The organism is Salibacter halophilus, assembly GCF_008806325.1.
GTDB lineage: Bacteria > Bacteroidota > Bacteroidia > Flavobacteriales_G > Salibacteraceae > Salibacter > Salibacter halophilus.
In genome coordinates, this window is record NZ_WACR01000006.1 from 115344 (window position 1) to 173014 (window position 57671).

The window sequence follows — 57671 nt, forward strand, 5'->3', positions numbered from 1 at the left end:
TTTATCGTATTCTGGACGGAAAGAAGTTGTTACAATTTGCGGATTAAAGTGAAGGATCATCTGATAAAAATCTCGCCAAATAAGCTCATTGAGCCAAGATCCACTCAATGCTTTTCCCTTTTTCGCCATTTTGCGAATGCTAACTGTTCCAAACCGGAGATGGACACTCAATCTCGATGTTCCTCGAACTGATGGAATATCTCTTTTATCACTGTAGTTTTTGAGCAATTCATCGTCAACTCTGCTCGATGGAATGTGGTCATCTTTCCGCTCGAAACCCATGTCTTTCAACGAGGGCATATCCAATGGATCTGACCGATAAAGTTTATCTAAATTTTTACTGGACCAGTAAGTATCGAATTCGTTACCTTTTAACGTATTGAACCACATCCTTTTATAAGGACTGAAAACCGAGTACCAACCACCATCTTTCTTGACAACCTCATCTTTTTCAAAAATCACATGATCTTTGAATGTCTTGAATTCAACATTTTTATCCTTACAAATTTGACCAATGTTTTCATCCCTATCTTTGGCATAGGGCTCGTAATCGCGGTTTGTGTAAACAGCTTCAACGTTATATTCAGAGAGGATTTCAGGGAAAATATCTTCAGGCGTACCGTATTTCACGATGATGGAACCGCCATTATTTTCGTAAGTTTCTTTGATTTCACTGAGCGCATCGTGGATAAAAGTGACGCGCCTGTCTGCTCTATCCTCCAGTTCATCGAGGATATTGCGATCAAAAATAAAGAGAGGAAGCACATTTTCTTTTTCGGTCAGAGCCCGGTACAAGCCATGATTATCGTCAGTCCGCAAATCTCTTCGATGCCAAAAGAGCGTGATTTTATCTTTACTCATAATCAAAAGAGGTCTTTAGGAAGGTGAGTCGTTTTTTCGTTGGGTTTAGCGTAGTTGAGTCTGCCCAATTTTTGCACACTGTAATAAGCATCTAAATCGCTGTTAGCAATGACATTTGCCTTTGTGAGATCGATAAAACCATCTTTTTTGATGAATTCATTCGAAATTCTTACCTCGTTTACAGCTCCTACAATTAAAATGGTATTGTTCGCTTTTATCACATGTTCTTCCTCAAACTCCAATCCAATTTGAATTAGAGATTCTTTGACGTAAGGAGCTTTGTTGTTTCCGTATTCAGCAGTTAAACCAACTTTATCAAACTCATTTTCATCGCCTTCATATTTAGCCGCTGTTTGATGCGCTTTTTCGTAAAATGATTCGCTTACATGATTAATCGAGAAGTGCTTTGTTTTTCTGATATTCTCGAGAGTATCGCGCCTCACAGTGTGTGGCCTGAACAAAACACCCATATATGGCGGATTTGAACCAACGTGAACGAGCTGACCAAAAATCGCCAGATTTTCAACTCCAGTTTCGCTTATGGATCCGACCAATGGAGCACTTTTAAAACCGATTAATCCATTGAAAAAATGAGCTCTGTACCGAGATGGAAATTCTTCAAAATCCTTCTTTGTAAAAGTTGATTGTTCAGTCATATTAAATTTTTACGCTTCCCATACCGCCATCAAGCCCAATTACCTGACCAGTAATCCAGGAAGACTTATCAGATAATAAAAATGCAGCCATATCGGCCAATTCATCAGGTGTTCCCACTCGCTTGAGCGGATGGCGTTCATTTGAAGATTCGCGCTTTTTATCGTTGTTGAGTAGTTTTTCAGCCATCGGAGTGTCAGTCAATGAAGGAGCAATGACATTAGCCCTGATCTTTGGAGCGTATTCTGCCGCAATAGTTTTCGCCAATCCTTCAACACCGCTCTTAGCAATAGCTACGCTCGCGTGAAACGGCATTCCCAGTTTTGAAGCTACTGTTGAGAAAAATACCAAACTTCCCTTTCCGGCTTTCAACTGATCGAGAACCTGCTGCGTCAATTTTATAGCTCCCAGCACATTGATTTCAAAATCATTTTGAAAATCATCAACTTTCAATCTGTGAAAAGGTTTTAGATTTATACTTCCCGGGCAATAGGCCATTCCGTGCAATTTATCAGGTAAACCACTTATTTCAAAATCTTTCGTGACATCAATTTCGAGGTGATACACATTTTCAATTCCGTCTAAATTGTCACTTGTCCTGGAAGCAACATATACTGTATGTCCTTCACCTGCTAGTTTTTTGGTCAGAGCCAATCCAATTCCCGAACTTCCTCCTACTACTAAGTAATTCATAATTCTATTGCTTTTCTACGACAACAAGTTACTAGAGAATTAGTTTTTCTTTTCGAAAAAAGTGGATTGAAAAAATAGTGCACTCTCACAATTTAATATTCTGTTATTTAACAGGTTAACATAATATTTGAGAAAGGTAAACATCATTATTTAAAATTCGTGATTATATTGTAATATTGGGGTTTGAAAACCTAATGATTGGAGCAAGATAATTGAAGTTGAGCTCAGTTGGCCAATCCTTCGCTTTTTATGCACAGCAAAACCTTTTCTTTAAGTTCGTTAGATACTGTTAAACAGGCTAATATAGATGATCTTGTCGAGTCAAATAAAATTGCTGTGATTCATGAATGGCTGAGCACAAAAGCCGGATCAGAACAAGTTACGAGAAGAATAATTGAGCTTCTCAAATACAAAGTTGAGGTTTTTGCTACTGTTGACTTCATGAGTAAGAAGGACAGGGAGTCAATTTTTGGGAACTTAATTCCAAAAACATCATTCATTCAAAAACTCCCAATTGCTCGTAGACATTTTCGCTATTACCTTCCAATTTTTCCATTTGCTGTGAGAAGTCATGACTTAAAAGATTATGATGTACTTATTTCGAGTTCACATGCTTTTGCACATGGAATTAAAAAGAGAAAAGGGCAAATACACATTTCTTATTGCCACACTCCAATGCGCTATATATGGGATATGAGAGACTTGTATCTCAAGGCTAACAACCTCGATAAAGGAATTTTGTCAGTAGGAAGTAACCTTTTATCAAACATATTCAGAGCCTGGGATTCCAGAGTGTCAAAAAACGTTGACTATTACATTTCAAACTCAAAATTCACAGCCAGCAGGATAAAGCGTTTTTATGGTAGAAAAGCTAAAGTGATTTATCCTCCTGTAAATGTTGATAGGTTCGAATTAGGTGAAAAACGAGAGGATTATTATTTCACAGCTTCAAGGCTTGTATGCTACAAAAAAGTGGATTTAATAGTTGAAGCTTTCAGTAAAATGCCAGAGAAGAAGCTGGTTATTGTAGGAGATGGCAGTGACAAGGAAAAAATTGAAAAGATGGCTACTCCCAATGTCAAAGTTTTATCTCACTTAAAATTCGATGATTTTCATCGTTATTTGAGAAGAGCCAGGGGATTCATCTTTGCAGGTAAAGAAGACTTTGGTATCACAATGGTTGAAGCTCAGGCTTGTGGAACACCACTTATTGCTTACGGAAAGGGAGGAGCTTCTGAAATCGTAAAGCCGAATAAAACAGGAGTTCTTTTCAAAGAACAAACCGTTGATTCACTAACAAAAGCTGTTATTGATTTTGAAGAAAACCATGAACACAAACTTTCTCATGTAGAAATTAAAGAGAACGCAAACAGGTTTAGTATTTCAAGATTCAATGAGGAGATGAGCTCCTTTATAAACCAATGTGTAAATGAGAAATCTGGTTCATAAACTCAGGCTTTTTGAAGTTAGTCTCCTGTTTTTTTGTTGTTTCCCACTTGTTATAGACCTCAAAATAAAAGCATTGATTGCTATCCTTTTTGGCCTACTTCAGGTATTTCTAATTTTTTTTCAACCCTACAAAAGCAAGTCAAAAGGCGTATTACTGCCATTTATTATGGTTTTACCGTTTCTCTATTTGCTCGTAACATTATTGTATTCAAGCAATGTAGATCAGGGAATCAAGTCTTATGAACGGTATTCCATAATTCTGATTATTCCCTGGGTTTTTTACGCTAACAGGTCATATTTTAATGGAGCTACACTTAAAAAAGTTTTCGCCTTTTTTGCTGTAGTAATATCAATACTAGTCGTTTATGCTGTTTCTACTATGATATTTGCAGGGACATTCCACGAAATGTTAAACTCAAAAGCAGGATATTATATAGTCAGAACCAAATTTGAATCGGTAACAGGGTTACACCCAACTTACTTTTCTATTTATGCCGGCATAGCGATAGTTGGACTCGTTCATTTCGTCATCAACACCACTAAAAGGAAATATCACTTTCCCGTTTTTGTGTTATTGTCCATTCTCACTGTAGGGTTACTGGTAGCATCTTCCAAGATGTTGATTTTTTCAACTGTATTGAGTGTCATCTTTGTTGTTAGAAAGTATCTCAAGCAGCGTAAGTATTTAATTATATCAGGATTTTCAATTTTGATCATTGCTGTTTTATTGATTTCGCTAAAACCTACCAGGCAAAGGTTGACTGAGTTTTATTCTGCAATCACGACTAAATCTGTTGATCACAACAACCCTGACGGAATGCGAAAGATAATTTACAGTTCTTCAGTAGACGCTGTAATAAACAACTTTTGGGTTGGATCGGGGCTTGGAGATGAGCAAAATGAACTCAACAAAATATATTCAATAAAGGGATATGACTTTGCTGTAGAAAAAGAATACAACACCCATAACCAATACCTTCACTTTACTTTAGTTGGAGGTATTATCGGTCTGTTTTTGTTTGTGCTTTTGCTTTTAACCCATTTGGTAATAGCTAAAATTTCAAATAATGATCTTTATAAAGCTGTGTTGATAATATTCACTTTGAGCTTTTGTACAGAAAACATACTGAATAGGCAGGACGGAATTTTTGTCTTTGCTTTTTTTACTGCTTTACTTCCATATGCATCCTGGAAGAGTATTGAAGGACAGGTTTTTGTTAACGGGAAATTCTTAAAACAAAAACTCACAGGCGTTCAAAGGTTTGCCGGTGAGATTATCAACCAGTTTGATAAGAATAAAATCCAACACAAAATCATAAGACCCAATCAAAAAAACGCTATTTGGTTAATTCTATGGGAACAGGTTCTCTTGCCTTTTTACCTCCTTGTTTGCGGAAGACCGGTGTTGGTCAATTTATGCAATATCGCTCCGGTAGTGTATCCGGCTAATATTGTCATAATCCACGACCTGGCATTTTTGGAAAACAAAAACTGGTATTCAAAACCATTTCAACTTTGGTACAACTATGCAATTCCGCGAGTTGCTTTAAAAGCTTTGAGAATAGGGTCGGTCAGTAATTTTACAAAGAATGAATTACTGGGTCATTTCGACATCCCCAGTTACAAGGTGAAGGTTCTGTACAACGGAATTCCAACGTTTAAGAGCAGTTTAGATATTGATGAGCCTATTGTAAAAGGAAATTACGCCCTGTCTGTTGGATCAATAAACAAAAGAAAGAACCAGGAAACATTGATAAGGGCTTTTCTAGAAAACAAAGACTTGCCTGTCAAACTGGTTTTAGCTGGAAGTATTGACGAAAAGCTTTTTGGAGATTCGGATCTGACCGAAAAAATAAATACAGCAGAAAACATTGAGTTTATCGAAAGTCCGGGAGATAGTGAGTTGATCAATCTCTATAAAAATGCAGATTTGACTTTTTATATCCCTTTTTACGAGGGATTTGGACTTCCTGTACTGGAATCTTTCTATTTTAAAAAACCAACGGTTGTGTCAAATATCGAAGTGTTCAACGAGTTATACAGCGATTTTGCAGTTTTTGCAGATCCAAATGATGTAACCGATATAGCTGATAAATGCAGAGAGACTTTTAATAATCGACACAGCATTATTGAAACAATGAACGATCAAGAGGGAAGTATTACAAATAGGTTTTCATATAAAAAGACTGCTTTAGAACTGTATAAATTAATAAAACCTCTTACCTTTTGAACAACTACAGTATAGAGTGAAAGCATACACCCATGAAGTTAATGGTTAAGTATTCATGAAAATTAAAAACAACATAGAGATTGTATCACTGCACATACCCAAGACTGCAGGAACCTCTTTTAGAACAATTTTAAAAGACAAAATTGGTGATAGCAGAGTGGTACGGTTAGATATCCACAATAAAAATGATATTCGCCTCAATGAAAAGGCTTTCACTAAAGACAAACTCAGGAATAAGATCAAAGTTGTTCACGGCCATTTCAAATTTGCTGATATCAAAGAACTATTTGATCTCGATCCATCTGTAAAATATGTAACCTGGTTGAGGGATCCTGTAGATAGAGTTTTGTCTCATTATTATTATCTTATGAAAATGGCTGCTATCAAAATGGGCGAACAGGCAAAAGATGAGATATTAAGTAAGGTTGGAAAATCACTTGAAGAATATGTTGTTCACGATCAGAACCGAAATGAAATCAGTCATTTTCTAGAAGGCTCGTCCTTTGACGACTTTGATTTCATTGGCATTCAAAAAGACTTTGAGAATGAATTGAACAGGTTTAGAAAAGTGATGGGTTGGTCTAATATTGAAAACCAGCGGCACAATGTCACGGGATCCAAAAAGCCTGCGATTGATAAGAAAACGGTAGAGCTTATTAAATCCTACAACGAAAAGGATGTTGAAATCTATGAAGAAGCTCTCAAGAGACATCAAAAAATCGTCAATTCCTGATTCATGGTTTGGTTAGGAGCTTATCCACAGTCGGGAAGGGAGTTGGTTGAAGACATCTTTACAGATTGCTTTGGCTTTAGCGTTAGACACTTCACTAAAAACACCGGTGAACGCCTAAAGTATGAAGACAACACATTGTACACTACCAATAATCTACCTGATGAAGTCCCGGCTCATGGGACTAAAAAAATATTTATAGTTAGAGATGGGAGATCTGCCAACACCGGACTTGTTTTAAACGCCTTATCCAACCTGGGCTCTAAAAAAACTTTCGATGACATCTTTTACGAATCTCTTGTGGCGTCAAACAGAAGCTACTTTGGCGGATGGAAAGAACACACAAAACAATGGTCAAAAGAGTCGGGAATTATACTCAGATATGAAGATTTAATAAAAGACTTTAAAAAAGAAATAGACCGGCTTGCTGAGTATTTAGAAGTTGAAATTAAAAAGTATCCAGAAACGCTAAACGATTATAGACATCCCAAAGAAACAGATTGGCAAAATCACCTTACGGAGTACAACCACGATCTTTTTTGGGCTTATAATCGAGAGTTTATGGAGAAGTTCGGTTATGAATACAACGGTGAGCTAAGGGATCAAATAACGGGCATCGATTACGATATATTACAAAAACTAGGAGTCAGCCAAAACACCAGTCATCATCAAAAAGCTATTCTTATAGAGTCGAACAAGCTATTGATGCATCAAAATGACGGAGTTAAAAGATATCTCATCGAGTTGTTAAAAGCGTTGTACCAAACTCAAAAAACAGAGAATTCACCCTGGAAAATCGACTTATTGATTACAGGAAAAGTCGTTTCGTTACGTGAATACGGTAAAACGGCTTTTGACTCTGAAAAGCGAAAGAACAATTTCAATAAGCTCTCGAAAATACTTTTCAAGCTGAATAACGGGTTAAGAGCTGTGGTTAGCGATAAAAAATACGACAGCATAAAAGGATTGTACAAAAAAGGAGTGGTCAAAATAGGGCTTAAACCATTCAAGAATATTGCGCGAGTTATTTATGTTATTGATAGAGCATTAAAAGGGAAAAAGACAGCAAAAGACAATTACACCTCTAATATTGTCAACCTCGATTTGAGCCATTACGATTTAATTCATGTGCCCCTACCACAACACTACGAACCATTTAAGAATACCTCATCAAACTTTTTGCTCACAGTTCATGATTTAACACATAAGAAACTAAAGAACTATCACACCAGGAGAAACATCCAACTTGCAGAAAAAGGATTTAATCACTTCATTGAAAAAGAAACGAAGTTTTTATCCATTTCTAACTCTACAAAAAAGGATCTGACTGACCAGTATGATATAGATCCACAAAGAGTACATACTGTATATGAAGCAGCTAATAACGATGCATTTAAACCTGAATTAAACTCAAACAAACTCGAGTTCATATCAGGGAAGTACAACATTCCCGATAAACCGTTTTTATTCACCTTGTCAACTCTAGAGCCACGTAAAAACTTAATCAACACGATTAAGGCATTTGAGTTGCTATTGAAAAACCATCCACAGCTTGATATAAATCTTGTTATTGGAGGCAGAAAGGGGTGGAAAGTGAAAGAGTTGAGTAATCTTAAAAACCTCAGCAATATCTATTTTACAGGCTTTATCGATGAAGGAGATTTGAGTTCAATTTACAGCCGGGCACTCGGTTTTTGCTACATCTCATTCTACGAAGGGTTCGGACTACCGCCATTAGAAGCCATGTCTTGTGGAGTTCCCGTTATTTTTGGAAATAACAGCTCAATGAAAGAGTTGTACACAGGGTATGGATTAGCTGCCGATCCGTCCAATGTTGAGGAGATTAGCGAAAAGATGTACGAACTGGTAGAAAATAACCAAAAAACCAATGAGCTGAAACTTAAGTCGCTAAAAAGGTCATTTGATTTTTCCTGGAGCAAAACAGCAATAGAAACGCTCAGTGTTTACGATAAACTAACAGTTGAATAAATGGTTTTTGCGAGTTCACTATTTCTGTTAGTATTCTTGCCGCTATTCCTTGTAGCCTATCATCTGGCTCCGGTAAGCAAGCGAAACCTTGTCGCATTGATTGCCAGCTTGATTTTTTATATGTGGGGAGCACCCATGTTTTTTTGGATTTTGATCACACTGCTTATTATCAATTTTTACGTGGTCAGATCCATTGACAGCAACACTAGCCATCATAAGTTCAGCAGAAAAACACTCCTCACTATTTCACTCATCATCAACCTGGGAACACTTGCTTATTTTAAATATGCTAACTTCTTCGTTGATAATGTAAACTATCTTTTGCAAAACATCGGTTTTAGCTCTGTAGGCTGGACTGAAGTTGCACTTCCAATCGGTATATCATTCTTTACATTTCAATCGATCACCTACTCACTTGATGTTTACTGGCGAAAAAATGAAGCACTAAAAAGCATATTTGATTATCTACTTTATATCTTGCTTTTCCCACAATTGATAGCCGGACCAATAATTCGGTTCAATACCATAGCAGGAGAAATTAAAGATAGATCCAGGAACTATACACTTGAAAACAAACTCAAAGGAGTGTATATCTTTATTATTGGATTATCGAAAAAGGTTTTTATTGCCAATGAGGTTGGAGGCTTTGTGGACCTGGTTTTTGAGAACAGTGGTGAGCTGTCTTTATTCTATAGCTGGCTCGGAATAGTAGCTTATGCAATTCAAATTTACTTTGATTTTTCAGGCTATTCAGATATGGCAATAGGATTGGGTAAAATCATGGGCTTTAACTTTCCTGAAAACTTCAAAAGCCCATATACATCAAAATCTATTTCTGAGTTTTGGAGAAGGTGGCACATCACACTGGGAGCTTTTATGCGTGATTATCTTTACATTCCGTTAGGTGGGAACAGAACCACTAAAACACGAAATTTAATTAATCTCGTGGTTGTGTTTTTACTTTCAGGATTATGGCATGGAGCCTCCTGGAATTTTGTCATTTGGGGAGCCTGGCACGGTGCTTTTTTGATGCTCGAGCGATTATTTTTGGGAAAACTTATCAAGAGGTCACCAGGCGTAGTTAACTTGATTTATTGCAACATATTAGTGCTCATCGGGTGGGTGTTTTTCAGAGCCGGGGATCTGACACAAGCTACAGCATATCTCAAAAATATGGCCGGTGTTAAAAACGGTATGGCTTCTATAGAACTACCGGATAACGGGTTTTTCTTTTTTCTTCTTGCAGGAATTATCTTCTCTTTAATCACATTGACGAGTGCTGGTAAAAAAGCAGAGAACTTTTTGTTTTTCTCAGATCACACAAAAAAAGAGCACATTGTACTGAGTTCAGCGAGTGTCGTTTTATTCGTTGTTTGTGTGAGTTATATATCCGCTTCAGGCTTTAATCCATTTATTTATTTTCGGTTCTGATTATGAAAAGGGTTGACCACAAAAAAGGATTATTAATTGCGCTTTTGATCGTGCTTGCTTTTCCCCTTATAACCGGGTTATTTTCAATTCAAATAGGGACAAAGCTACACCGCTCTAAAGAGGCACAGCCACCTGATGAGATTACAATGAGCTCTTGGTTCAACGGTAGTTGGCAAGACCAGGTTGTGAGTTATGTTAATGATCACATTGGTTGTTTTCCACTTTTTGTCAAAATTCACAACCAACTTGAGTATTTCTTTTTTGGCAACATCCACACTCGCGATATCATTAAAGGGAAAGAGAACTATTTATTTGAAAACACCTATGTAAATGCACTTTACGGAAAAGACGAAATAGATGACTCAATAGTCGTCAATAATACGAGAAAGCTGAGGCAGCTTCAGGATACTTTAAATTCGCTTGGAAAACCACTGATCTTTTGCATGGCGGCTAATAAGGCCGTTTATTTCAGCGAGTTGCTACCAAAAGTTACTTCTGCTAATACGAACTACTCAAAATACCTGAGGGAGTTTGAGCGTCAAAATGTCAATCACATCGACTGCAATGGCTGGTTTTTAGACATGAAAGATTCACTTGACCACGCTTTATTTCCTCAGTTTGGAATACACTGGAGTCATTTTGCGGGTATTTTGGTGGCCGATACAGTCTCGAATAAATATGAAGAGTTAGCAGGCTGGAACCTGCCTGAGCTTGAAATATCTGAGAAGTCATACAGCACAAAACCAAAGTTTGATGATAATGATATTGCCACATCAATGAATCTGTTCACAACACCAGATCCCCGGCCTTTAATCTATCCCAGGTATTCATGGTTGAGCGATAACTCTGATAAAAAGGACAAAAAGCTTCTTATGATAGGAGATAGCTTTATGTGGGAACTATTCAAGCGTTCAGGAATTGGATCTAACTGTTTTAAAGAACAGGAATTTTGGTATTACAACCAAACGATACATAAAACACACCAGGTGGATAGTTTACCGATGTTGACAAGGCATATTAATACTATTGAAAAGATAGAAGAATTTGATGCGGTATTAATTGTTTCTAACGGTCCAAACCTGCCTCAGTTTACCTGGGACTTTGTAAAGAACACACTCAATTTGCTCAACAATTCCTCTTATGCTCCGGAAGAACGAAACAATGCATATTTGAAAAGCCAGTGTTATGGAAACGGAAAGTGGAGAGCAGTAATTGAAAATCAAGCCAATAAAAGAAATATCCCCATTGATTCAATGGTTTCTGTTTATTTGCACGACAAGCACTACAAACGACTCTAAAAATGCGTTTTAACTCTTTAGAATTCGTCATATTTTTTGCTGTTGTTTTCTTTGTTCTGTGGCGGTTTAACAAACGCCTAAGGACAAACAACATAATTTTGCTTGTTGCCAGCTATGCTTTCTATGGCTGGTGGGATTATCGTTTTCTTTTTTTAATCCTTGCCAGTTCGGTAGTAGATTATGTTGTAGGCTACAAAATTCCAGAAAGCAAAAACAAGAAAGCCTGGTTGTCAGTGAGTCTCATCGTTAACCTGGGGCTGCTGATGTTTTTCAAATATTACAACTTCTTTGTCGAGTCAGCTAATGATTTAATGGAATCGCTGGGTTATGAAGGATCTAACAACGCGTTAAATATTATTTTACCTGTTGGGATTAGTTTTTACACCTTCCAAACACTTAGCTATTCTCTCGATGTTTACAAAGGCAAGATCAAACCTCAAAAAGACCTCTTGGCATTTTTGAATTATGTTAGCTTTTTCCCCCAACTAATAGCAGGTCCAATCGAAAGAGCCTCAACATTTTTACCTCAATTCTTAAAGAAAAGAGAGTTCAATTATGATAATGCAATTATAGGTTCAAGACTATTGCTGTATGGGTTTTTCAAGAAAATGGTAATAGCCGATAATATTGGCCTTGTAGTGGATGGTGTATATGCCAACATTCAGAACCACTCATCAGCTGAATTATTGGTGGCAGCTTTGCTGTTTTTTGTACAACTGTATTGTGATTTCTCAGCATATACTGACATTGCTCGAGGTGCAGCAAAGCTTTTGGGTTTTGAGCTGATGAAAAACTTTAAAACACCACTTTTTTCAAAAAGCATCCCTGAGTTTTGGACAAGGTGGCACATATCCTTAACAACCTGGTTTAGAGATTACTTTTTTATATGGTTAGCCGGTCTTAACAAAAAAAGCACCCTATGGAGAATTTTAGCAACTATCATATTGTTTTTCGTCATAGGCCTTTGGCATGGAGCTAACTACACTTTTGCAATATTCGGTTTACTTAATGGCATCTTTTATATACCGCGAATTTTAGCTCGTAAAAACAGGGTTCTTCGTAACGGCCTCAAAACATTGAACACCAATCCTGTTTTGAGCAAGTTTGCAATAGTGTTTACTTACTTATTATTATCAATTACTGGAATACTGTTCAGATCCCCAGATATTCAAACCGCAGGAATGTACTATTCCTCAATGCTATCATTTGATACCATGTCACTGTCAGAGCCCGTTATAAATATGATTTACGTTTCTGTCGGGATATTGGCTTACGAATGGATCATGAAAGAAAAGAGCCATCCATTTGAAATTAGTAACTTCAACCCAATACTGAGAAGGTCAATTTATGTTGTACTCATAGTCTTGATATTAGTGGTTGGATACTTTGGTAAAGAACCGTTTTATTATTTTCAATTCTAAACATGAGAAAATACCTGGTTAAAATATTGCCCTATTTACTGCTTTCATTGATTTATGTGGGAGTTGGAGAGTTCTTCCTGATACGTTTTCAGGAAGTTACTCCGCTTGACACCGTTGTTGAAAAGCAAGGAGAAGAAGGTGAGGAGGAGTATTTTGGGCGAAGACTCATTTCCAACTCACTCAATCATTACAAACTCAAAATGTTTGAGAAAAAACAACCAAAAGTATTAGTAGCAGGCCAATCAATTACTCTTCAGTTTAGAGACTTCATGTTTTCGCCTTACGAGAATGATTTTTACAACAGCGGTTTAATGCTCAGGAACCTCTCTGATCTCGAGTACCTAACCAGTAAGTTTGAAAGTGGAAAGTACAGGTCACCTGATATTATGCTATTAGGGATGGATTATTCTTTTGTCCTTAAAGTAAACCCACTAGATTTAATGGAAGGCCTTAAAAACCCACCAGAAGATCAGGCTTATGACTCTAAGGCTCACTTTAAAGCTATGCAGAGTATTTTTAAATACGGCAAAACACGTAAAATCCCTGATGTGGACGTGGGCTACGGGAGAGCCGGAATGATAGGAAGAGGCTACCGAACTGGTGGAAGCTACCGCTACAAGCCAGAAGTGGAAAAATTTGTTGAAACCGGCCACCATCACGATGAAGGACATTTGGTCGAAAGACTGGCAAACAGACAGAGGCCATTTATCGAGCCAATTGAATACGATTCAGCAAAAGCTAAAAGGGTCTTTTCGGTTCTGAAACGAATTGACGAGCTCGATATCAAGCTTATTCTGTACTTCCCTCCTTATTCTGACCACTTCTTTAAAGCTGCACAAAAAGATGATCATTTCATGAGTTTTTGGAAAGACTACATGGCTTTCCAGGATCGTGTATCGTCACTTGGCTATAATGTTATTCCATTCACTACACCAAAAGAGATTGGTCTTAACGATAAGTTTATGATAGACTCAGAGCATACGGGAGAAGTGATGTGTGCTTTGCAGCTGTATGAGTTTTTTCAGTCAAATAAGGAATCATTCCCTGAGATCAACACCAAAAGAATCAAACAGGAAATACAAACAGACTACACTACTCCTATTTCATTTTTGAGAGACTCGATTAGTCGACCATTAAGAGGACAGGTCAATAGAGACTTGATGGCTCCGGCTCTGACCAAAATAGAAGAATATGCCCACGATTAATACGGATAAAGCATGGAATAAATACGGAAAAGATAATCCGTATTTTGGCGTTTTAACACATGATGAATACCTCAACGAAAACCTCAATGAGGAAAGCATTGAGAAGTTTTTCAAGACGGGATCTCAATACGTTGAAGAAACGCTTAACGATATACATCAAAAACTCAAGCCCGGGTTCAAACCCAAAACAGTCCTGGATTTTGGTTGTGGTACCGGCCGACTCGCAATTCCGTTTGCTAAAATAGCTGATGAGGTTGTGGGACTGGATGTCTCTAAAGATATGTTGAGCGAAGCTGAGAAAAATACCGCTCGATATGATGTAAAAAATTTATCGCTCCATTTATCTGATGATTCACTTTCAGCTATCAAGGGGAAAAAGTTCGACCTTATCAACTCCTACATTGTTTTGCAGCATATCAATGTCAACAGAGGGATGGCCTTTATCGATCAACTCACCAACCAGCTGAATGAAGGAGGAGCAGGCGTGTTGCATGTAACACACGGAACCCTCAAAAACAAAGTCAAACAAACGAGCGATTTTTTGCGCTATCGTGTTCCTTTTTTAAATGGATTCATCAATATCATGAAGGGGAACAGCTTTTCAAAGCCTCTAATGCAAATGAACATTTACGATATCAATAAAATCATTCAGCTTTTACAGGATAAAGGAGTGAAAAACCTATTCATGAAACTCGAGCAACACGGAGACTATACCAGCACAAAAATTTATTTTGTGATTTAGTGCAACAAATAGGTCTATTTTTGAAATAGATCGATGTAATCTTTAAAAATATATACTTTTCCTCTTTGTGAACTGGTCATCTCCTGAATCACATTCGCTTTTTCCAGGTCTTTAATTAGTTGATAGGCAGAAACCTTAGATTTATCTATTATGTTTTTTACACTTTCAGCATCTATAATTGGATTGCTGTACAATGCCTCTACTACCTTTTTTCCATCTCCTGAGCGCCCTTTCAATGTGCTTAACCTTTCATCTATAGATTTTTGGAGCTGTAAAATTCCATCAAATGAAGAAACTCCTTTTCTTGCTGTTTCTATGACACCTGTCAAAAAGAATTTAAACCACTGATTGATGTCATTTTTTGTTCTCACCCTCATTAAGTTGTCATAGTAAAGCTCCCTGTGATTCTCGAAAAAATCAGAAAGATAGAGGATGGGCTGTTTCAGGATTTCCTGACTTACCAGGTATAGCGTTATCAATAACCTTCCAATTCTTCCGTTTCCATCTAAAAAAGGGTGAATTGTTTCAAATTGATAGTGAATTAGTGCTATTTTCAATAAATCAGGCATGGGGTTTTGAAGATCGTTAGCAAATTTTTCCAAATCATTCATCAGGCCTGGAATCTCTTCATGTGGTGGCGGGATGAATAATGCATCATTGAGTGTGGCGCCACCTATCCAGTTTTGACTTCGCCTGTATTCGCCCGGTAACTTTTGCTGACCTCTCACTCCTTGTAACAATACTTTGTGCGTGAGTTTTATTAATCTACTTGAAAACGGAAGGGTGTGAAGCTGTCTTATAGCCTCATCCATTGCTGAGATATAATTTTGAACCTCTTCCCAGTCGTTTCGCTTTTCTTCTGCTATATCGCCTCGTTTGAGAAATGCTTCTTCTATATTGGTTTGAGTTCCTTCGATTTTTGTAGACTGGGTTGCCTCTTTTGTAATATGCATCCTGATGTATAAATCAATATTGATGTATTCAGAATACATATCCAGCCTGCCCAGTAATCTATCTGCCTTACTGAGCAGCTCAAGCACTTCCATGTCATCAATTTTCCAGCTCTGATTTATTCCGTTTGGAATAAAAGCGCTGTAATAACCCTGACTGATAACTTTTCCGGCACTAAAGTTTTTCATGTTAACTTTAACTAGCTCCTTTCTTAATTAAGAAAAACACATTTTTACTTAACTAATTTTTTGCTAAGTTAAGAAAAACACCAAAAAACTTAACTAAGCGGAACCTTATTTAACCATTTCGCAATAATCTTTAGCTAAGTAAGAAATGATCACATCAGCTCCGGCACGTTTGATGCTCAAGAGCATCTCGGGCATTGCGGTGTTGTAATCGAGCCAGCCTTTTTCACAGGCGGCTTTCAACATGGCAATTTCACCACTCACATTGTAAGCTGCGATTGGTATGTCATAGTTTGATTTTAGCATGTGAATGATGTCCAGATAAAAAGTGGCTGGTTTTACCATCATGAAGTCCGCTCCTTCCATGTAGTCTAGATCTGCTTCGAGGAGTGCCTCCCGCTTGTTAGCCGGGTCCATCTGATACGTCTTTTTGTCTTTTGGAATATCTTTTGAACTCTCTTTTGGAGCAGAGTCTAACGCATCGCGAAACGGACCGTAAAAGGCGCTTGCATACTTTGCCGTGTATGACATGATGGACACATCTTCAAATCCTTCTTCATCTAATGCATTGCGAATAGCTTCAATCCGGCCGTCCATCATATCGCTTGGACCAATTATATCGGCTCCGGCTCTTGCCTGTTCAACAGCCATCTTGGCTAAAACGACATTCGTTTCATCATTGACGATTTTTCCGTCTTTCACGATTCCGTCATGACCGTCAGAGCTGTATGGATCGAGCGCTACATCGGTGATGATATTGATTTCAGGGAAGTGCTTTTTTAGGGTTCTGAAAGCGTTGAGATAAAAATTATCAGGATTGTAACTGTAGCTTCCTATTTCGTCTTTGAGTTCTTCTTCAACTTTTGGGAAAAACATAAAATTGCGCAATCCCAGCTTCATGCATTCTTCCACCTCTTTCACCAGCAAATCAACACTCCAGCGGTAATTACCTTGTAAAGATGAAATTTCTTGCTTTTGGTTTTCTCCATCTACAATAAACATTGGGTAAACAAGGTTATCGGCTGTGAGGCGTGTTTCGCGCATCATCGCTCTTACCGCTTCGTTCTTTCTGTTTCTTCTGGGTCTGCGTGTCATCGTCATAAAGCTCAAACTCTTTTTGATAAACTATCTTTGTTCGTTCAAAATTATATCAATTAACGGGTATGCAGCACCTCGCTTACATAATTTGGGATTTTGATCCCCGTTTGTTTCCCTCACTATTCGAGTCAATAGGCATAGAGCCACGCTGGTATGGTGTGCTTTTCGCAACGGGATTTTTACTGGGTTTCAACCTCATGAAAAAAATGTTGAAGCACGAAAATTATCCTGAAGAATGGATGGATTCTCTGCTTATCTATGTCATGGTCGGAACCATAATAGGTGCACGCCTGGGGCACGTCTTCTTTTACGACTGGGCGTATTACTCGCAGAATCCCGGTGAAATTCTCATGACATGGAAAGGCGGACTCGCAAGTCACGGAGCAGTTGTGGGAAATATCACGGCAATTTGGTTGTGGTCAAAATTCAAAGCGAAAATGCCTGTTTTATGGTCACTCGATAGAGTTGTGATTACCATAGCTTTGGCAGGATCGCTCATCAGATTAGGTAACTTTCTCAATTCTGAGATTATTGGTGAACCGGCCGATGTACCATGGGCTGTTATTTTTACCCGCATTGATATGGTTCCGCGCCACCCGACTCAAATCTACGAATCCATCGGGTATTTGCTGATTTTCCTTTTTCTTCATCAATCGTATTGGAAAAAGAAAAAAGGCCAGTTTAAGGGCTGGATTTTCGGTTGGTTCCTTATGTTGATTTTCGGTTTCCGTTTTGCAATCGAGTTTTTCAAGGAAAATCAAGTAGCTTTTGAAGACGGAATGAGCCTGAATATGGGCCAATGGCTCAGTATTCCGCTCGTATTTATCGGGGCGTACTTTGTTTGGAAGAGCTCTGACCGAAAAATTGAACCTAAAGAGGCCGAATAAGTGCACAGGACGGTTGACATACTCGTTTCACCTCAAGAGGCGAGCAGCGATGAGCTGATCAAAAAAGTGCTCGAGAAAAAGTTGAGCACAAAGGATTTTAAATGGAAGTTGCTCAAGCGCTCGATTGACGCTCGCGGAGAAAATCCAAAATTCAGGTTGCGGTGTGAGATCACAGATGAAGGGCAGTTTCAAAAGCAATTCCAAACACAGTTTGAATACCAGGATGTTTCACGGTCAGAGCCTGTCGTGGTAATCGGTTCAGGTCCGGCCGGGTTGTTTGCATCGCTGAGGTTGATCGAATTGGGCTACAAACCAATTGTACTGGAGCGCGGGAAAGATGTGAAACTGCGCAGGAAAGACCTGAGCAAGCTACACACTCAGCACATCGTAAACCCCGATTCAAACTACTGTTTTGGCGAAGGTGGTGCCGGAACTTATTCTGACGGAAAACTCTATACCCGCTCTAAAAAACGCGGAGACCTCGAGCGCATCATGGGAATTCTCGTTCACCATGGTGCTAAGGAAGATATTTTGGTTGATGCTCATCCACACATCGGGACGAATAAATTGCCCAAGATTGTGGCAAAGATGCGGCAGAGTATTCTGGATGCCGGGGGAGAAGTACATTTCAACACGAAAGTTACAGACTTCATTATCGATAATCAGTCGATGAAAGGTGTTGTGACAGAGGCCGGAGATAAAATAGAGGGAAAAGCTGTGATTTTAGCGACCGGACACTCGGCTCGTGATATTTTTGAATTGCTGGTAAAACGCGATATTTTCGTTGAACCAAAACCTTTTGCATTGGGCGTTCGCGTTGAACACCCGCAAAGACTGATCGATGACATCCAATACAGCTGCGGATCTGACCGTGGAAGGTATTTACCGGCTGCTCCTTACAGTATTGTGCACCAGGTTCGTGATAAAGGTGTTTACTCTTTTTGTATGTGTCCCGGTGGGCAAATTGTTCCATCGGCAACAGCTCCCGGAGAGGTTGTTGTGAACGGGATGTCTACATCTACTCGCAGTTCTCGCTACGCCAATTCGGGAATTGTTGTGAGTGTGGAATGGAAAGACATAAAAGGCTTTCACTCTGCCGGACCGCTCGCTTATTTGCGTTTCCAGCAGCATCTGGAAAAAAAGGCATGTGAATGGGGAGGAGGAGATCAAACAGCACCGGCTCAGCGATTACAGGATTTTGTGAACAACACACTTTCCGATTCACTAAATGACTGTTCGTATATCCCGGGAATTCAATCTGCACCCTTGCATGAGAGCATTCCAAAATTTGTGCGCGCCAGGTTACAGGACGGATTCAGAGCCTTTGGAAAAAAAATGAAGGGCTACCTGACGAATGAGGCACAAATACTAGCTGTTGAAAGCCGTACGAGCTCACCGGTTCGTATTCCGCGCAAAGACGATACCTGTGAGCACCCTCAAATAAGCGGGCTTTTCCCCAGCGGTGAAGGAGCGGGATATGCCGGAGGAATTGTATCTGCTGCGATGGATGGTGAGCGTGTTGCTGAAGGGATTGAAAAAGTATTAACTAGTTAAATCTCTTCCAGCACCTTCATCGCTTCATCTACGTGACTTTCGGGTTTCATTTGAGAGTTATAGATCTTCTTCAAAATGCCCTCCTCATCAAAAATGTATGTGACGCGGCCGGGGATAAAGCCCAGGAGATTTGTGGGAACCTCAAATAGTTTGCGGACTTCCTTCTCCTCATCGCTCAAAAGCGTAAACGGCAAATCGTATCGTTTGGCAAACTTCTCGTGAGATTCGGGAGAATCTGAGCTGATGCCCACAACATTGGCATCTGCGTTTTTAAAATCTTCAAATGCATCGCGAAAACTGCATGCCTGGGCAGTACAGCCTTTTGTTTCATCTTTCGGGTAGAAGTAAATGACAGATTTTTTACCCAGCAAACTCTTGCTGTTGAACTCGTTTCGGTTCTGATCGAGAAGTGAAAATTCCGGTAGTTTATCGCCTTCTTTCATGGGGTTTATTTTGATAGTTTGCGTATTTTAGAAACAGAAACCAACACCCCTTGTTCAATGAGTGTGATAGAATCTGTCGTTAAAGATCAAAAAAATTATTTCTACAGCGGTGTTACCCGATCGGCAAAATTCCGGAAACAACAATTGAGAACGCTAAAGCGCGCTATTCAGAACCATGAGCAGCAACTTCACGAGGCCATGAAAGCTGATTTTCAAAAGCCAGAGTTTGAGAGTTTCGTCTCTGAAACAGGCTATCTGCTGCGCGATATCGATCACACACTCAACCATCTCGATGACTGGATGAAGCCCGAGAAAAAATCATCTTCTCTTTTGAGCGCTCCATCAAAAAGCTATGTCATGCGAGAACCTTATGGTGTTTCGTTGATCATCGCTCCGTGGAATTACCCGGTTCAGTTGGGCCTGGCTCCGGCTATTGGTGCTATTGCTGCCGGAAACACGATTGTTTTGAAACCGTCTGAAATGACACCCAACACTTCACGGGCGCTGGAAAAAATGATCGATGAGTTTTTCGACAGGCAGTTTTTCACCGTTGTGCAGGGAGCAGTTGACGAAACGAACGAACTTCTCGCTCAACCGATTGACAAAATCTTTTTCACCGGTAGTCCGGCAGTTGGGAAAATCATCATGAAGGCTGCGGCTGAGAACCTGACACCGCTGACACTCGAGCTCGGAGGTAAATCTCCCGCGATAGTTGATGAAACGGCTTCAATCAAAACTGCTGCAAAACGCATAGCCAGCGGTAAATTTTTCAATGCCGGGCAAACCTGCGTGGCACCGGATTATATCCTTGTGCACGATTCGGTTTCCCGAAAACTGATTGAGGAACTTGAAAAAGCGATTCACTCATTTTTCGGTCAGAGCCCAAAGGACAGCCCTGATCTAGCCCGCATCGTCAACGAAAAACACTTTGACAGACTCAAAGCGGGTCTGGATGGTGTAAAGGTTTTGATCGGTGGTGGATCTGACCGGGATGAAAGATACATCGAGCCAACGGTTGTCACAGATGTGCCGGAAGATCACATGTTGTGGAACGATGAAATTTTTGGTCCGATCCTTCCCATTTTCACTTATTCATCGATTAAAGAAGTAGTAGAAATTATTCGCAGCAAACCCAAGCCACTGGCATATTACCATTTCACGCGAGACAGTAAATTGAAAAAAGAATTGCTGGAAAAGCTTTCATTTGGTGGAGGCACGATCAACGATACGCTGGAACACCTTATTCAGCCCGATTTGCCATTTGGCGGAGTTGGGTTCAGCGGAATGGGAAATTACCACGGAGAAGACAGCTTTTTGGCCTTTTCTCACCGGAAAAGCATTTTGGAAAAGTCTGACAAGGTAGATGTTCCATTAAAGTATCCGCCTTACAAAGGAAAACTGAAGTGGTTGAAGCGATTGTTTAAATGGATATAAAAAAAGCCCCTGCGAGCATTCGCTGCTGGCAGGAGCTCCGAAATCCTTGTATTTGAATTCAGTTAAAAAACTAAACCCAAATTATATGATCGTTATCAGGTAACGAAAAAGCATACAAGGCTTTCGCGTTGTAGCTTAGAACGCCAATAAATTAGCGTTCAACATATTTAAATTACCTGATTTAGACGATTTCTTGACTGATGACATTACACCGCCTCCTTTCTTATTAGTGCGACTTCACTCAACAATTTTCGTCAAGTACCTTATGACTACTCTCTTGATGAGCCGCTGGATTCTCCAGCTCGAATTGTTGGTCTAAAGTAACACCTTATTACAGATTTTCAAACTTTAAATCCAACAGGTTTTCAAACGCTGGTTGGTGATATTTTGTTTTATGGATTTAAACTTTCTTCATAAAAGCACATATAGAAAGAAAAGAGCCTGTAGAGTTTAGTTAAGCAAAAAAACCTCCTAACAATTTGTTAATCCATTAACCTGTAGTAATCGAGCGCAGTTTTCTGTAGTTTTAAACAAAAATTACATCTATGCCCAGGAAAAAGAAACAGCGCAAGATTTACGTTTTTGACACTTCCGTAATTCTCTACGATCACAACGCCATCAAAAACTTTGAAGATAATGATGTAGCTATTCCCATTACGGTTTTAGAAGAGCTGGACAACTTCAAAAAGGGAAGTGACACCCGTAATTATGAAGCTCGTGAGTTTATCAGGATTATCGATAAATTATCTGAGAAGAACTCTTTGCAAAAGTGGAACCCCATCAATGGGAAGTCAAAAGGGAAATTTAAAGTTGTGATGAATGGGCAGTCGCCAACGAACAAAACCGACTCGATTTTTGGCACGAACAAGAACGATCACAAAATCCTGAATGCGGCTCTGACCATGGCACAGGAAGAGCCTGATGCAAGGGTAACGCTAGTCACAAAAGACATCAACCTCAGGCTAAAAGCAAAGTCTCTCGATCTCAATGCTGAGGATTACGAAACGGGTAAGGTCAAGGATTTGCAAAATCTTTACACCGGAAAAACGCAGGTTGATGATGTTGAACAGGAACTGATTGACGCTCTCTTTCAGGAAGGAAAGGTCCCGGCTGAGGATTTTGAAAAAATTACATTCCACCCGAATCACTACTACATTTTAAAAGGGAAGAGAAGTTCGGTTTTGGCTTATTACAATCCGGTTCTCAAGCAAATGGAGCGAGTTGAAAAACGCTCTTGCTATGGTGTGAGTCCGAGAAATGCTGAGCAGACTTTCTCTATTCACGCAATGCTGAATGAAAATGTAAAACTGGTAACCTTACAGGGTGTAGCCGGAACCGGAAAAACGTTGTTATCACTCGCTTCATCTATTGAGCAGCGAAAAGAATTCAAGCAGATTTACCTCGCCAGGCCAATCGTACCGTTGAGCAATAAAGACATCGGTTATTTACCGGGCGATGTAAAATCGAAGATCAATCCGTACATGGAGCCGCTCTGGGATAACCTCAAGTTCATCAAAAATCAATGGCCAGAGACGGATCGTCATTACAAGCGCATCGAGGACATGGTTAACAAAGAAAAGATTTTGGTGACTCCGTTGGCTTACATCAGAGGGCGCAGCTTGTCAAATGTGATTTTTATCGTTGATGAGGCTCAGAACCTTACTCCGCACGAGGTGAAGTCGATTATCACACGAGCCGGAGAAAACACGAAAATGATCTTTTCGGGGGATATTTACCAAATTGATACGCCATACCTCGATGAGCAATCAAATGGCTTGTCATACCTCATCGACAAGCTAAAAGGGCACGAGTTGTTTTCACACATCACACTGGAAAAAGGAGAACGGTCAGATCTCGCCAATTTGGCAAACGAGATGCTCTAATCTTTGTAGCCGAGTATGGTTCTGACCAAACTCACGATTGGGCTAAAAATGGCCCACGACAAAATGAATGTAGCGATGAGCTGAAAGGAGATTTGAACGATACTCCAGTAAGAGTTGTACGCGAAGTCCATGATTTGAATTGCGATGGGGATGAAGATAAATGTAATGACACTCCCTGCATCGTCAAGTGCTTTTGGAAACATATCAAAACGCACGATGATGCCCATCATTATCCCAAGGATGTTGTAGGGAATAGCAACCCGCAAACCCCAATAAAAACCCGGATATTTATCGCGTTCTAACCAGGGCATTACTCTTCTTCTTTTGGTTGTTCGTTACCAAATGCGTTCCAGCCTTGAGCAGTGAGCTCAACAACGGCATCGCCTTTTGCTACCATGCGGTAACCGGCACCTTTATCAGCAATGTGGCCGATTGGATGCAATTCGACATGGCCTTTGATTTTTTCGTAATCCTCAGGTTTTATCGTAAATAACAATTCGTAATCCTCGCCTCCGTTGAGTGCGGCAGTTGTCGGGTTGAGGTTGAACTTTTCGGCAGCGTCAACCGTGTTGTGATCGAGCGGAATACGCTCTTCGTAAATCTGGCAACCAACATCACTTTGCTTGCAAATATGAATCAGGTCAGATGCGAGCCCGTCACTCACATCAATCATTGCCGATGGTTTGATTTTCAGCTCAGCCAGCATATCAATCACATCTTTTCTGGCTTCAGGCTTGAGTTGACGCTCGAGTATATAATCGTTTCCTGATAAATCGGGCTGGGCCTGTGGGTTTTCCTTGAAAACCGCTTTTTCGCGTTCCAAAACCTGAAGCCCCATGTAAGCAGCCCCTAAGTCACCACTCACACAAATAATATCGTTTTCTTCAGCTCCGTTTCGGTAAGCGATGTCTTTTTCATTCGCAATTCCTATAGCCGTTACACTAATCATGAGTCCGGCCATTGACGAAGTAGTATCGCCACCAACCAAATCAACATTGTATTGATCGCAAGCCAGCAACATTCCCTGGTAAATTTCTTCCACCGCCTCAACAGTAAACCTGCTCGAAATAGCCATTGAAACCGTCACCTGAGAAGGCGTGGCGTTCATCGCGTAAATATCTGAAAGATTTACCACAATACTTTTGTAACCGAGGTGCTTGAGCGGAGTAAACGTCATGTCAAAATGCACGCCTTCACACAGCAAATCTGTCGACACAACTGTTTTTCCTTTGGTCAGATCCAGAACAGCCGCATCATCGCCAACACCTTTAAGCGTTGATGACCTCCTGATTTTGATGTTCTTAGTCAAATGTTCGATGAGACCAAACTCACCAAAAGCACTCAAATTTGTGGTTTCCTTATTTTCAAACATGCAAGCGAAATTTGATACAAAATTAGCGGAATTTGATGAGGTAGGAAGAATACGGAATATCTCTAATTTTGCAGGCCAATGAAACGAGTAGTCACGTTACTAATAATCGGGTTTTTTAGTTTTTCGGTCAGAGCCCAAATTATCGAGTTTGATGCCCTGGCCATTGCGAGCGATTCTGTCATCGACACAGCGCGACTATCAGGGTCTGTTTCATTGAGCTTTGATGTCAACAAACAAGACGAATTGGTTTACTACATCAAAACGGGCGGAAACCTGGCTTACGAAAAGAAGAAACACTTTTGGGTTCTGACCGCCAACAATCAGGCAACACTGGAGGGTGATGACCAGGTTCTGAATACCGGATCTTCAAATTTTCGCTACCTGTGGAATTTTCGTTCAAAACTCTTTCCTGAAGCGCTCGTCCAGTACCAATGGGATGTAACGCGCGGATTGAGAGAGCGCTACCTGGCGGGAGGTAATTTACAATCGACATTCATCAACAAAAAGAGCCATCAGTTTTCGGTTTCATTGGGGGCTTTTTATGAAAACGAGTTTTGGGGTTGGGCAGCCGTTCCCGATGACCGCAAACCAACAGAAAATCCAGCACCCGTAAGTGTGAACTTTGTCAAAGCAAACCTGCTTTTGAAATATGCCTATATCCTCAAAAACAAGAGCACATTTTCGCTCCGTTTATTCGTGCAGGCAAGGCCAGATAGCTATATCAAATATCCGCGAATTGCTCCCAATGCCACAATCAATTTCAGGCTTGTCAAAAACCTGTTTATCAGCACATCATTTAGCGGGATTTACGACTTCAGGCCAATAGTGCCTATCGATAAGTTTTACTATCAGTGGGAAAACGCGCTGATTTATTCCTTTTGAATTAGGAAGTTGCTTCTACAACCAAAAAGATGATCGTTATCAGATTGATGAGGAGCGAATAAAAACTGATGCTTTTCACATTCATCTTTCTCCATATCCATAGAGTAACAGACAAGACAGGAGCTAAGACGATAAGTAGCATCATTAGCACCCAAAGCATTTCAAAAATCACATCGGTAATTGTGAATTCAAATAGCGAGGGCCATAAAAAGACAAGCCCCCAGTATATTAGTAACAAGACACTCATAACTAGACCAAATGTCTCGACTTTTCTCATCATAATGTGGCTTGTGCTATCCATATTGCCAGAGCTTTAAAGCGGAATAAATATATAAAAACTCCCGGTATTGTTATTCATAGTCTGAATGTCACCAGCAGAGCGAGATTCAACAAAAGAGCTCAAATTCCCGTCAAGATTAATGACACCCCTTTCCATTTAAAACATTTTCTGTTTGGTGCAATACCTATAATTAGGTAATTTTGCGAACAGAAAGGCTTTAATTTAGAATTGATCTAAATTAAAGTAAACAACAAGATTGAAAAAACGTTAATTCGGAGCGATGATAAAAGTATCAAATACAGCAAAAGACGAAGTGCTCCGGCTAATAAGTGCTCAGGAAGTTGAAACTGAAGCGTTTATTAGAGTAGGAGTTAAAGGTGGCGGCTGTTCAGGTCTCACCTATGTGATGGACTTTGACACTGAAATGAAAGACGGTGACAAGGTTTTTGAAGATCAGGGAATCAAGATAGTGGTTGATAAAAAGAGCTATCTCTACCTGATCGGAACCACTTTGGAATATTCAGGTGGTTTAAACGGACAGGGGTTCACATTTGTGAATCCAAACGCCAACAGAACATGTGGTTGTGGCGAGAGTTTTTCAATTTAAAGAGAAGAGCGAATTATGGCGTATACAGAAACAGAATTAGCTGAAGAATTAGAAAATTCGAAATACAAATACGGTTTTACCTCTAAGTTCGATACTGACAGAGTTGAAAAAGGATTGAATGAAGATATCATTCGTCAAATTTCATCCAAGAAAAACGAACCGGAGTGGCTGCTCGAGTTTCGGTTAGAAGCATATCGAAACTGGAGGAAAATGAAAGAACCGAAATGGGCTCACGTGAAATACGAAAAGCCAAAGTTCGATGAGATTACTTATTTCGCTGCTCCTCAGCCTAAGAAAAAGCTCGATAGTCTGGATGAAGTAGATCCCGAATTAAAGGAGATGTACGACAAGCTGGGAATATCTATCGAGGAGCAAAAGAAACTGGCCGGAGTTGCTATGGATGTTGTAGTCGATTCGGTTTCAGTTCAAACGACATTCAAAGATAAACTCGAAGAAAAAGGAATTATCTTCTGCTCATTTAGCGAGGCTGTTCAAAATTATCCTGACCTCGTAAAAAAATACATGGGTAAGGTTGTTCCACCAAACGACAACTTTTACGCAGCACTCAACTCGGCTGTTTTTACCGATGGTTCTTTCTGCTACATTCCAAAAGGCGTTAAATGCCCGATGGAACTCTCAACATATTTCCGCATCAACGAAGCGGGAACAGGTCAGTTCGAGAGAACACTTATCGTAGCTGAAGACAACTCTTACGTGAGTTACCTCGAGGGTTGTACAGCACCAATGCGCGATGAAAACCAGCTCCACGCAGCAGTTGTAGAGATCATCGCGATGGATGATGCTGAGGTTAAATATTCAACAGTACAAAACTGGTATCCGGGCGATAAAGACGGAAAAGGTGGCGTTTACAACTTTGTTACCAAGCGCGGACTTTGCGATGGACGCAATTCCAAAATCTCCTGGACGCAGGTTGAAACCGGTTCTGCCGTAACGTGGAAATATCCGTCCTGTATTCTCAAAGGCGATAACTCTGAAGGTGAATTCTACTCTGTTGCAGTAACGAATAACTATCAGAACGCAGATACGGGAACCAAGATGATTCACCTCGGTAAAAACACACGTTCGCTGATCATTTCAAAAGGTATTTCAGCAGGATTTTCTGAAAACAGTTACCGCGGACTCGTACAAATCAACAAAAACGCGAAAAACGCGAGAAACTTCTCGCAATGCGATTCGCTGTTGATCGGAGATAAGTGTGGTGCTCACACATTCCCTTACATCGAAACGAAAAACAACTCTTCAAAAGTTGAGCACGAAGCAACGACTTCAAAAATTGGTGAAGATCAAATTTTCTACTGCCAACAACGCGGTATGGATGAAGAGCAGGCGGTTAGCCTGATTGTGAACGGATACGTAAAAGAGGTTCTGAACAAACTACCGATGGAGTTTGCGGTAGAAGCCAAAAAACTACTCGAAATCACCTTAGAAGGATCAGTAGGTTAATTTTTAAAGCACAAAAGAGAAAATCACGATATGTTATCAATAAAGAATTTAAAAGCCAGCATTGAGGATACTGAAATTTTGAAAGGTCTTGACCTCGAAGTTAAGCCGGGAGAAATTCATGCGATCATGGGGCCAAACGGTTCCGGAAAATCAACGCTCGCATCAGTGCTAGCGGGAAGAGAGGACTACGAAGTAACAGAAGGCGATGTGAAATTCAATGGCAAAGATCTTCTCGATCTCGAGCCGAATGAAAGAGCAGGCGAAGGTCTTTTCCTCGCATTTCAATATCCGGTTGAAATTCCGGGAGTCAGTAACATGAACTTCCTCAAGCAGGCGATCAACAGCATTCGCGAGTACAAAGGCGAAGATGCTATCGCGGCTAAAGAGTTTTTGAAGAAAGTGAAGGAAAAGCAGGATCTCGTTGGTTTGAGTGGCCGACTTGCCAACCGTTCAGTAAATGAAGGTTTCTCAGGTGGTGAGAAGAAACGCAACGAGATTTTCCAAATGGCGATGCTAGACCCTAAACTCGCTATTTTGGATGAAACTGATTCCGGACTCGACATCGATGCGCTCAAAACAGTTGCCGATGGCGTGAATCAACTCCGCAGAAAAGACAATGCATTCATCGTTATTACGCACTATCAGCGTTTGCTCGACTATATCGTTCCTGATGTTGTCCATGTACTGAGCGAAGGAAAAATCGTGAAGTCCGGACCAAAAGAACTGGCTCTGGAGCTGGAAGAAAAAGGATACGACTGGTTGAAAGAAGACGAAGGTGTAAACGCGTAATTGAGCATTATGAGTACAACATCAAAGAAAGATAAATTCATTGCCAACTTCATGAAAAACCCTGTTGCCGATGCAATTGGGCAGCAGCAAACAGTTCGTGAAGAGGCTTTTCAGGCGCTCCGCGAGTTGGAGTTTCCAACTCTAAAAGATGAGGCCTGGAAATACACACGCGTAGCCGGAATTCTCAACAAAGAATTCGAGGTTAAGGAAGTAGAAAATCCGGCTCTGAGCGAAAACTATCTCATACCAGATTTAAAAGTAAACAGGTTAGTTTTTATCAACGGAAAGTTTCAGTCAGAGCTCAGCGAAATTATCGACTCTGACCTCGACATTAAAACCACTGCGCAGGCCAGGTTTGAGAATCACGATGCCGTTGGCGGATACCTCGGATCGTTGACCAATCACAAAAATGAAATTTTTACGGCTCTGAACACAGCTTTTAACCAAACAGGTGCTTTCGTTCAGATCCAAAAGAATAAAAAACCTCAGTTTCCGGTTCACATCATTGATGTAACCGAAGGTGAAGGTGTAACTTATCAGCCGCGAAACCTTTTCGTTTTAGAAGAAGGAGCTGAGCTAGATGTTATTCACACAATCGAAGGTGATAACGGGCAGAGTTTTACCAACCTCGTGAATGAGTTTGTGATTAAAGAAAACGCCAAAGCATCTTATTACCAGGTGCAACGAAACGGTGAAAAAAACAATCACATTCAAACAACGCAGGTTTACCAGGCTCAAAACAGCCGATTCAGAACCGGGACTTACACGTTTGGCGGGAAGCTGATTCGAAACAATGTCAATATCGCAGTTGATGGTGAAAATTGCGAGACGATTCTCAACGGAGCATTTTTGCTAAACGGCAAGCAACACGTTGACAATCACACATTCGTTGATCATCTTCAACCGCATTGCGAGAGTCACGAGAATTACAAAGGAATTATTGGCGGTAAAGCTACAGGCGTTTTCAACGGCAAAGTTTTGGTCAGACCCGACTCGCAAAAAATCAACGCATTTCAGTCAAACCAAAACATACTGTTGACAGAGCAGGCAGAGATCAACTCAAAGCCGGAACTCGAGATATATGCCGATGACGTGAAATGTTCACACGGTTCCACAACCGGCCAAATGGATGAAGAAGCGTTGTTCTATTTAATGTCTCGCGGATTGACTAAAGCAGGCGCTATGGGCTTAATGATTCAGGCCTTTGCAGCCGAGTCGATTGAGATTGTAGAAATTGAGCCGCTTAAACAATGGATTGAGTCATTGGTTGAAGAACGTTGTAAAGAAATACAGGATTAGAGGATGAAGGAAGCAGCAATGAAGTTTGACATAGAGAAGATCAGAGCCGATTTTCCGGTTCTGACCAGGAAAGTACACGGAAAAGATCTCGTTTTTTTAGATAGTGCTGCTTCGAGCCAAAAACCGAAACAGGTTGTTGAGGCAATCTCTAATTATTATCTCTACGAGCACGCCAATATTCATCGCGGTGTGCATTTATTGAGTCAGGAAGCGACTTCAAAATATGAAGATGCGCGCAAGAAAGTTGCGAGCTTTATCAATGCCAAAAATGATCACGAATGCATCATTACCAAAGGAACAACAGATGGAATCAACCTTGTTGCTTCTTCTTTGGGAGAGCATTGTGTGAATGAAGGTGATGAAGTTATCATCTCGCACATGGAGCACCACTCAAACCTGGTTCCATGGCAAATGCTTTGCGAGCGCAAAAAAGCAAAACTCAAAGTCATCCCGATTACTGACGATGGTGAGTTAGATTTGGAGGAGTACGAAAAACTCCTATCTGAAAAGACCAAAATCGTTTCAGTAGTTCATGTTTCCAATACTTTAGGAACGATCAATCCGGTTGAGGAAATGATCGAAAAAGCACATGATGTGGGAGCTTATTTTGTCGTTGATGGAGCTCAGGCTGTTCCTCATATTCCGGTTGATGTACAGCAATTGAATTGCGATTTTTACGCATTCAGTTTGCATAAAATGTACGGACCAACCGGAATTGGAATTCTCTACGGAAAAGAGAGCATCATGAATGCTATGCCTCCTTATCAGGGTGGTGGTGACATGATCAATAAAGTAACGCTGGAGAAAACCACTTACAATGATCTCCCTCATAAGTTTGAAGCCGGAACGCCAAATATTGCCGGTGGAATTGGGATGGGAGCAACGATCGATTACATCAATGAAATAGATTGGAAAGCCGCTCACGAGTTTGAAGCTGAAGTAATGGATTATGCGCATAAAAAGCTCTCTGAGATTGAAGATTTGCGATTCATTGGAACAGCAGAGAAAAAAACAGGAGCAATCAGTTTTCTTGTCGGTCAGATCCACCCTTACGATATGGGCGTATTGCTCGATCAGTTAGGTATAGCAGTGCGAACAGGTCACCACTGTACACAGCCAATTTTAGAACGCTACAACATTCCCGGCACTGTGAGAGCCAGTTTTGGTATATATTCGACAAAACAAGAAGTTGACCAACTCGTACAAGGAGTTGAGCGAGCAAAAAGAATGTTAGGATGAGTAAAACCATCAATGAATTACAGGATGAAGTGATTGAGGATTTTAGCCTCTTTGACGACTGGATGGATAAATACGAACAAATCATTGAGTTCGGGAAGGAACTGGAACCGCTCGAAGAAGACAAAAAGGTTGAAGAAAACCTGGTTAAAGGTTGCCAGTCAAGAGTTTGGTTGATTCCTGAGGATGAAAACGGAGTTTTACGATTTAAAGCAGACTCAGATGCGCTCATTTCAAAAGGAATCATCGGGTTGTTGCTAAAAATACTGAGCGGACACAAAGCTGAGGAAATCAGCAGTGCTGAGTTATACGCGCTCGATGAAATAGGACTGAAAGAACATCTTTCTCCTAATCGCGCAAATGGACTCGCCAATATGGTGAAGAAAATTAAAATGTACGCTTTAGCTCACCAGGCAAAAGACTAAGTGAAGTTATGGATAAGAAGAAATTAGAAGAAGATATCATTGAAATGCTCAAGACGGTTTTCGATCCGGAAATACCGGTTGACATTTATGAACTAGGTCTTATTTATGAGATCAATGTTCGCGATGATGCCAATGTTGAGGTTTTGATGACTTTGACGACTCCCAATTGCCCGGTGGCTGAATCTCTTCCTCAGGAAGTTGAAGACAAAGTGGCTAAGGTTGAGGGTGTCAACAATGCTGCTGTTACCATTACGTTTGAGCCACCATGGGATCAGGAAATGATGAGCGAAGAAGCAAAACTCGAATTAGGGATGCTGTAATGGCTGAAGAAATTGTCAATAGAGTAAAGAAAAGTAGGACAAAGCTCCTCGATCTGGAAGATCACTACAGGGATTTACAGCTTGCTGAGCTTGATATTGAACCTTTTCTGTATGAAGGCCTCATATTACGAGAAAAAGAGTTTAGGAAGAGCGTTGATGAGTTTGACTGGAATAAGTTTAAAGGAAAGTTAGTACGCGTTTTCTGCTCCGCTGATGCAATTGTGCCCACCTGGGCTTACATGCTAATAGCTTCTAAGCTTGCACCCATAACTCGCGGTATCGGTTTTGGATCTGACCGTGAATTCAAGCTGACAGTATTTGAGGAGATCATTTCTTCAATTGATTTTTCTGAATACGACAATGAACGCGTCATTATCAAAGGATGTAGTAAAGTTGAAGTTCCTGAAAATATCTATTTGCGATTGACAGCCAGGCTACAGCCTTACGCTAAAGCGATCATGTTTGGTGAGCCCTGCTCAACGGTTCCCGTTTACAGAAAGCCCAGAAAATAAAAAAGCGGCTCTCGAATTGAGAAACCGCTTAGGAGAAGTTAAAAAGGAAAACTTACTTAAAGCTTAGCTGTCTTAGTGTCAGACATCTCTTCGAGCAATTTAGCAAGTGGTGTGGATACTCTTTTTTCATTGTAATACGATGCAACGAAGATGGATTGAACTCCAGCTTCTTCAATTGATCGCATTACACTGATAGCCTCTTTTTTCGTTGTGTAGTTACCAATTTGATAATAGTGCAATTTATCGCCTGAGATGTTATGTTTTACCACTGTATTAGGCGATAATGTTGGCAGGCTTAGCTTTTCGCTATGCGGGCCAATAACGACTCTATAAGTCAGGTTAACTTCACCATTCTTGTCAAAAAGGAGTTGTTCTACATCCTCTTTGTTCATTATGGTTTCCCCTATCAAAAAACCGTTATCGAAATTCATTTGATTCCCTGCAAGGATCAAGCTTTCGCTCATTGAAATAGGTAGATTTCCGCGATAAGCTTGAATTTTAGCATCGAGGTTTAAATCTGAAAGAACTTTTTGAGCCTGATGTGCATGTTCAAAAATACCGAGCAATGTAGCATTGCCCGGTATCGTTTGTGCCGTCTCAAAAGTTGACTTCAAATCGGGGTTGAATTGGTTAGCGTCAACTTTGATTCTGTAATGAGGCTCATCCTTTGTCGCAGTGTTAGCTACTGTATAAGATTGAGCCTGTACGTTGAGTGCAAAGAGGGTAACGGCTATTATCGTAAGAAGTCTGTTATTCATTTGGCGCAAAATATTATTTTGTAATTGTTAAATTACTAAAACAATAAAATGTAAAGCTTTAGCTTTTTAAAACTTGTACCAAATGTAGATTCGCTTTAAATGAACTTAAAATTTTTTACTAAATATTTTGTAAAAACATAAAAACACCAAATTTTATTCTAGTAGGCTCTTTCGTCTCTACCCTCAACAAAGTTGATAAAGGCTTTATTGACTACCTTATTTCCACCCTGAGTGGGATAGTCACCAGAGAAATACCAATCTCCGGAATTATGCGGGCATGCATCTTTGAGTCCTTCGAGCGACTGGTAAATTAACTTGACTTCAGCTTTTGTACCCTGAGGAGTTAATAGCTCACCAATTTTGTCGGATATTTCATCGGCTGTAAAAGGCTCGTAAATACGCTTAACGTGATTGATCACCTGTTCCTTTGGAGCGTTTTCCTGCTCTTTACATGAATTGTAAACATCGGTAATGAGCTTGTCGAGCTTGCGTTCTCTCAGTAACTCGATAGCTGCTCTAAACGCTGCAAAGTCTCCGAGTTTAGCCATGTCGATACCGTAACAATCGGGATAGCGGATTTGAGGAGCAGAAGAAACGATAATGATCTTTTTTGGTCCCAGCCTGTCTAAAATCCTGATGATGCTCTGTCTTAGAGTTGTACCTCTAACAATACTGTCATCGATCATTACTAGGTTGTCTTTACCTTCTTTTACAACACCGTAAGTAACATCGTAAACGTGTGCTACAAGATCATCCCTGGCTTCATCTTGCGTGATAAAAGTTCTCAGTTTAGCATCTTTAATCGCAATTTTCTCGCCTCGGGTAGTTCGGGAAAGGATCGACTGAATTTTTTCTGGGGTTGGATCTTTCAGGGATTGGATCTGATTCGTTTTCCAATCATTGAGTTGATCGTCAGCAGCCTTCATCATTCCGTAGTACGAGATTTCTGCTGTATTGGGAATGAAGCTGAAAACGGTATTTTCAAAATCATGACCCACTTCTTCAAAAACTTTGGGTGCAATGTTGCGGCCCAGGTTCAAACGTTCCTGGTATATGTCCTGGTCAGAACCGCGCGAAAAATAGATCCGTTCAAAAGAGCAGGCCCGTTTTTCTTTGGGCGCGATGATTTCTTCTTCTTTAACTGTTCCGCCTTTTTTGGTAATGAGGGCGTGGCCCGGAGTTAATTCCTGAACATCATCAGCTTTGAGGTTAAAAGCTGTTTGAATAGCCGGTCTTTCGCTTGCAACAACAACAATTTCATCATCTTTATAGTAATAAGCCGGGCGAATACCATTTGGATCGCGGAGAACAAATGCATCACCGTGACCAAAAAGTCCGCTCATGACGTAACCGCCATCCCAGTCCTCAGATGCTCTTTTAAGGATCTGACCAACATTGAGGCCTTTTGCTATTAATTCTGATATTTCTTTGTTGGAATAACCCAGACTCTTGTAATGGTCAAAAAGCTCCTGGTTTTCCATGTCGAGGAAATGACCGATTTTTTCCATTACCGTAACAGTGTCAGCTTTTTCCTTTGGGTGCTGACCAATTTCGACCATGAAGTTGAATAGTTCATCAACATTGGTGAGGTTGAAATTGCCCGCAACAACTAAATTTCTGGTTTTCCAGTTGTTTTGACGCAAGAACGGATGGCAGGCTTCTACGCTATTCTTTCCGTAAGTCCCGTAACGCAAATGACCGAGTAACAATTCACCTGTAAATGCTACATTTTCCTTGAGCCAGGCACAATCGTTGAGCTTCATCGGGTCTTCCTTCTCCAGCTTTGAGAACCGACTGTTGATATAGTCAAAAGTATCCTGAATGGGTTTGTTACTGATTGAACGGTAACGCGAAATGTAGCGCTTACCAGGCTCAACATCGAGCTTGATATTTGCCACACCAACACCATCCTGACCGCGATTGTGTTGTTTTTCCATCAACAAATAGAGCTTGTTGATTCCGTAAAAAGGCGTTCCGTATTTAGCCTGGTAATATTCAAGTGGTTTTAACAACCTGATGAATGCAATACCACATTCGTGTTTAATAGCATCACTCATATAGAAGTACTCCCTGAATTAAGGTGCAAAATTACATTAATGCGATTAAACATTACGCAACCATTAAGCAAAGGTTTTCGGCTGAATGTCAATACTTAAATCCTACGCTGATGTAAGTCCCGATAGTGGGATTGTTGCTGTTTTGATAAACGCCACAAGAAATGGGTCCAAGCGGACTCATATAGCTGAGCTTGATTCCGGCTCCCAGTGCGTCTTCAAATGTTTCTCTTTGTGATAGAAGCGGTTGCTCTTCTACAGATTTTAAAACGCGGTGAAAAGGTTCGTTCGGATGAATATAGTTTGCCTGTAGCTCCACATAGAACTTGTTGAATGGCTGATATTGCACACCTGCTTTAGCCATTGAGTAGTTTGTAGCGGCAAATTCATACACATCAGCACCCCAAAATGAAATTGAATTTTGGAGGATTGGATTAAACCCGCCAATGAAATAACGGTCAGATGCTACAACAGTATCAGTTGTGTGAATAGCTCCGGCAATTCCTAAATAGGTTGAAAAGTTTGGGTGTAGCTTAAACCGCTTTTCAATATTGTATTCTAAGGTGTGGTAATTGTTGAGTGAGAAGTTTTCTGAAAATGCGTCCTCAAGTAAGAAAAGATTGCTGGAAATACCTGCGTTAAGGTCAGAACTCAAATTATACCGATAGCGAATATCGGCTTTTACACCTTTTGTGGGGAAATAGACCCTATCCATTGAGTTTACAAGGAGAAAACCTTCAGCAGCGAGAGATCGATCACTGTAAATATCTACAAGTGAATCGCGGTTAAAAGTTGGCTTAAGGCGAGAAAGACTCAATAACATGCGGCCACCAACCGATACATTTGGGGAGTTGGTTGACATGATTCCTGAACTTATCTCGGTAAATGAGGCGTTGTACAAAACTCCAGATGCTGTTCCGAATGATGAAATATCTTTTTGATTGGAGAACTTACCGCCAATGGTGTATGCGATGTTTTGGTTCTGACCGAGATATTTGAAGTAGTTTAAGTCAACTCGTGGGTTGTCGGCAATATCCACTTCAAAAATTGTTCGTGAACCTTCAAAAATGGCGTTTCTTGTAGTGAGGTTGAGTGTTAAACCGATACCGGTTTCATTGTCGTAATGAAGTGCTGTTTTCACTGATGCTTTTGGAACCTCTTCAATATCGAGAATGAGAACTGATGTACTGTCACTGCTGAATTCGAGGTTGTAGGAAATCCGCTTAAAGTATTGTGTCCCGTACGCTACATTGATTCGTTTTTCCAGTAATTCGATACTGTAAGGGTCGTTTTCTTCAATGCCCAGCTTCCCGAGAATCAACTCGTCAGAAATGGCCTTGTTACCGCGAATTGAAATGCTGTCGATTTTTATTTCGCTGGGTAACTCTACATCGGTTGTGTCAACATTTGCCGATTCAAACGAGCTGCTGTAGAGGCTATCAGCTAATTTTTTTAGTTGGGGGAGCATGTATTTTGTCGATTCGTATCCCATTTTGATGATTGAATCGGCTTTGTTGAAGTCTCCGGCCTGGAACTCTTCAGAAATGGGTTTTACGAGATAATCTGCTTTGGTCATTTCCTCTTTTGAATCGAGAATACTGGTAACAAAAGCTGATTGCTTTAAAATATCCTGTACTCCATTTAGCTCCTCTTTTGGTTTGAATTGAGCCCCGGTATAGGATGCGATGATGATATCAGCTCCCATGTCAATTGCTTCCCTAACTGGTAAGTTATGCACGAGGCCACCGTCAACGAGTAATTTGCCGTCTATTTCAATTGGTGAAAAAACCGATGGAATCGCCATGCTGGCTCGCATAGCCTTTGCCAGGTTTCCGTTATTCAGTGTTACAGGCTCTCCGTTTGTGATGTTCGTAGCAACGCAGGCAAATGGTGTTGGGAATTTAGAAAAGTCGCTCAAACCATGAACAGGAGACGTGAGCCGTGATAGCATTAAATGCAACTGTTGCCCTTCAACAACGGCATTGGGTAAAGTTATTCGCTTGTCTTCAATCCCAAATTCAGTGATGTACCTACCGTAATAATCCTTTTCTTCGATTGCTACCTGGTTGAGTGGAATCTTGTTGCTTATGACATCGTCCCAGTTTGTTGAAATACTGATTTCCTCTAGCTGTTCAGGAGTGTAGCCTATAGCTGTTAATCCGCCCACAACAGCACCCATACTTACGCCTGTGATATAATCTGGTTTTATGCCGGCTTCTTTCAAAACTTTGAGAAAGCCAATATGAGCAAATCCTTTAGCTCCACCACCACTTAGCACAACGCCAATCTTTGGGCGTGGGATATCATCGCGGTGTCGCGTAGTATCAGATCCCAATAACTGATAACTAATAAGCAGAAGGAAAAGGAGCGACAAAAAGCGCATTATCAGTTGATTTTTAAAGCCGTTAAAGGTACGTTGAAAATCAAACTGATAATACACTCCTGTTTCAAGAAATAATTAAGAAATAAAATCACTCTTATCGAGGTTCAGCCACTCGAGAGCTGCATTGCTAAAGATGTTTTCTTTGTCTTTATCGGGTAGGTCCATTTCTTCGATGAACTTTCCTATTTCCAGATCTCCCAGAGGAAATGGATAGTCAGATCCGAGGCTGACACGGTTACTTCCCTGCAGGTCGATGATGTATTCCAATAGTTTTGGGTCGTGCGTGATACTGTCTACCCAAAACTTCCCGATGTAGTCTCGCGGGTTGATATCATTATCGATTGCCACTAAATCTGGACGGCAATTGAAGCCGTGTTCAATTCGCCCGATTGTTGGAAGAAATGATCCACCGGCATGAGAAAAGTTCACGCGCAGATTGGGGAATTTTTCAAAGACGCCACCAAAGATCATCGATGTAATCGCTCTAGATGTTTCAGCAGGCATTCCAACTAGCCACGGCAACCAGTACTTACGCATTTTGTGAAAACCCATCATATTCCACGGGTGCACCATTATGGCAAGGTCGAGTTCCTGAGCGGCTTCGAAAATTGGGAAAAACTCCGGCTCATTCAGGTTCTGATCGTTGATATTTGAACCGATTTGAATTCCTTTCAGCCCGATTTCTTTAATGCGTTCCAACTCCTGAACGGCATACTTGGCATCTTGCATCGGTACAGTTCCCAGCCCGATGTAGTTTTTTGGGTAATCGTGTACTTTTTGAGCAATGTCGTCATTGAGGAACTTTGACAGCTCTAGTGTATCCTGTGGTTTTGCCCAGTAAGAAAACATTACAGGAATAGTACAAACGACCTGAACCTGAGTGTTGTGCTCCTCGTATTCTTTCATTCTCAGCTCAGCATCCCACGTACTGGCATTGATGGTTCTGAAATACTCATCGCCTTTGTACATATCGGCAGAGCCGTCTTCATTGTGTTTGAGATGAATGAAATCTCCATAACCAAATTTATCGGCAAATTTGGGCAAGTGCTTGGGCAGGATATGCGTGTGCATATCGATTTTAAGGAACTTTTTCATTTTTTGTGCTGTTTCAATTAAACATGCACAACCCTTGATGGGAAACGATTTTGCGCGGGTGCACAATCTGCACTTCCGACTTTCGCTTCAACCTCGCCCTTAATTTGAGCTGGGCTGTGTATTTCTACTTCGAACAAAAGTACAATTTAGTCGACAAATCGTTCGTCAACTTCCATTACAGTACCGCAGTTGTCACAAGTTCGAAGGTCTTCATTGCTATAATATTCTTTAAACCTGGGTAAGAAATCTTTCTCAATATCATCGAGATGGAAATAGGTTTCGTGCAGTTTGTGGTTGCAGTTATCGCAGTACCACAGCAAACCGTCATCGTAATCAGCTTCTCTTATTCGCTCTACTACAAGGCCAACCGACCCCTCGGTTCTGATCGGTGAATGTGGAACTTCAGGAGGGAGTAAAAACATTTCACCTTCTTTGATTGGAACATCTACAGATTTTCCGTCTTCCTGAATTTTCACGGTTATTTCACCTTCAAGCTGAAAGAAAAGCTCTTCAGTTTGGTTGTAGTGATAATCTTTTCGGGCGTTTGGTCCGCCAACAATCATTACGATATAGTCAGTCCCCTCGGGGTATAAGTTTTTATTTCCAACAGGTGGCTTTAGTAAGTCCCGGTTTTCTTCGATCCACTTGAATAGATTAAAAGGTCTTTTAATTGCCATAATTGTATTTGATTTTTGCTGCTTATAAAAGTACGATTTCTCTACTTTTGGAGAAAAGGAATGACTATGGATTTGGACCTGACAGGACGTACGGCACTGGTAGCTGGTAGCACTCAGGGAATTGGGAAGTGTGCAGCTATGGAGATGGCTGAGATGGGCGCCAATATCGTGCTCATTGCGCGAAACGAGGAAAAGTTAAAACGCGTAGTGAGTGAATTGCCAACTGATAGAGACAATACGCATGAATATATCGTGGCTGATTTCACCAAACCGATGGAGGTGAAGAAAGCTGTAAATGATTTTATCGGTCAGAGCCGGGAGATCAACATTCTCGTCAATAACACTGGCGGACCTCCGGGCGGCCCAATTATCGATGCTGATATCGATGAATTTCAAAATGCTTTTGATGCACATTTAAAATGCAACCACATTTTGGTGCAGGCTTGTTATCCATCTATGAAGAGATCAGGTTACGGTCGCATTATCAATGTTATTTCCACGAGTGTAAAAGCACCATTGGCAAATCTTGGAGTTTCCAATACGATTCGCGGAGCTGTTGCAAACTGGAGTAAAACACTTGCTACAGAGCTCGGGCCGGATGGAATCACGGTGAACAATGTGTTACCGGGAGCTACAAACACTTCTCGCCTCGATGGTATTGCGAAGCGCAAATCTGAAAAGACCGGAAAACCGATCGAGGAGGTGCTCGATGAAATGGGAAATGCCGTACCACTCAAGCGCGTTGCCGAACCTGAGGAAACAGCAAATGCCATCGCCTTTTTGGCGAGTCCGGCAGCAGCTTACATCAGCGGAATCAATATTCCTGTTGACGGAGGAAGAACACCAACTTTATAAACAACTCAATCGAGCTCGATTAACTTGAATCCGCGACCGTGAACGTTTATCAGCTCGATTTTTTCGTCTTCTTTCAGGTATTTCCTCAACTTCGTGATGTACACATCCATGCTGCGTGAGTTGAAATAGCTGTCATCTCCCCAAATAGCTTTGAGTGCGCTTTCTCTTTCCAGCACATTGTTTTTGTTGAGACAAAGAAGTTTGAGAAGCTGATTTTCTTTTGAAGTCAGTTTTTTCTCAGTATTCGCAACTGTCAGAACCTGCTTGTGTGAATCGAAAGAAGAGTCGCCAATTTCAAACACACGCTTTTCCTCTTTGTCGTTTTGACCCTGTTTCGTTCTGCGTAGGATAGCATTAACACGCATCATCAATTCCTCCATGCTAAAAGGCTTGGTTACGTAATCATCAGCACCAATTTTAAAACCTTCAATAGCATCTTCTTTCATCGATTTTGCTGTGAGGAAAATGATAGGAACCTCCTTGTCGATTTTTCTCACCTCTTCAGCCATCGTGAAACCATCCTGAACCGGCATCATGACATCTAAAATGAGCAGATCGTAATTATCTTTTGCAAACTGTTCAAAGCCTTCTTTACCATTGGCTTTGAGTGTTACATCAAAATCTTTCGCCTGCAGATATTCTGTTAAGATTGTACCCAAATTTGGATCATCTTCAACTACCAGTAAATTGAGTTTATTTTTCATGTGTTCAAAGTTTATTTTTCAGGGTCATTAAGAGCTCGTCATTTAATTACGCTTCGCTTCAAAGTTTGGTAAATATATAGTGAATGTACTTCCTTTTCCTAATTGGCTTTTGAGGTTAATGGACCCACCGAGTTTTTCCAGCACGATTTTCACGTAACTGAGGCCTAGGCCAAACCCTTTAACATCGTGAATGTTTCCGGTTGGAACGCGGTAGAGCTTTTCAAAAATGCGGTTTTGGTTTTCTTTTGAAATACCAATTCCTTTATCTGAAACGCTGATTTTAGCTCTGTCACCGGTTTTTTCTAATGAAACGGTAATTTCCGGATTTTCTTTTGAGTACTTGTTCGCGTTGTCGATCAGGTTGTAGAGAACATTTGCAAGGTGAACGCGATCACCCTGAACAAAAATAGGGTCGTCAGCTATTTTCGTTGACAATTGTCCGTTTTTTTCCTTCACCTGAATTTGAATCTTATCGATCACATTTTTGAGAAGCTTATTCAACTCAATTGTCTCAATCTTGAGTTTGAACTCGCCACGATCAAATACAGCACTTTGCAATACTTCTTCAACGAGGAGACCTAGCCGCTTATTTTCATCACCAATCATGCCCACGTATCGCTTTACGGCCTGCTGGTTCTGACCGATATCAGGATCACTCATGGCTTCACAGGCAAGCGATATTGTGCTGATAGGAGTTTTGAGCTCGTGGGTCATGTTGTTGATGAAGTCGTTTTTGATCTCGCTATTTCGTTTTTGGTTGATGATGGTGTGTACGGTGTAGTAAAAGATACTCATGATAACGATGATCACGAGCAAACTGGTAGAGAGCATCAGCCAGTTAGTTTGCAAAAGAAAACCTGTTTTTCGCGGAAACGAAACATTCAAATAATAGGGGTCGCGCACCACATCGTTTGGGAATAGTTGGGCGCTAACTTTATCGTTTACCTTATCAGGATTTACTGTGTCTTCATTTGTGAGATGGATCTGACTTTGATCGTCAGTTACTGTAAAATCCGGGTCAGTGGTAATTCCTAAAGATGTGAGTTCATCGCGAAGTATGGAGTCAATTTCATTTTTTGAAACCCGCTCTTCAATAGGCTGGTAGAGATCGACTTCAATCATTCGCTTTACAATGTCTCCTACAAAAGCTTTTTTGCGGGCCAGCCTGGATTTGATCACATTATCGAGCTGTGGACTTTCTGTGGATTCCAGGATATTTGGTTGCGGATTGTTGAGAAAAGAAAGGTCAATATCCATGAGGTTAACTGAGTCCTCAGCATTCATGACATCTTTCACTTTTTTGCGTACGATTCGGGTTGACTTTTTCCCCTCTTGTTCCTCTGTGATTTTTATTTCGAGGTTTTCGCCTTCGCGCGAGACCTCCTGTAAAACGAGGAAGTCAAAAGTAGTATCTCGGCCTGCTTGTTCCAGTTTTTCCTGGGCCTGGTCATCAATGAATAGGTAGCGACCTTGCTGATGAGCTTTTAGTTTTTTTAAAATCTCATTTCGCTCGAGCTTCACAACTGTGGAGTTGACAGCGTCTTTAGCATCGCGCCAAAACTCATCTTCTTTCAGCTGAAGTGCATTTTCCACCCAGTAAATTTGGATGGCGATCAACCCTAGCGTAGCTATCGCAATGGTTGTAATAAGAAAATAGATGTACTTCTGCTTCATATGCTCTAACAAAAGTAATTTGATTGCCCTACCACTGAAGGGGTTTAACGTAATTTAACTAATGTTTTGAATTGCTTAACAGTCAGTAAGTTGAGGTTGTGACTAATTTTGAGAAAAACCTAACTATGAAAAATCTAATAATACTTTCAGCGATTGTACTGGGGCTATTTTGTGTTTCGTGTTCTGACCATGAAGAAAAGAGCACTGAGGAAAAAGCGCAATCTATTCAAACTTATCACGGTCAGAGCCAAAACCATAGCGAGCATCTATCCACACCGCTCGAACTCGATTCTTTGTTGTGGACGAGTTTCGAAAAGCAGGATAGAGATGTTTCTTCAAAACTGCGGGATGAAATGACAGAATGGATGTCAAAAGAAAAAGCCTCTTTTGAAAGAGGAAAATCAAAAGAGGCTTCGCTTTCAACTAACAGACAATCTGTTTTAGCGGATAAAAATCTTTTCTCTGAAAAGCTTCCTTTCAGTTTGTAGTGTGACGATATAAATTCCACCAGTTGAATTGACGATCGGTAAAACTGTTCGGTTAGCCTGGATATTTCTTTGAGCAACTTTTCTGCCCGATAAATCATATACAGTTGCTGTGCTGTTTTGTAAAAGTTTATCTGAAGCAATAACTACGTTTTTGTTTTGAGCAAAGATTGAAACTTCAACATCTTTTTTCGCTTTTTCAACTCCGGTTTGTAAAAAAGAAGAGTCGACACAGGTCGTGTCAACAACAAGCATGAATGAATCTTTAGCAGCGCATCCTGCATCGGTTTTAGCAGTTAAATAAATCATGCTCGATTTTACTGCTGTTAAAACACTTTGATTGGTAGAAGTGTAATGGGTTCCTTGAGGATGTTTGATCGCGTAATTTGAAGTATTGCCGGAGAATGAAATAGTATCTGGTGCATAGAGGCAAAGGGGTTGTCCTCCGCTAGATCTTGTAAACGAGAATTGCGCTAATGGAACAGCTTGTAAGGTGACGGACTCAGTGCTTTTACAAGCGCCAATGTAGCCGGTTACTGTATAGGTAGCTCCCTGGTTTAGATCTGTTGGTGAGGCGTTTACAGCAAAGCCATTAGTAGTGTCTAAAGTGTTTGTCGGATCTGACCATTCGTAGCTTGTTGCTCCGGTTGCAGTTATTTCTCGGGATGATCCCTGGCAAACATCGTAACTCTCTGTGGCAATATTCAATTCTGGTAAAGTTGTATCTACTCTAACTTCAATACTGGCACTATCAGAGCAAGAGCCATTGTATCCGATAATATCATAAGTTCTGGGCTCGGATGTAGTACCAGGGTTGAAAATAACTTCCCTGCCAGTATCTGAAGAAATGTAGTTAGTTGGTCCGCTCCATGTAAATTCTTGAGCACCCCAGGCCTTTAACGTAACCGTGTCTTCAATACATGCTCTTTTTAATGGACCATTAGAAGTTATTTGAGGTGGAAAATTAACTGTAATTGTAATCATTGCAGTATCTAGCGGCCCAGTAGAGTCATGGCTTACGACTGTGTAGGTGGTTGTATCTGTTGGAAAGGCTATCACCGATGTTCCACTATCAGATGAAAGCGAAGAATCAGGAGACCAAACAAATGCAGTTGCTGTGCTATCCTGTGCGCTTATTGTACTGGTAGTTCCAATACAAAGCTCCATTTTTGAAGCAGATAAAGTTAGTTGAGCCTTTACCTGTGAGAATGAAACCATCAGTAATAGCAGGAAAAAAGTAGTTTTGAGCGTTTTCATAGTGATTTGATTTTTAATTGCTCTAAAGCTACTATTTGTTTTAACCCGTGTCAATTTTTTGTTTTCTCGACCATCTGCTCTACAATCTTTTTCGAGTTTCCTGCCATCACATTATCTTCAAATAACATTACCGGTCTCTTTAAAAAAGTATATTCATCGAGGATGAGTTGCTTGATCTCTTTTTCGTTCAGTGGTTTTTCTTTGAGGTTGAGTTCCCTGTATTTTCTAGAGCGTTTATTGAATAATTCTTCATAAGAAGAAACATAGTTTCTCAACTCGATAAGCTCCTGTTCATTAATTGGATCAGTTTTTATTTCCCGTAATGTAAAATCAGATAAGTCGAGTTGTTTCATGATTTTTTTGCAGGTGTCACAAGTCTTTAAGTAGTAAAATTTCTTCATTTGTACATTTTTCTGGTTGAAAAGTAAACGAACAAGTTAGATTCTCGTAATGTTTCTAACTTCGCCACGCGAGCAAAAAAATGGCAAAGAAGAGAAGAAACAAAAAAAGAAGTCCAATTCGAAAAATAATGGACCCCAAGCGCATCATTATTCCAATTGTGCTTGGTCTCGGAGTTGCCGGCTACCTGCTTTATTCTGAACTCGACCCTAAAGCCTTTAGGGACATTGATTTTACGGGCAGAACTTATTTCTGGATTTTCATCGCGCTACTTGCAGCAGGAGCTCGTGAATTTGGTTACATGTACAGGCTCAGAATATTGAGTGATAAACGAATATCATGGCGAAACGCATTTGACGACATCATGCTTTGGGAGTTCAGCTCTGCAATCACTCCTTCTGTAGTTGGAGGATCAGGAGTTGCCATCTTCATTCTCTCCAAGGAAAAGCTCTCTGTTGGGAGAAGTACAGCAATCGTCATGACAACTGCTTTTTTAGATGAATTGTTTTATGTCATTTCAGTGCCGCTTTTGTTTGTAGTGGTCGGAACCACAGCTCTCTTCCCCGATACGATTCCAAACATGGAAGTTTTTGGAATGAAGCTGGGCGTACAGCAGGTTTTTTGGATCGGATACGTATTTATACTCATTCTCATAACAGTAATTCTACTCGGTATATTTGTGAGTCCTCAGGGATTCAAAAAACTACTCATCAGGGTGTTTTCGTTGCCTTTTCTTAAAAGATGGCTAAGAGCAGCCTATCGAACAGGAGATGAAGTTGTCACAACGTCAGATGAGCTGCGTGAAAAGCCCTTTATCTTTTGGGTAAGAGCATTTTTAGCAACTTCTCTATCATGGACAGCACGTTACTTAACCGCTAATTTTTTACTTTTAGCCTTTACTTCATTTGGGTTTATGGACAATTTATTAGTTCTTTCGCGTCAGCTCGTTATGTGGGTGATCATGCTGATAAGTCCAACCCCGGGGAGTGCCGGAGTAGCTGAAATAGCCTTCGACCAGTTTTTGGCCGATTACACTCCAATTGGAATAATGGCAGCAGTAGCCTTTTTATGGCGACTATTTACTTACTACCCTTACTTATTTTTAGGAATTATTATTTTACCGCGTTGGATACAGCGCGTATACCTTGGAAGGAAACTCATAACTTTTAAAAAGCCTCAAAAATAAAGGAGACTATATGGACACAAAAAATGCCAAATTTGGAACTAAAGCAATTCATGGAGGCATAGAGCCCGATGAGTCAACAGGTGCAATCATGACACCAATTTACCAGACTTCAACTTATGTGCAGTCTGAAGTTGGAAAACACAAAGGGTATGAGTACTCACGTACTCTAAACCCAACGCGTGATGCACTGGAGAAAAACCTCGCGGCTATTGAAAACGGAAAGTATGGAGCAGCATTTGCCAGTGGCCTGGCGGCAATCGATGCAATGCTCAAAATGCTCAATCCTGGCGATGAAGTTGTTTCAACAAACGACCTTTACGGTGGAACATTCCGCATCTTCAAATCTATATTTGAGAAATTCGGTATCAAATTTCACTTTGTACCAATGCAGGATGTGAGTTCTGTTGAACAGTATATCAACGAAAACACTCGTCTCATTTGGGTAGAAACACCAACCAACCCAATGCTCAACATCATCGACATCAAAGCCATGAGCGAATTAGCGAAGAAGCATGATGTTATGCTTGGCGTTGACAACACTTTTGCAACTCCTTACCTTCAGAACCCGCTAGATTTAGGCGCTGATCTCGTTATGCACTCAGTTACCAAATACCTTGGCGGTCACTCTGATATCGTGATGGGAGCATTGGTAACAAACAGAAAAGATATTGCCGATGAAATTTACCACATTCAAAATAGTAGTGGTGGAGTTGCGGGACCAATGGACAGCTTCTTGGTTCTGAGAGGTATCAAAACACTTCACGTTCGTATTCAGCGCCACTGTGAAAATGCAGCTAAAGTGGCTAAAATGCTGAACGAGCACCCAAAAGTGGATAAAGTATATTGGCCAGGACTAGAGAGTCATCCAAATCATGACATTGCCAAAAAACAGATGAGAGACTTTGGTGGGATGATGTCATTCACACTTAAAGATGATTCTCAGGAAAATGCTCATAAAATTGTGACCAAAACAAAAGTGTTCACACTAGCTGAATCACTAGGTGGAGTAGAATCACTTTTAGGTCACCCTGCAACAATGACACACGCAGCTATTCCAAAAGAAGAGCGCGAAAAAGCAGGTGTAAAAGATTCACTAATTCGCTTGAGTATCGGTATTGAAGACGGAGATGATCTCGTTGCCGATCTCGAAGAAGCACTAAAATAAAACCATGGCTTATCGTTTTGCAGTAATCGGCCTTGGGCAATTTGGAACAGCAATTGCCAAAAAGTTGAGTGAACGCGGAGCTGAAGTTCTCGCGATTGACAACAATGAAATGAACATCCAAAATATCAAGGATGAAGTGGCATATGCTGTCACATTAGACTCAACTGATAAAAAAGCGCTCATCACGCAAGGCATCAAAGATATGGATGCTGTTGTGGTTGCCATTGGGGAGAACTTTGAAGCACTTTTGCTCACAACAGTCTACCTCAATGAGCTCAATGTTGAGCGGATTATTGCAAGGGCTAACGGACCTCAACAACGAATGATCCTTGAGAAAATGGGAGTTGACGAAATACTCTCTCCCGAGGATGAGGTTGGGACAGTTGTCGCTGAAAGGCTGATAAACCCCAATATCCTTAGCTTTTTGCAACTTCCTGATGATTACGAGGTAGTTGAAATAAAAGCTCCTAAAGGAATCATTGGCAGAACGCTCGATGAAGTTGGCTTGCGCGACAAATACAAGCTTACTGTAGTAACGATCAAGCGCCTCTTTGAAGAGGAAAAAAATGGTGAAAAAGTTATGCAGGAACACGTATTAGGTGTTCCTGCTTCTAACACCTCTATTCAAAAATCCGATACTCTCATGGTTTTTGGTAGAGTCCGCGATATCGAGAAATTCATCGACATCAATTAATTTTCATGAAGCAATATTTCATTACCGGTACTAGCAGCGGAATTGGAGAAGCACTTGCCAATGAGCTGTTACAAGATGCTGATAACCACGTAACCGGAATCAGCCGAAACCAAACAATCAAACACGATAGATACGATCACATCAGTATGGATCTGACCGAAATTGAAAAGCTCAACGATTTCAGTTTTCCGGTTCAATCAAATGCCGATCGTATTTGCCTGGTCAATAATGCTGGCTATTTGGGAGACATAAAGCGAGTGGGAACGGCATCCAATGATGCTATCAACAGAACATTTGTACTCAACACGATATCTCCCGCTATATTGATGAATATTTTTATCGGTCAGATCCAGGAACTGCACACCGAAAAAATAATACTAAACATCAGTTCTGGTGCCGGACAATACGAGATTGATTCGTGGGCATCGTATTGTGGGTCAAAAGCCGGAATCGATCATTTCAGCAAAACGGTACAACACGAACAGGAAGTAACCGGGGGAGATGTCAAAATCCTTTCAATTGGTCCTGGTGTTGTAGACACCAACATGCAAAAAGAAATTAGAGGAGCTAATCCTGATGATTTTAGCCGTCATGGAGACTTTGTTCAACTCAAAGAAAAAGGAGAGTTGGCAAACCCAACTACCGTGGCAAAAAAATACGTGTACGTACTCAACCACACACATAAATTTGATCAGGTTGTAGATTCCCTCAGGAACATTGAAGTGCCGGGTTTGTAACTGATCTTACAGAAAAAGCGTTTATAAAAAAGTTATATTCGCACTTTACTTATCACAAATTCAATGAAATATATGGCTTTTATTAGAATTAAGAATGTTATTCTAACTCTTTCAGCACTCGCTATTTCTTTTACGCAATATGCTCAGCAGCCCTGCGGTAAAAATCATGCTGAACAGCAGTTATTACAACAAAACCCATCAGCCAAACCTATTATTGAATCAGCTCAAAAAGAGCTTGAGGATTTTACACAGTCTTACATTAGCTCTAGAGCAACATCAAACAATAAGATTGTAATTCCTGTAGTTTTTCACGTTGTTCATCAAAACGGATCTGAAAACATCAGCGAAGCACAAATCAAAGACGCAATGCGTCAAATAAATGAAGATTTTAGTAAGTCAAATGCAGACCTTGCCAATGTGATACCTGCTTTTGAAAGCAGAATTGGTGATGCTAATTTCGAGTTTCGTCTTGCTAGAAAAGATCCTAATGGTAACTCAACCAATGGTATAGATCGTATTGTGTCATCAGCTACAAATGTTGGTGATCAAACAGCCAAAATCAACCAGTGGCCACCACAGAAGTACCTCAACATTTGGACTGTTGCAAACATCAATTTTGGTGCTGCAGCCTATGCTCTTCTTCCAAGTGTTGCGGCTGGAAATCCATCACAAGATGGAATCGTTTCTGAACACACATATGTTGGTACAATTGGAACTGCTGCTGGAGGTGATGGCCACACATTGCCCCACGAAATTGGACACTTTTTTAATCTTGAACACCCTTGGGGACAATCAAATAACCCAGGGCAAACACAAAATTGTGGTGATGATGATTCTGTACAAGATACACCTAATACAATTGGAACTTTTGGTTCATGTAATACCACTCAGGTATCATGCGGCTCTCTAGATAATGTTCAAAACATCATGGACTATTCAAATTGTCCAGTAATGTTTACCGAAGGTCAAATTGATCGCATGAGAGCAGCAGCAAATTCTGGTGTTGCCGGAAGAAACAATTTGTGGTCACAACAAAATTTAAACGCTACTGGTGTTGGGCAACTTTACTCTGCAGACTTCAGTGCTGAAAATGCTACTATTTGCCTGGGAGATTCTTTGAGGCTACTAGATGGATCTGAATACGATCCAACAAGTTGGAACTGGAATCTAACGGGTTCTTTACAATCATCTTCAAACAACCAAAACCCGGTAGTTTATTATCCAGAAATTGGAGTTTATGATGTTTTATTGACCTCATTCCAAAATGGAAATCAAAAATCAGAATTGAAAGATGGGTTCGTAATGGTCAACAATCCTGTTGGGGTTTCTATGCCTTATACTGAAGATTTTGAAGATGTAACTGAAACACCCAATATCAAATGGTACACATCAGATAACAATTCAAACTTTGGTTTTGAGCTCGATGAAAACAATGGAAAGCAAGGTGGAGCGTGCCTGAAAATGGCGAACTACTCAAATTCAAATAACAAGACCTATCGATTGATAAGTGAAACAATTGATCTATCTGTTTATGATCAGTTTGATATAGACTTTGAAGTAGCGTATGCTATGCTCAATGGTAGTTCAGGACAGGATAGGTTAAAGGTTTATATATCTAACGATTGCGGAGAAACATGGAATGAGGTTTTCAATGAAATTGGTCCTTTTATCCAAAGTACTTCTGGAGTGAATGGAGCCTTCACACCATCAAACTCCAATGAATGGCGCACCCTGTCCATCGATAACTTAAGCGCTCCATTAAATTCAAATAATGCTAGAATAAAGTTTGAATTTGAAGCAGAAGGAAATAACAACCTCTATATTGATAATATTAACATTACAGGTGACTGGGGTGATACACCTAGTTTAGTTTACCCATTCAATGGTCAAACTAAGTTGCCAAGTGATTTCACATTCCAGTGGCAGCCAACTGGTGAAAGTATTACAGAATACGAATTTCAATATGCTGATAATATCTCTTTCAATAGTCCTGTATCAGTTTCAAAACAAAAAATATCTGTAGATCCTGACAATGCTGACACAGAGTATGATGTTACCGGCTTAGATCCAAACGGGACTTACTTTTGGAGAGTTCGTTATGTAACAAATGGAAACCCTGGTCCATGGAGTGATGTGTGGGAATTCACAATAAGCGAAACTGGAGTTGGTTTTGAAGAAAGCCTTAAAGAAAAGTTTCATTTTACAGTATTCCCCAATCCTTCTGAATCTAAGTTTAATGTTCGCTTATTAAATGATGAGAACAGGCCTGTAGAATTTACCATATACTCAATGACAGGTCAGCGTGTGTATTATTCCAAACAAAATTTATCTTCAGGTGAAAATATTGTTCAGCTCAATGTTGATCAGCTTACAGGCGGAGTTTACATGTTGGAAACGGCAATTGGTTCTGAACGAATTACAGAACGCATTGTTATTAGATAGATAAAGGAAGAGAGCGAGATGAAAAATATATTATTGGCGGGAATATTCTTATTCTCCACTATTTTTACTGTTGGTCAGAACCAGAGTGATTGGTGTGGAACCGATTCTTACATGGAAGAGATGTTCAACGAACACCCTGAACTCCGTGAGGAATACAGGCGGATTTCTAAAATGGGTTCTGAAACTCACATTCCTGTGTTATCACAAACAGGAACGAGATCTTCAGGGCCTGCACAATATAAAGTCCCTGTAGTCGTCCATGTTGTTCATGATAATTGCATTGGGAATATCTCATTAGATCAAATTCAGGATGGAATAGATGTACTCAACGAAGATTTTAGGAGACTGAATTCAGATACGAATGCAACCAGAGCAGTCTTCCAAAATGTTGCTGCTGATGTTGAAGTGGAGTTTGAACTGGCACGGATTGATCCTAACGGAAACTGCACTGATGGTGTAGTACGAATCAACGATCCTTCCAATTCCTATGGAGCTAATAATAATGTGAAAGATGTTAGTTACTGGCCAGCAGATTCATATTTGAATATATGGATCGTGAACTCTGTCAGGGGCTCAGGAGGAGGCGGAATTGTGTTGGGGTACGCTCAATTTCCCGGAGGTAATTGGAATAATTACGGTATTGTGATGCGCCATGACCGACTCGGTCGTGTTGGCACATCTGTTTCAGATGGTCGTACTCTAACCCACGAAGTAGGTCACTGTTTTAATCTTTACCACACATTTCAAAGCGGATGTGGAGGAAGCTGTAGTAATTCAGGAGACAGAGTTTGTGATACACCGCCATCAGCAAATTCAACATTTGGGTGTAACACAGGTCAAAACACCTGCTCTAATGATACTCAGGGACAACAAAGTGCGTTTTCAACCGATGTAGTTGATCAAATTGAAAACTACATGAGCTATGACGATTGCCAAAACATGTTTACCCTTGGTCAAAAAGCGAGAATGATTTCTGTCCTTAATAATATTCCCGTTCTACAAAGTCTAACAAGTCAGTCAAATCTCGTATCCACAGGGATTGTTAATTTCAATGAATCAGTATGTAGAGCCGATTTTGAAGTAAATATTACAGGGGCACAGCCATCAGGTGCGGTTTGCGAAACTGGTAAACCTATTATTGCGTGTGTAGGTGATACGGTTTCATTTTTTGACCGTTCTTTCTTCAACCCTCAAAATTATAGCTGGTCATTTGAAGGAGCTCAGCCTGTCATGAGCAACGCTGAAAATCCAAGAGTTGTTTATTCTGAGCCGGGAACATACGATGTGGAATTGACTGTATCTGATAGTTTAGACTCGGCTTCAGTTGTAAAATCAAATGTGATTAAGATTTTACCTCAAGTTGGAAAAAATGTTCCTATTGTTGAATCGTTTGAATTTTCTGAGCCAGCGATCGACAAAGGCTGGATTCTCGATGATTTTTCTCAGCAGTTTGGATGGGAGGTAACCAATTTTGATTCATACAGCGGGTCACAATCTCTCAAGCTGAACAACTTCTTTAGTAGCGGTGCAGGAGAAGCAGCTGCTGAAAGCCCTGTATACAGCCTTGAAAATATGGATACAGCTTTTTTGACTTTCAAATCAGCTTTTGCGCAAAGAGACGGGTCATTTGATATACTGAGACTGGAGGTAAGTACGAACTGTGGAAGGTCCTGGTCTTTTATCGATTCTAAAGTTGGACCTATACTTGCTAGTACTGATCCAATTAACGGACCTTTAAATAATCTAGATGAAAGTGATTGGGCATCAAACTCAGTAGCTATTCCATCTCAGTATTTGACTTCCAACTTCAGGTTTCGTTTTAGGTTTCAGTCAAATGGGGGAAATGATTTATATCTCGATGACATCAATATCGAGGGAGCACTCAATGATTCTGTAATTCTTATATCACCTAAGCTTGCAGAAATCAATGTTAATACAAGCCCTAAGCTTAACTGGGCTGCTGCACGTGGAGATGAATATGAAATCGAAGTAGATCGTGTTCCATCTTTCAATTCTGGTTGGCTTCAATCTTATAGCCAACCAGTAGGACTGGGTTTATCAAACAGCCCAGACACTGAAAAGCAGCTAATTAATCTCGATAGCTCAACAACTTATTATTGGAGAGTTCGTGTTATTGACAACGGAGCTGCTGGTCCATGGAGTGAAACCTGGAGATTTACAACAACTCCGGGAATCAATACATCAGTTTATGAAAGCCAGGAAGACAACGAAATAAAAATGTACCCGAATCCGGCTAATAACAGAGTAGTTATTTCCGGAATTGATAACACAGGCTCAATCAGGGTTTATAATTCTGTAGGCGTTAATGTGCTCAACAAAGTAGCTAGTTCGGGATTTGACCAATACCTGAACACTTCCCGATTTGCTGAAGGAGTTTATTACGTCAGGATTAAAACAGAAAATTCGACCGTTACAAAACGGCTTGTTATTGCACGATAAAGAAGTAAATCCCAACGAAAATTTCGTTGGGATTTTTTTATTAATGAGCCTCTAACCAGTTAGAGCCAGTTTGAGCTTCAACTTCTAATTCAACATTAAGATCTAAAGCTCCAGACATTTCTTCGCTTACCATTTTGATCAGTTTCTCCTGTTCGTCTTTATGACAATCAAAAACCAATTCATCATGCACCTGTAAGAGCATTTTGGATTTGTAATTGTCTTTGTTGAGTTTTTTGTGAACATTGATCATGGCGATTTTAATCAAATCGGCTGCTGTACCCTGAATGGGGGAGTTGATAGCGTTTCGCTCAGCAAAACCGCGTACGGTTGCATTTCGTGAATTGATATCGCGTAAGTAGCGCCTTCTTCCCAAAACTGTTTCTACGTATCCGTGTTCTCGGGCAAACTCGATTTGTTTGTCCATGTAGGTTTTGATCTTTGGATACTTATCGAAATAATTATCAATGATTTCCTTTGCCTCTTTTCGTGAGATATTGATTCGTTGTGAGAGTCCGTATGCTGATATTCCGTAAATGATACCAAAGTTGACCGTTTTGGCATTGCTGCGCATTTCGCGTGTCACATCATCCAGCTCAACACCAAACACCTTTGAAGCAGTTGTAGCATGTATATCGATGCCTTTGTTGAAGGCTTCTAGCATGTTTTCTTCTTTCGCTAATGCTGCGATGATTCTCAATTCAACCTGAGAGTAGTCTGCAGCCATAAGTGTGAAGTCATCGCTCCTGGGAACAAAAGCCTGCCTGATGTATCTGCCGCGCTCGGTTCTGATCGGTATGTTTTGCAAATTGGGCTTGTCAGAACTCAACCTGCCAGTAGCCGCCCTTACCTGATTGAAGGTGGTGTGAATCCTACCACTTCGTTCGTTAATAAGATTTGGAAGCGGATCAACATATGTATTTTTCAGCTTCACAACTTCTCTGTATTCCAGTATTTGCTCAACGATTTCATGCTTGCCCGCTATAGATTGAAGAGCTTCTTCATTGGTGGCGTATTGACCGCTTTTTGTCTTCTTGGGCTTATCCGTGACTTTCAACTCATCAAATAAAACTTCGCCCACCTGTTTTGGAGAGCCGATGTTAAATTCGTGACCGGCAATTTCATAAATTCCCTTTTCAATCGAGTCGATTTCTTTTTGAAGGTTTTTAGAGTAATCGTCAAGGATGTCACGATCCATCTTGATTCCCTCGCACTCCATGTCAGAGAGCACATTTACGAGAGGCATTTCAATATCATCAAAGATATTTTGCTCTTTTCCCTTTTTCAGGTCCTTTTCCAATTCACTCTTTAGCTGTAAAGTAATATCGGCATCTTCACCGGCATATTCTGCTGCTTCCTCTACAGCAACTTCACGCATACTTTTTTGGTTCTTACCCTTTTTACCAATTAAATCAGAGATAGGTTTTGGCCTGTAACTCAAATACGTTTCTGCTAACACATCCATATTCCTTCGGTTGTTCTCAGGATCAGTTAGGTAATGCGCGATCATCGTATCAAAAAGTGGGTAAGAAACCTCCATTTCATGATGCTTGAGCACATTGAGATCGTACTTCACATTGTGCCCTATTTTTAATGCTTTCGACTTAAAAACATCATCAAACTTTTTCAATTTTTTCAGGCATTCATCCCGATCTTCAGGAAACGGAACATAATAAGCTTCACCTTTTTTAAGAGAAAAAGCCAGACCAACCAACTCAGCATTGTGAGCATCCACCGATGTCGTTTCAGTATCAAAACAAAAAACATCTGCTTTGAGTAATTTCTTGGTCAGATCCTCAATTCCTTTATCCGAATCAACAAGCTTATAGTCGTGCTCTGTATTATCGAGGTTTGAAATATCAACTTCTTTTTGGTCAGATCCTGAATCACCATTATCCTCCGTAGCGAACATATCCATTTGCCCCTCAGTAGGTGCTATTTTTTCACCTAAGATGCGTTCACTCATTCTCCTGAACTCGAGGTCGGCAAAAATTTCTTTTAAAACCTCCTTATTCCACTCAGATTTCTCGTATTCTTTGGCATCGAATTCAACCGGAGCATCGGTTAAAATTGTGGCGAGCATCTTGCTCATGAAAGCCTGCTCACGATTATTTTCCAGGTTTTCTTTCATCTTGCCTTTAAAATCTTCAAGATGCTCGTAAACCTCTTCCATACTGCCGTATTCACCAACTAGATTCTTAGCGCGCTTTTCGCCAATTCCCGGCACACCGGGGATGTTATCGACAGCATCGCCCCACATACCTAAAATATCGATAACCTGCTCGGGGCGCTCAATGCTGAACTTCTTTTTCACTTCAGGAATACCCCAAACTTCAGCAGCATTTCCCATTCTGCTCGGCTTGTACATGAAAACATTGTCAGTGACCAACTGAGCAAAATCTTTATCGGGAGTCATCATGTAAGCGATAAAGCCTTCTTTCTCTGCCTGGTGAGCAAGTGTTCCTATAACATCATCTGCTTCGTATCCATCAGCCATGACAAGCGGAATATTGAAGCCTTCGAGTAGTTTTTTGATATATGGTACACTTTGTTTGATGTCCTCAGGAGTGTCTTCGCGGTTTGCTTTGTATTCTGTGTAATCTTCAGTTCTCTTGGGAGGAGAAGGAGGGTCAATTACAACAGCGATGTGAGTTGGTTTTTCATTTGAAATGACATCGTAGAGCGTATTCACAAAACCAAATACAGCTGAGGTGTTCATTCCTTTGGAGTTTATCCGCGGGTTTTTGCTAAAAGCGAAATAAGAGCGATAAATGAGCGCGTAAGCATCGAGCAGGAATAGCTTTTTATCTGTGTCCTTTGTGAGCATAGAAAGTTGTTTTTCTAGAAAAGTGTAAAGGTAATGATGATGCGGAATTACCTCAGCTTTTTTGAAGATTTTCTAGAAACAAAAAACCCGGCAAAAAGCCGGGTAAAATGAGAAATGTGTTCAATCTACATGCATTCACAGGGCTCACTTTTTGTGGCGTTATATTTATAACCATTATAACCATTTGAATGGCAACAGTTCTCACATTGAGTGCCTGAGGACAAGTTTTTACACTGATCAACTTTTTCTCCTTTACAAGATGGAAATGAAAATGCTAGCGCTGAAAGGGCCACGCCAAAGCCTACTGTTTTTAAAAGTTTCATAGATAATAGGATTAAGTTCGCCACGAATCTAAGAGTTCAACTAAAAAACACAAAATTTTATTTTGCAGCGCTTTCTTTTCTCAAATGTTCAATATTTGATCGCTTCTCCTACATTTGCTGCAAATTTTGATTATGGCGAAAGAAACGATCTTAGTAACTGGAGCTCTCGGGCAGGTAGGGAGCGATTTAGTATCTACATTGCGTGATAAATTCGGTTCTGACCGTGTAATTGCAACAGATATTCGCGAACCACAAACTGAAAGTGAGCCTTTTGAAACGCTCGATGTTCTCGATAAAGACAAGCTTGCTGAGATCGTTAAAAAGTACAATGTCAAAACTGTCTACAACCTCGCAGCTCTTCTTTCGGCAACAGCGGAGCAACAACCGGCTTTTGGTTGGAAACTCAACATGGAAGGACATTTTAATGTGCTCAATTTAGCGAAGGAAGGACTGATCAAAAAAGTTTTTTGGCCGAGTTCAATAGCTGTTTTTGGACCTACTACTCCAAAAGATAATACGCCTCAGGATTGCATCATGGATCCTAATACTGTTTACGGAATCTCTAAGCAGGCAGGAGAAAGATGGAACGAATATTATCACAGGAAATGGGGTGTTGACGTGCGCTCTATTCGTTACCCGGGTCTAATTGGCTGGAAGACACTGCCGGGCGGGGGAACGACTGACTATGCAGTGGATATTTTTCACAAGGCCCTGAAGTCAAAAAAGTTTGAATGCTTCCTTAATGAGTCAACAGCATTGCCGATGATGTACATTGATGATGCCATAAAAGCTACTATTGATATTACTGAAGCTGATGCTGATGATGTGAGAATTCGCAGCAGTTACAATTTGTCAGCAATGAGTTTTAATCCGGCTGATTTGGCGAATGAAATCAAAAAGCACATACCGGAGTTTGAAATTTCCTATAAACCTGATTTCAGGCAGGAAATTGCCGATTCATGGCCTTCGAGTATTGATGACTCTCCTGCTCGCAAAGATTGGGGATGGCAACATCAATACGATATTCCTGAGCTCGTTGAAACGATGCTTTCTAAACTGAAGGATATTGGCTAGTAAGCCGGTCAACATTTTTGCTTAGTTTTTGTCTTCATTTAAAGGAGATTCTTTTATGAAGACAATTGTTATCACGGGAACAACATCTGGAATTGGACGGC

50 protein-coding genes (2 of these 50 cut by a window edge) are annotated in these 57671 nt (G+C 40.5%); 32 read left to right on the forward strand and 18 right to left on the reverse strand.

The window, feature by feature from the left end; all coding sequences use genetic code 11:
- The 3 genes in view from F3059_RS08005 to F3059_RS08015 are tightly spaced (at most 2 nt apart) and all read right to left on the reverse strand, a layout consistent with a single transcriptional unit that may run on beyond the window.
- Positions 1-861: the 5' portion of a cryptochrome/photolyase family protein gene (locus tag F3059_RS08005; protein ID WP_151168015.1), read on the reverse strand. Its footprint begins 447 nt before the window's first position; 861 of the gene's 1308 nt are visible here — the first part of the coding sequence; the start codon lies at positions 859-861; its stop codon lies off the left edge, out of view.
- Between the two features lie 2 nt (positions 862-863).
- Positions 864-1517, reverse strand: a complete 654-nt coding sequence (locus F3059_RS08010) for a flavin reductase family protein (RefSeq protein WP_151168017.1) — start codon at positions 1515-1517, stop codon at positions 864-866.
- Position 1518: 1 nt separating this feature from the next.
- Positions 1519-2208 carry an SDR family NAD(P)-dependent oxidoreductase gene (locus tag F3059_RS08015; protein WP_151168019.1) on the reverse strand — a complete coding sequence of 230 codons (690 nt, stop codon included), beginning with the start codon at positions 2206-2208 and terminating at the stop codon, positions 1519-1521.
- Between the two features lie 249 nt (positions 2209-2457).
- On the opposite strand from F3059_RS08015, the gene F3059_RS08020 reads away from it, so the two are divergent.
- From F3059_RS08020 to F3059_RS08060, 9 genes are all read left to right on the forward strand, one after another.
- Complete coding sequence (locus F3059_RS08020) at positions 2458-3657, forward strand: glycosyltransferase (RefSeq protein WP_151168021.1); 1200 nt, start codon at positions 2458-2460, stop codon at positions 3655-3657.
- Positions 3658-3823: 166 nt separating this feature from the next.
- Positions 3824-5887 (forward strand): glycosyltransferase, encoded by a 2064-nt coding sequence (locus F3059_RS08025; RefSeq protein WP_170265128.1) that lies wholly within the window; start codon positions 3824-3826, stop codon positions 5885-5887.
- A 55-nt stretch (positions 5888-5942) separates the two neighbouring features.
- Entirely contained in the window at positions 5943-6620 is a 678-nt protein-coding gene (locus F3059_RS08030; protein ID WP_151168025.1) for a sulfotransferase family 2 domain-containing protein, read from the forward strand.
- Between the two features lie 3 nt (positions 6621-6623).
- A complete protein-coding gene (locus F3059_RS08035; protein WP_151168026.1) occupies positions 6624-8606 on the forward strand; it encodes a glycosyltransferase in 1983 nt (660 codons plus the stop codon).
- On the forward strand, positions 8607-10037 hold the full coding sequence (locus F3059_RS08040; RefSeq protein WP_151168028.1) for an MBOAT family O-acyltransferase: 1431 nt from the start codon (positions 8607-8609) through the stop codon (positions 10035-10037).
- 2 nt (positions 10038-10039) lie between these two features.
- A complete protein-coding gene (locus F3059_RS08045) occupies positions 10040-11335 on the forward strand; it encodes an alginate O-acetyltransferase AlgX-related protein (RefSeq protein WP_151168030.1) in 1296 nt (431 codons plus the stop codon).
- A gap of 2 nt (positions 11336-11337) precedes the next feature.
- Positions 11338-12756, forward strand: a complete 1419-nt coding sequence (locus F3059_RS08050) for an MBOAT family O-acyltransferase (RefSeq protein ID WP_151168032.1) — start codon at positions 11338-11340, stop codon at positions 12754-12756.
- Between the two features lie 2 nt (positions 12757-12758).
- Positions 12759-13961, forward strand: a complete 1203-nt coding sequence (locus F3059_RS08055; RefSeq protein WP_151168034.1) for a hypothetical protein — start codon at positions 12759-12761, stop codon at positions 13959-13961.
- Entirely contained in the window at positions 13948-14703 is a 756-nt protein-coding gene (locus F3059_RS08060) for a class I SAM-dependent methyltransferase (protein WP_151168036.1), read from the forward strand. Before F3059_RS08055 ends, F3059_RS08060 begins: the two co-directional genes overlap by 14 nt.
- Before the next feature lie 14 nt (positions 14704-14717).
- On the opposite strand, the gene F3059_RS08065 is transcribed toward F3059_RS08060, so the two are convergent.
- Positions 14718-15842, reverse strand: a complete 1125-nt coding sequence (locus F3059_RS08065) for a Fic family protein (RefSeq protein WP_151168038.1) — start codon at positions 15840-15842, stop codon at positions 14718-14720.
- A gap of 105 nt (positions 15843-15947) precedes the next feature.
- Positions 15948-16934, reverse strand: coding sequence for a porphobilinogen synthase (gene hemB / locus F3059_RS08070; protein WP_151168039.1), 987 nt, complete (start codon positions 16932-16934; stop codon positions 15948-15950).
- A gap of 68 nt (positions 16935-17002) precedes the next feature.
- Here hemB and lgt point away from each other — a divergent pair, with 68 nt between their 5' ends.
- On the forward strand, positions 17003-17824 hold the full coding sequence (gene lgt / locus F3059_RS08075) for a prolipoprotein diacylglyceryl transferase (RefSeq protein WP_151168041.1): 822 nt from the start codon (positions 17003-17005) through the stop codon (positions 17822-17824).
- Positions 17825-19378, forward strand: a complete 1554-nt coding sequence (locus F3059_RS08080; protein ID WP_151168042.1) for an NAD(P)/FAD-dependent oxidoreductase — start codon at positions 17825-17827, stop codon at positions 19376-19378.
- Here F3059_RS08080 and F3059_RS08085 read toward each other — a convergent pair.
- Positions 19375-19821, reverse strand: coding sequence for a peroxiredoxin (locus F3059_RS08085; protein ID WP_151168044.1), 447 nt, complete (start codon positions 19819-19821; stop codon positions 19375-19377). The genes F3059_RS08080 and F3059_RS08085 overlap by 4 nt on opposite strands.
- Before the next feature lie 57 nt (positions 19822-19878).
- Between F3059_RS08085 and F3059_RS08090 the strand changes: the two genes are divergently transcribed.
- Positions 19879-21255 (forward strand): aldehyde dehydrogenase, encoded by a 1377-nt coding sequence (locus tag F3059_RS08090; protein ID WP_151168046.1) that lies wholly within the window; start codon positions 19879-19881, stop codon positions 21253-21255.
- Between the two features lie 545 nt (positions 21256-21800).
- Positions 21801-23138 carry a PhoH family protein gene (locus F3059_RS08095; protein WP_151168048.1) on the forward strand — a complete coding sequence of 446 codons (1338 nt, stop codon included), beginning with the start codon at positions 21801-21803 and terminating at the stop codon, positions 23136-23138.
- Here the strand turns inward: F3059_RS08095 and F3059_RS08100 are convergent.
- Positions 23135-23449 (reverse strand): hypothetical protein, encoded by a 315-nt coding sequence (locus F3059_RS08100; RefSeq protein WP_151168050.1) that lies wholly within the window; start codon positions 23447-23449, stop codon positions 23135-23137. The genes F3059_RS08095 and F3059_RS08100 overlap by 4 nt on opposite strands.
- Positions 23449-24510: a thiamine-phosphate kinase gene (gene thiL, locus F3059_RS08105; RefSeq protein ID WP_151168052.1), complete on the reverse strand. Its 1062-nt coding sequence runs from the start codon at positions 24508-24510 to the stop codon at positions 23449-23451. The genes F3059_RS08100 and thiL overlap by 1 nt, the downstream gene beginning before the upstream one ends.
- Positions 24511-24588: 78 nt before the next feature.
- Here thiL and F3059_RS08110 point away from each other — a divergent pair, with 78 nt between their 5' ends.
- The 9 genes from F3059_RS08110 (at position 24589) to F3059_RS08150 (ending at position 32324) form a co-directional block, all read left to right on the forward strand.
- Positions 24589-25392 carry a DUF481 domain-containing protein gene (locus F3059_RS08110; RefSeq protein ID WP_151168054.1) on the forward strand — a complete coding sequence of 268 codons (804 nt, stop codon included), beginning with the start codon at positions 24589-24591 and terminating at the stop codon, positions 25390-25392.
- Between the two features lie 560 nt (positions 25393-25952).
- Positions 25953-26279 carry a HesB/IscA family protein gene (locus F3059_RS08115; protein ID WP_151168056.1) on the forward strand — a complete coding sequence of 109 codons (327 nt, stop codon included), beginning with the start codon at positions 25953-25955 and terminating at the stop codon, positions 26277-26279.
- A 15-nt stretch (positions 26280-26294) separates the two neighbouring features.
- The gene (gene sufB / locus F3059_RS08120) at positions 26295-27743 is read left to right on the forward strand and encodes a Fe-S cluster assembly protein SufB (RefSeq protein ID WP_151168058.1); all 1449 of its coding nucleotides are present in this window, start codon (positions 26295-26297) and stop codon (positions 27741-27743) included.
- 30 nt (positions 27744-27773) lie between these two features.
- The gene (gene sufC, locus F3059_RS08125) at positions 27774-28532 is read left to right on the forward strand and encodes a Fe-S cluster assembly ATPase SufC (protein ID WP_151168060.1); all 759 of its coding nucleotides are present in this window, start codon (positions 27774-27776) and stop codon (positions 28530-28532) included.
- 9 nt (positions 28533-28541) lie between these two features.
- Positions 28542-29831: a Fe-S cluster assembly protein SufD gene (gene sufD, locus F3059_RS08130; protein WP_151168062.1), complete on the forward strand. Its 1290-nt coding sequence runs from the start codon at positions 28542-28544 to the stop codon at positions 29829-29831.
- 3 nt (positions 29832-29834) lie between these two features.
- Complete coding sequence (locus tag F3059_RS08135; RefSeq protein ID WP_223274576.1) at positions 29835-31070, forward strand: aminotransferase class V-fold PLP-dependent enzyme; 1236 nt, start codon at positions 29835-29837, stop codon at positions 31068-31070.
- Positions 31067-31492, forward strand: a complete 426-nt coding sequence (locus tag F3059_RS08140) for a SufE family protein (protein WP_151168064.1) — start codon at positions 31067-31069, stop codon at positions 31490-31492. Before F3059_RS08135 ends, F3059_RS08140 begins: the two co-directional genes overlap by 4 nt.
- 8 nt (positions 31493-31500) lie before the next feature.
- Entirely contained in the window at positions 31501-31812 is a 312-nt protein-coding gene (locus tag F3059_RS08145; protein ID WP_151168066.1) for an SUF system Fe-S cluster assembly protein, read from the forward strand.
- On the forward strand, positions 31812-32324 hold the full coding sequence (locus F3059_RS08150; RefSeq protein WP_170265129.1) for a DUF2480 family protein: 513 nt from the start codon (positions 31812-31814) through the stop codon (positions 32322-32324). The genes F3059_RS08145 and F3059_RS08150 overlap by 1 nt, the downstream gene beginning before the upstream one ends.
- Positions 32325-32380: 56 nt before the next feature.
- Here F3059_RS08150 and F3059_RS08155 read toward each other — a convergent pair whose 3' ends face one another.
- The 5 genes from F3059_RS08155 to F3059_RS08175 all read right to left on the reverse strand — a co-directional run bounded on the left by F3059_RS08155 (position 32381) and on the right by F3059_RS08175 (position 39291).
- Entirely contained in the window at positions 32381-33082 is a 702-nt protein-coding gene (locus F3059_RS08155) for a hypothetical protein (protein WP_151168070.1), read from the reverse strand.
- Between the two features lie 158 nt (positions 33083-33240).
- A complete protein-coding gene (locus F3059_RS08160) occupies positions 33241-35139 on the reverse strand; it encodes an amidophosphoribosyltransferase (RefSeq protein WP_151168072.1) in 1899 nt (632 codons plus the stop codon).
- 88 nt (positions 35140-35227) lie between these two features.
- Positions 35228-37519 carry a patatin-like phospholipase family protein gene (locus tag F3059_RS08165; protein WP_151168074.1) on the reverse strand — a complete coding sequence of 764 codons (2292 nt, stop codon included), beginning with the start codon at positions 37517-37519 and terminating at the stop codon, positions 35228-35230.
- A 75-nt stretch (positions 37520-37594) separates the two neighbouring features.
- Positions 37595-38614, reverse strand: a complete 1020-nt coding sequence (locus F3059_RS08170; protein ID WP_223274577.1) for an amidohydrolase family protein — start codon at positions 38612-38614, stop codon at positions 37595-37597.
- Between the two features lie 146 nt (positions 38615-38760).
- Positions 38761-39291 carry a 3-hydroxyanthranilate 3,4-dioxygenase gene (locus F3059_RS08175; RefSeq protein WP_151168077.1) on the reverse strand — a complete coding sequence of 177 codons (531 nt, stop codon included), beginning with the start codon at positions 39289-39291 and terminating at the stop codon, positions 38761-38763.
- 66 nt (positions 39292-39357) lie between these two features.
- Between F3059_RS08175 and F3059_RS08180 the strand changes: the two genes are divergently transcribed.
- Positions 39358-40146 (forward strand): SDR family oxidoreductase, encoded by a 789-nt coding sequence (locus F3059_RS08180; RefSeq protein WP_151168079.1) that lies wholly within the window; start codon positions 39358-39360, stop codon positions 40144-40146.
- Between the two features lie 5 nt (positions 40147-40151).
- On the opposite strand, the gene F3059_RS08185 is transcribed toward F3059_RS08180, so the two are convergent.
- Complete coding sequence (locus tag F3059_RS08185) at positions 40152-40850, reverse strand: response regulator transcription factor (protein WP_151168081.1); 699 nt, start codon at positions 40848-40850, stop codon at positions 40152-40154.
- Between the two features lie 42 nt (positions 40851-40892).
- A complete protein-coding gene (locus tag F3059_RS08190; RefSeq protein ID WP_151168083.1) occupies positions 40893-42524 on the reverse strand; it encodes a sensor histidine kinase in 1632 nt (543 codons plus the stop codon).
- 125 nt (positions 42525-42649) lie between these two features.
- On the opposite strand from F3059_RS08190, the gene F3059_RS08195 reads away from it, so the two are divergent.
- Positions 42650-43012 (forward strand): hypothetical protein, encoded by a 363-nt coding sequence (locus F3059_RS08195; protein ID WP_151168085.1) that lies wholly within the window; start codon positions 42650-42652, stop codon positions 43010-43012.
- On the opposite strand, the gene F3059_RS08200 is transcribed toward F3059_RS08195, so the two are convergent.
- Both F3059_RS08200 and F3059_RS08205 read right to left on the reverse strand, forming a co-directional pair.
- Positions 42965-44266, reverse strand: coding sequence for a T9SS type A sorting domain-containing protein (locus F3059_RS08200; RefSeq protein WP_151168087.1), 1302 nt, complete (start codon positions 44264-44266; stop codon positions 42965-42967). The two genes, F3059_RS08195 and F3059_RS08200, sit on opposite strands and share 48 nt — an antisense overlap.
- A 50-nt stretch (positions 44267-44316) precedes the next feature.
- Positions 44317-44667, reverse strand: a complete 351-nt coding sequence (locus tag F3059_RS08205; protein WP_151168089.1) for an arsenate reductase family protein — start codon at positions 44665-44667, stop codon at positions 44317-44319.
- An 80-nt stretch (positions 44668-44747) separates the two neighbouring features.
- On the opposite strand from F3059_RS08205, the gene F3059_RS08210 reads away from it, so the two are divergent.
- The 6 genes from F3059_RS08210 to F3059_RS08235 all read left to right on the forward strand — a co-directional run bounded on the left by F3059_RS08210 (position 44748) and on the right by F3059_RS08235 (position 53349).
- Positions 44748-45851 (forward strand): lysylphosphatidylglycerol synthase transmembrane domain-containing protein, encoded by a 1104-nt coding sequence (locus tag F3059_RS08210; RefSeq protein ID WP_151168091.1) that lies wholly within the window; start codon positions 44748-44750, stop codon positions 45849-45851.
- 10 nt (positions 45852-45861) lie between these two features.
- Positions 45862-47016 (forward strand): cystathionine gamma-synthase, encoded by a 1155-nt coding sequence (locus F3059_RS08215; RefSeq protein WP_151168093.1) that lies wholly within the window; start codon positions 45862-45864, stop codon positions 47014-47016.
- 4 nt (positions 47017-47020) lie between these two features.
- A complete protein-coding gene (locus tag F3059_RS08220; protein ID WP_151168095.1) occupies positions 47021-47710 on the forward strand; it encodes a potassium channel family protein in 690 nt (229 codons plus the stop codon).
- Between the two features lie 5 nt (positions 47711-47715).
- Complete coding sequence (locus tag F3059_RS08225; protein WP_151168097.1) at positions 47716-48447, forward strand: SDR family NAD(P)-dependent oxidoreductase; 732 nt, start codon at positions 47716-47718, stop codon at positions 48445-48447.
- Positions 48448-48519: 72 nt separating this feature from the next.
- Positions 48520-50889, forward strand: coding sequence for a M43 family zinc metalloprotease (locus F3059_RS08230; RefSeq protein ID WP_170265130.1), 2370 nt, complete (start codon positions 48520-48522; stop codon positions 50887-50889).
- Between the two features lie 18 nt (positions 50890-50907).
- Entirely contained in the window at positions 50908-53349 is a 2442-nt protein-coding gene (locus F3059_RS08235) for a M43 family zinc metalloprotease (RefSeq protein WP_151168101.1), read from the forward strand.
- Positions 53350-53389: 40 nt separating this feature from the next.
- On the opposite strand, the gene polA is transcribed toward F3059_RS08235, so the two are convergent.
- A complete protein-coding gene (gene polA, locus F3059_RS08240; RefSeq protein WP_151168103.1) occupies positions 53390-56173 on the reverse strand; it encodes a DNA polymerase I in 2784 nt (927 codons plus the stop codon).
- A 455-nt stretch (positions 56174-56628) separates the two neighbouring features.
- Between polA and F3059_RS08245 the strand changes: the two genes are divergently transcribed.
- Positions 56629-57570 carry an NAD-dependent epimerase/dehydratase family protein gene (locus F3059_RS08245; RefSeq protein WP_151168105.1) on the forward strand — a complete coding sequence of 314 codons (942 nt, stop codon included), beginning with the start codon at positions 56629-56631 and terminating at the stop codon, positions 57568-57570.
- Positions 57571-57625: 55 nt separating this feature from the next.
- On the forward strand, positions 57626-57671 hold the start of the coding sequence (locus F3059_RS08250; RefSeq protein ID WP_151168107.1) for an SDR family oxidoreductase. The gene runs 800 nt beyond the window's last position; 46 of the gene's 846 nt are visible here — the first part of the coding sequence; its start codon is at positions 57626-57628; the stop codon falls past the right edge of the window.

Bases quoted from the DNA above. Each gene is read 5' to 3' on its own strand.
- F3059_RS08245 (WP_151168105.1), top strand. From the start codon at position 56,629: ATGGCGAAAGAAACGATCTTAGTAACTGGAGCTCTCGGGCAGGTAGGG.
- F3059_RS08185 (WP_151168081.1), bottom strand. From the start codon at position 40,850: ATGAAAAATAAACTCAATTTACTGGTAGTTGAAGATGATCCAAATTTG.
- F3059_RS08060 (WP_151168036.1), top strand. From the start codon at position 13,948: ATGCCCACGATTAATACGGATAAAGCATGGAATAAATACGGAAAAGAT.
- F3059_RS08110 (WP_151168054.1), top strand. From the start codon at position 24,589: ATGAAACGAGTAGTCACGTTACTAATAATCGGGTTTTTTAGTTTTTCG.
- F3059_RS08175 (WP_151168077.1), bottom strand. From the start codon at position 39,291: ATGGCAATTAAAAGACCTTTTAATCTATTCAAGTGGATCGAAGAAAAC.
- F3059_RS08180 (WP_151168079.1), top strand. From the start codon at position 39,358: ATGGATTTGGACCTGACAGGACGTACGGCACTGGTAGCTGGTAGCACT.
- F3059_RS08010 (WP_151168017.1), bottom strand. From the start codon at position 1,517: ATGACTGAACAATCAACTTTTACAAAGAAGGATTTTGAAGAATTTCCA.
- F3059_RS08050 (WP_151168032.1), top strand. From the start codon at position 11,338: ATGCGTTTTAACTCTTTAGAATTCGTCATATTTTTTGCTGTTGTTTTC.
- sufB (WP_151168058.1), top strand. From the start codon at position 26,295: ATGGCGTATACAGAAACAGAATTAGCTGAAGAATTAGAAAATTCGAAA.
- F3059_RS08085 (WP_151168044.1), bottom strand. From the start codon at position 19,821: ATGAAAGAAGGCGATAAACTACCGGAATTTTCACTTCTCGATCAGAAC.
- F3059_RS08160 (WP_151168072.1), bottom strand. From the start codon at position 35,139: ATGAGTGATGCTATTAAACACGAATGTGGTATTGCATTCATCAGGTTG.
- F3059_RS08045 (WP_151168030.1), top strand. From the start codon at position 10,040: ATGAAAAGGGTTGACCACAAAAAAGGATTATTAATTGCGCTTTTGATC.
- thiL (WP_151168052.1), bottom strand. From the start codon at position 24,510: ATGTTTGAAAATAAGGAAACCACAAATTTGAGTGCTTTTGGTGAGTTT.
- F3059_RS08020 (WP_151168021.1), top strand. From the start codon at position 2,458: ATGCACAGCAAAACCTTTTCTTTAAGTTCGTTAGATACTGTTAAACAG.
- F3059_RS08190 (WP_151168083.1), bottom strand. From the start codon at position 42,524: ATGAAGCAGAAGTACATCTATTTTCTTATTACAACCATTGCGATAGCT.
- F3059_RS08015 (WP_151168019.1), bottom strand. From the start codon at position 2,208: ATGAATTACTTAGTAGTAGGAGGAAGTTCGGGAATTGGATTGGCTCTG.
- F3059_RS08235 (WP_151168101.1), top strand. From the start codon at position 50,908: ATGAAAAATATATTATTGGCGGGAATATTCTTATTCTCCACTATTTTT.
- F3059_RS08100 (WP_151168050.1), bottom strand. From the start codon at position 23,449: ATGCCCTGGTTAGAACGCGATAAATATCCGGGTTTTTATTGGGGTTTG.
- F3059_RS08165 (WP_151168074.1), bottom strand. From the start codon at position 37,519: ATGCGCTTTTTGTCGCTCCTTTTCCTTCTGCTTATTAGTTATCAGTTA.
- F3059_RS08230 (WP_170265130.1), top strand. From the start codon at position 48,520: ATGGCTTTTATTAGAATTAAGAATGTTATTCTAACTCTTTCAGCACTC.
- F3059_RS08065 (WP_151168038.1), bottom strand. From the start codon at position 15,842: ATGAAAAACTTTAGTGCCGGAAAAGTTATCAGTCAGGGTTATTACAGC.
- F3059_RS08055 (WP_151168034.1), top strand. From the start codon at position 12,759: ATGAGAAAATACCTGGTTAAAATATTGCCCTATTTACTGCTTTCATTG.
- F3059_RS08025 (WP_170265128.1), top strand. From the start codon at position 3,824: ATGGTTTTACCGTTTCTCTATTTGCTCGTAACATTATTGTATTCAAGC.
- F3059_RS08090 (WP_151168046.1), top strand. From the start codon at position 19,879: ATGAGTGTGATAGAATCTGTCGTTAAAGATCAAAAAAATTATTTCTAC.
- F3059_RS08205 (WP_151168089.1), bottom strand. From the start codon at position 44,667: ATGAAGAAATTTTACTACTTAAAGACTTGTGACACCTGCAAAAAAATC.
- F3059_RS08030 (WP_151168025.1), top strand. From the start codon at position 5,943: ATGAAAATTAAAAACAACATAGAGATTGTATCACTGCACATACCCAAG.
- F3059_RS08115 (WP_151168056.1), top strand. From the start codon at position 25,953: ATGATAAAAGTATCAAATACAGCAAAAGACGAAGTGCTCCGGCTAATA.
- F3059_RS08150 (WP_170265129.1), top strand. From the start codon at position 31,812: ATGGCTGAAGAAATTGTCAATAGAGTAAAGAAAAGTAGGACAAAGCTC.
- F3059_RS08140 (WP_151168064.1), top strand. From the start codon at position 31,067: ATGAGTAAAACCATCAATGAATTACAGGATGAAGTGATTGAGGATTTT.
- lgt (WP_151168041.1), top strand. From the start codon at position 17,003: ATGCAGCACCTCGCTTACATAATTTGGGATTTTGATCCCCGTTTGTTT.
- F3059_RS08210 (WP_151168091.1), top strand. From the start codon at position 44,748: ATGGCAAAGAAGAGAAGAAACAAAAAAAGAAGTCCAATTCGAAAAATA.
- F3059_RS08220 (WP_151168095.1), top strand. From the start codon at position 47,021: ATGGCTTATCGTTTTGCAGTAATCGGCCTTGGGCAATTTGGAACAGCA.
- F3059_RS08195 (WP_151168085.1), top strand. From the start codon at position 42,650: ATGAAAAATCTAATAATACTTTCAGCGATTGTACTGGGGCTATTTTGT.
- sufD (WP_151168062.1), top strand. From the start codon at position 28,542: ATGAGTACAACATCAAAGAAAGATAAATTCATTGCCAACTTCATGAAA.
- F3059_RS08135 (WP_223274576.1), top strand. From the start codon at position 29,835: ATGAAGGAAGCAGCAATGAAGTTTGACATAGAGAAGATCAGAGCCGAT.
- F3059_RS08035 (WP_151168026.1), top strand. From the start codon at position 6,624: ATGGTTTGGTTAGGAGCTTATCCACAGTCGGGAAGGGAGTTGGTTGAA.
- F3059_RS08225 (WP_151168097.1), top strand. From the start codon at position 47,716: ATGAAGCAATATTTCATTACCGGTACTAGCAGCGGAATTGGAGAAGCA.
- F3059_RS08215 (WP_151168093.1), top strand. From the start codon at position 45,862: ATGGACACAAAAAATGCCAAATTTGGAACTAAAGCAATTCATGGAGGC.
- F3059_RS08040 (WP_151168028.1), top strand. From the start codon at position 8,607: ATGGTTTTTGCGAGTTCACTATTTCTGTTAGTATTCTTGCCGCTATTC.
- polA (WP_151168103.1), bottom strand. From the start codon at position 56,173: ATGCTCACAAAGGACACAGATAAAAAGCTATTCCTGCTCGATGCTTAC.
- F3059_RS08170 (WP_223274577.1), bottom strand. From the start codon at position 38,614: ATGAAAAAGTTCCTTAAAATCGATATGCACACGCATATCCTGCCCAAG.
- sufC (WP_151168060.1), top strand. From the start codon at position 27,774: ATGTTATCAATAAAGAATTTAAAAGCCAGCATTGAGGATACTGAAATT.
- hemB (WP_151168039.1), bottom strand. From the start codon at position 16,934: ATGACACGCAGACCCAGAAGAAACAGAAAGAACGAAGCGGTAAGAGCG.
- F3059_RS08145 (WP_151168066.1), top strand. From the start codon at position 31,501: ATGGATAAGAAGAAATTAGAAGAAGATATCATTGAAATGCTCAAGACG.
- F3059_RS08095 (WP_151168048.1), top strand. From the start codon at position 21,801: ATGCCCAGGAAAAAGAAACAGCGCAAGATTTACGTTTTTGACACTTCC.
- F3059_RS08155 (WP_151168070.1), bottom strand. From the start codon at position 33,082: ATGAATAACAGACTTCTTACGATAATAGCCGTTACCCTCTTTGCACTC.
- F3059_RS08200 (WP_151168087.1), bottom strand. From the start codon at position 44,266: ATGAAAACGCTCAAAACTACTTTTTTCCTGCTATTACTGATGGTTTCA.